This is a genomic window from Streptococcus sanguinis (assembly GCF_019929225.1).
Classification (GTDB): Bacteria; Bacillota; Bacilli; order Lactobacillales; family Streptococcaceae; genus Streptococcus; species Streptococcus sanguinis_J.
The window spans coordinates 1-57,671 of the sequence record NZ_JAHZPA010000004.1 but is presented as its reverse complement, the minus strand read 5'-3'; the positions used below and the strand labels follow the sequence as shown (position 1 = coordinate 57,671).

The following is a 57,671-nucleotide window of genomic DNA, read 5'->3' as shown; positions in this document are numbered from 1 at the left end:
AAAATAAAGATAGTATAAAATCTAGCTTTAGTAACCCTGTATTTTTTTATTTGTTCGATTATGAAGGAGAAGGACTAGATTTCTTTAGAGAGTATAAATTGACAAATATAGATATTCACAAAATACCAGAAATATTCAAGGGAGATTCATAATTATGATAAATGAACTTAATAGTAAAGACAACCAATTGAGAGTAAAAAGTTTCGAACCTAATTTAGTGCAAATCGAAATAATTAATTTTAGAAAGTGGAAAGAAGAAAACAGTACTGATTCAATTAAGATTGGTTCGATTTTAAAGATTGAAGATGGAGTTAATAATAACATCCTTTGTATTGTTAAAAGCTTTAAGATGGTTGAAAAGTTTAAAAACGAAGAGGAACAAGAAGTGGATGAATACGATGGTTCATTCATAATAAATACACAACCCATTGGTAGATTGCAAAAAGATAAGTTTAGAAAAGGGATTAATGATATCAGTATCCCACCTAACGGGGTGAGCGTAGCCAGTGATGAAGAATTAAAAAAGATTTTTTCAGTTAGAGACTGTAAATCTCCTTTTACATTTGCAAACCATAATTTAAAAAATGAAATTCCGATTATGGCTGATGGTGATAGATTATTTTCAAAACATTTAGCAATAGTAGGTTCTACTGGTTCCGGTAAATCTTGTTCAGTTGCTACTGTTATACAATCTTTGGAAGTTGAAAGGAACAAAAAGGATGATAAAAACCAAAATAACACTCATGTACTGATTTTTGATATTCATGGTGAATACAAGAGTGCATTTCCTAATTCTAATCATTTATCAATTGAAAATGGGAGCTTAAAATTACCATACTGGTTGTTAAATTCAGAGGAATTAGAAGATTTATTTATCGAATCGTCAGATTTAAATTCTTATAATCAAATTTCTCAATTTAAGTTCGCCATCACTGAAAATAAGAAGAAGTACAATGAAGATAAAGAAATTGATTATGATTCGCCTGTTTATTTTAACATTACGGAAGTCAGGAATTATCTGTATAATAAAAATAAAGAAACACATTATAATGATGGTACTTCGGAGTATTTAGCAGTACTACCAGAGGATGAGCGATATAGCCCAACGGATATTAATTGTTTTTGGAATGAACTGAAATTTGAATTTTCGTCAAACAAAAATCATGAAGTCTTTAAGACTAAGGTTTCTAAAGGTGGCGGTTTTACTGGAGAGTTTGAACGTTTTGTATCTAGAATGGATACAAAATTAAAAGATAGAAGACTTTCTTTTATATTGGAAGACGAAGATTCAGACACTAATGTAGACAGATATATCGAAACTATTAAGAAACTAATTGGCTATACAGATAAGAATAATGTTACAGTTGTAGATTTAAGTTCTATTCCGTTTGAAATAGTGTCTGTTGTTGTTTCAGTGATATCAAGAATTTTATTTGATTTTTCGTTTATGAAAACTAAAGTTAATGGCAAAAATAATGTTCCATATATGGTTGTTTTTGAAGAAGCTCATAAGTACATTCCAAAAAATAATTCTGCTAAATTTAATAATACAAGGATAGCGGTTGAGAGAATTGCTAAAGAGGGCAGGAAATATGGATTATCTGCAATGATTGTTAGTCAAAGGCCCTCAGAATTGTCAAGTACAGTTTTTTCACAATGTAATAATTTCATCATAATGAGATTAACTAACCCTGATGATCAATCGTTCGTTAAAAGCTTGCTACCAGATGCTTCTATTAGCTTTGGAGATGAAATAGCTAATTTAGATCAAAGAGAGGCTCTATTGGTTGGAGATGCTTTTACGACACCAATGATTGCAAAAATAAATAATGCTAACCCAACACCCAAATCAGATGATGTAGCTTTTTATACTCGTTGGAAGGAAGAATGGAAAGAAATTGATTTTAGCTTATTACAAAAAAATAGTGGAGAGAAAAAATGACAAGTTTTCCAAATAAAGAACTTGCTTGTAGTATTATCACTGCTCATATTGCAGAATCGTTAGGATTTTCAAACAGAAAAGATATCTATGAATACTATAATGGGAGAGGGAGCTTTTTTCTTCCAAAATATATTAACTTTGATAACCATTTTTTTGAATTAAATAATAATCACTTAATTAGTTTTCCTCAAAATTATTTAGAAAGCAATTTACCTATTTCTGGAGAAGCTATACTCTCAAAATCTACTATTGCAAAAGGAACTAGTAAAGGGAAAAACCAATATAAAGGATCAAATTTTGAAACAGGGCATATTTTAGGATTTGGTCTGATTGGTAGCGTTGAGGGTTATGATTCTAGTAGGTCTAATTCTAAAAATATTTTTCCACAGAGCGACTGGGCGAATGAGGGGACTTTTTCTCGGAGCTCAGATGTAGGAGTTAATCAAACTGCCATCGAACAGCTAATAAGAACTAAAATACAATCAAGAAAAACTCCAGAAGATATTATGGTATACTATAAAGTTAATCTAATCTATGGAAGTAATGAGTGTGTACCTAGGTTTATTCATATACAAGCTGTGTCTAACTATCCATCAATTATTAGGAATCAAAATGTTTTGATTCCTAATGTTACTAACTCATTTGAGATAGATTATCATTTTTGGAACTCTTCAAAAAATATGAAAAAAAATGCAGTTTCTCATGAATAATATAAAAGTACGGTTTGGATATACACCAAGCAAATCAAAAAAATTAGTTTAATTATGACTAGTTATTCTGGTGGTACTCCTAACTCTAGTAATAAAGGCTATTATGATGGTGAAATTCTATTTATTCGCTCTGGGGAGATAAGTTCAGATAAAACGGAACTATTTATCAATGAGAAGGCTTTAAAAAACTCTTCAGCAAAGTTAGCTAAAAGGGGCAATTAATCAGGATATTTTAGCTACTAAGCCACATGAAGATTTCCCGTCAGAGTTTATTGTTAATTTTCTTAAGAAAGAAAAAGACAATATTTTAAACAAATACCTTTAAGAAGGCTAAGGAAATTTGTCGGCAGCACTTATAAAAGTTTTAGAAATATCCTTTCTAAGCCATGAAGAACAATGTGTCGTAGATTTTTTCTTCTCTATTCTTAACTTACTTACCAGCTCTTACCAAGAAAAAACTTTTACAGGATATTTTTTATAGAAAGGAACAAAAATATGTCAGCCACAGAATTTAAACGAGAAAAGAAAATGGGCCAACCAGTTATTGCACTTTGTTATGATTTTGATAAGACGCTTTCACCTGATGATATGCAAGCGCAAGGGTATATTCAATCTGTAGGATTTAATATTGCTGAGTTTTGGGAAAAATCAAATGGTTTAGCTTCTGCAAATAATATGGATCAGAATCTTGCTTATATGTATACTATGAAGGAAGAAGCTGCTGGGAAAGTTTTATTTACGAAGAAAGAGCTTGCTAAATATGGTTCAAAGGTTGCATTATTTCCTGGAGTGGAAGAATGGTTTGAACGTATAAGAAAATACGGAGAGGAAAAAGGTGTTATCATTGAACATTACATTATATCTTCAGGTTTAAAAGAAATGATTGAAGGAACATCCATTTCAAAAAAAGGTGCCTTTAAAAGAATATATGCAACTTCATTTTATTGTAATGAAAATGGTGTTGCAGTTTGGCCTTCTCAAGTAGTAAATTACACAAATAAGACACAATTTTTATTTAGAATTTCTAAGGGAGTACTTGATGTAAATGACCCTGCAGTTAATGATTCTTTCCCAGTTGATCAGTTGCGAGTTCCTTTTAGAAATATGATTTATATTGGTGATAGTGATACAGATATTCCATGTATGAAGTTGGTGAATTCGCACGGTGGTTATTCTGTAGGTGTATTTGACCCAGAAAAAAATGATAGAAGAAAAGTTCATAAGATGATTCGAGAGAATCGGATTGGTTATTTTGCACCTGCTGATTATTCCGAGGGAAAAGAATTAGATAACTTAATTAAGTTAATGATTGATAAAGCGGTCTTTAATGAACAGCTTGAAGAGAAGAAAAATGCTTATAAAAAAGAAGCATCGTTACCTAGAGAAAAATCAGAAGAGGAGCAAGAAAAATCAGATTTACTGGCTGCATTGGAAAGTAGTGCAAATTTCCAAAACACTCATAACGTTATTAGAAAATTATCACAATATAAAAATTGGCAATCTGATGATATTTTGAATCTTTTATCAATTGCGTGCAATAATAGTCAAGTATACTATATTCTTAATGACTTTGATATTAAAAAGTTCTATCTCAACATTTTAGAAGAGGCTCCTTCAGACAGTGAAGAGGCAGAGTTGATTAGAGAAATTATCAAGCAGCAAGAAGATTAATGTGGTGGTAGAAAAGGAGATTATCATGACATCAGTAACGCAACGAATTTCGCAAATTAAACAGCCTCGTGGCGGTTTTTTGCCAGTTAAGCTCTTTTCTGAGGAAGAGCTTTCAGATGGGAAAGACTTGTCTACTCAAGAAAATGTCTCACCTAATTTAATTGGGCTTTGCGTGGACTATCTTAGTCGGTTTATGAGTGGCTCAGCCAAGGAGCATGCTTTTGAGATTTCTCTGATAGGTGCTTCCATGGCAGGGATGGAAGCTCAGGCACAGGAGTTTCTCAGCAAGATTACCAATCTGGATGATAGCTCTATTTCAAACGCTTGTAAGTTGGTAGGCTTTGATGTGGTTTATCGGGCTGGAATGTCTTTTTATAAGCCAGTTGAAGAGATAGAACCGGACGAGCAGACGCTTGCTAATATTCGTACCATGGTAGAGAGAAGTCTAGCTTTCTTTGTTGGCTATGGTCCAGTAGTTAAAGATGGTTTTGACTTGAAAGGTGCCTATACGGACCAAATCACGATTGGAGATGGTGACTTTTTAACCGCAGATACCCTCTGGGACTTTAAGGTATCAAAGACAAAACCTAACAAAGACCATACCTTGCAGTTGCTGATTTATTACCTGATGGGGACTCGCTCTATTCATCCTGAGTTTAGCAGAATTGAATATTTGGGGCTTTACAATCCCAGACAGAATATCGTTTATCGTTTGGCTATCTCAGACATTCCCCAAGAAATCATAGCAGCAGTAGAAAAAGAAGTTATCGGCTATTGATAACCGCTCTGCTGTTTCTCAAACCCAATAACTAGAAAGAAACTTATGACACAAGAAACAACTCAAACGTCCCAGGGGGATTAGCCTCTCTGGAACTCGGCGGATGTGCTCCACTAACAGAGAGTGTCGCCAATATTAATCGCACCAACAGAGAGATTGATAACAAAACAGCTGAACTTGTAGACATGGTGGAGCAGCTCAGAGGCACAACGCCTGAAGCTAAGGAAGAACTAGAGAAGTTTTTGGCTAAGTTTGAGAAATAATATTTTATAAACATCCTATCACAAACCAATCAAACTGGTGCATTCTGCGCTAGTTCTGATTGGTTTTTTCTTATTTCCGGATGTTAAACTGTATTTGTTCTGTATTTCAAATAAATAGAGACTTGAAACTTCATTATATAGTTTTTCTTGACTATAACGTTCGTCATTATTACGTTTTTGTTACATTTGTTAGGAGCGTATGAATTGTCAGAAAATTTTTATTATAATATGGTTTATAAATAAAGTAAGGAGACTTCTATGCAAAGACAACGTTTTTCACTCCGTAAATACAAGTTCGGTTTGGCTTCTGTTCTGCTGGGAACTGCTCTGGTTTTTGGTGCTGGACAGGCTCAGGCAGATGAGCAGGCGGCAGCTAGTTCATCAGGGCAAGGCCAGCCGACTGCCACTGTGGTATCAGCGACTGAGCCTGCTTCTCAAGTAGCTAGACCTGAGAGTCAGCCGGCAACTCCAGCTACTGTGGAGAAAGCAGCACCAGCTTCTTCTGAATCGGCTGCTTCAAGTACAGAGCAGGCAAGCCAGCCTTCTACGGCAGAGGCTAAGGAAGCAGCTGCAGCTCCTGTAGAGAAAGGAGCGACTTCTTCATCCGAAGAGGCTTCTTCAAGTGCTGAGAAGGTAACTCAGCCATCTACCACAGAGACCAAGCCAACATCTCCAGCTAGTCCGACAGCAGAGTCTCCGTCAGCCGCAGATTCAGAAAAGCCTGCTGCTAATCCTGATGCAGTAGCAGAGTCACCAACTTCTCGCGATGCTAAGCCAAGCAGCATCAGTACCAATGAGATTATTAAGGTTCCTCAAACCTGGTCTCAAGGCTACAAAGGTCAAGGCCGTGTGGTAGCCATTATCGACTCAGGTCTGGATGTCCATCATGAGGTTTTGAAGATTTCTGACCCATCAAAGGCCAAGTATCAGACAGAGGCAGCTTTGGAAGAGGCTAAGAAAAAGGCTGGTATTGACTACGGGAAGTGGTACAACAGTAAGGTTGTCTATGCCTATAACTATATCGACGGTGATAACAATATCAAGGAAAAGAACAGTTACTCGCATGGTATGCACGTAACAGGGATTACAGCGGGAAATCCCAACAAGAAAGCTCCTAATGATGAGTATGTCTATGGTGTTGCGCCAGAAGCACAAGTTATGTTTATGCGGGTCTTCTCAGACCGTCAACGCACAACAAGCGACGCTATCTATATCAAAGCCATTGATGATGCAGTAGCTCTGGGAGCTGATACCATCAATATGAGTCTAGGCTCAGCAACAGGTTCGACGGTTGATGTCAGCCCTAGTTTGCAGGCCGCTATTGAGCGTGCTCGAGCCAAGGGAGTGAGTGTGATCATTGCGGCGGGTAATGATAACACCTTCGGAAGTGAATACTCTAAACCGCTGGTTGAAAATCCAGACTATGGTCTAGTTGGCAATCCTTCAACAGCAGAAAGCTCTATCTCAGTCGCCTCTGTCAATAACACTGTTCTGACAGAGGAAGTCATGGAAGTTCGTGGTCTGGAAAAGAACGACAAGCTCCTGAACGGTCATTTCAGCTACTCTATGGGTGAGACAAATGCAACCTTTGAAAAGGGCAAAGAATATGAGTATGTCCATGTTGGTCTTGGCCGTGAAGAGGACTTTGCTGGTAAGGATCTGACAGGGAAGCTGGCCCTTATCCAGCGTGGTTCCTTTACCTTTGCTGAAAAAGTCAGAAATGCTATCAGCCATGGTGCTGTTGGTGCTCTGATCTACAATAATGTTGACGGAGCTAACCTGACTATGAGCCTGGACAGTGAATCTAAAAAGGTTCCGTCAGCCTTTATCAGTAAGGAATATGGAGAGGCTTTAGCAGCTGGTAATTACAAGGTGGTCTTTAATGGTCTTAAGGTCAATCGGCCGCATCCAGGGGCAGGTAGTCTGTCTGACTTCTCTAGTTGGGGCGTAACGACAGATGGTTTGCTCAAGCCAGATGTGACAGCACCAGGTGGCGATATTTACTCTTCGCTTAATGACAATACCTATGGCTCTATGAAGGGAACCAGTATGGCTACGCCTCATGTGGCTGGTGTGGCGGCTCTGGTCAAGGAATATCTCCTTCAGCACTATCCAGACTTAACACCTGCCCAGAATGCCGATTTGGTCAAAGCCCTCATCATGTCTACAGCCAAGCTGCACGTCAACAAGGAAACTGGTGTCTATACTTCTCCGCGTCAGCAGGGTGCTGGTATCGTGGATACGGCAGCGGCTATTTCTACTGGTCTCTATGTGACAGGTGATAACCAATATCCTAGCGTTTCCTTGGGTAATGTTCAAGACAGTTTCACTTTTGATGTTACGGTTCATAATATCACGGATAAGGACCGGACGCTGAAGATGATTGTCAATACCAACACGGATGCGGTCAAGGATGGCTACTTTACCCTGACACCTCGCAAACTAACCGAAACAGTCTGGCCTGAAGTTACTGTCAAGGCTCACAGCAGCCAGAAAGTGACGGTCAAGGTAAATACTGCTAAGTTTGCGGAAGAGCTGCTCAAGCAGATGCCGAATGGCTATTTCCTAGAAGGCTTTGTCCGCTTTGTCGATCCAGCGGATGACGGCGATGTGGTTAGTTTGCCATTTATGGGCTTCCGTGGGCAATTCCAAGATTTGCCAGCTGTAGAAAGACCAATCTATGATTTGGTCCAAGAAGGTAAGTCAGGCTTCTATTACCCAGTACCAGAGGACAAGAGTATCCTGTCTGATGACAATGTATCTTCCCTTGTGACGGAGTCAAATGATACACTCTACTCTACCGATCGAACAGCTGCTCGCAGTTCAATTGTACTGGGAACTGCAGAAAATGCGGATGGTAAGCATGTGCTGCAGCTGGGAGCGGATGGCAAGATTCGTCTAGCCTTCTCACCTAATGGTGATGGCAATCAAGATAGCATCCAGTATCGGACAGTTCTCTATCGCAATATCAATAATCTGACGGCTAGTGTTTATACGGCAGATGATACAGACTATCGCTTCCCAATCTGGCAGAGCAGCACGATTAGAGAAGGCCGCAAGAACTATTATAGTGGTCAGTCAGACAATCCTAAGTCCTACCTACTAGAAGATACATACTGGGATGGTCGTGATAGCAAGGGTGAGAAGCTGGAAGATGGCCTCTATACCTATGTGGTTCGCTATACACCAGATGTACCAGGTGCTAAAGAGCAGCAGATTACCTTTAAGCTGCAGATCGATACCCAGAAGCCTTTGATTAGCTCAGGCTATATCAGTATCAAGGATGGTGCGGAAACCTTTACGGCTCGCAAGCCAAAAGATGTTGGCAACGGCGGTATTTTGAGAGAGCAGGTCTTCTATCTTCAAGCAGATGAAAAAGGGAAAGAGACCTATAAAGCCGTGGATGATTTTGGCATTGAGCGTGATTACGAACGTCGAGTTTACATCTCAGCCAATGCGGATGGCAGCTACACCTTGCCAAAAGGAGTGGACAAATCTAAGATTTTCTATGTGGTAGAGGACTATGCGGGCAACCGTGATGCCATAGCTCTGTCAGAACTAGTCAGTGCTGAAAATGATGGTCGTATCCGTGTCGCTCTGGTAGATGCTAACACGCATCAAGGTGTATCGTCGACCTTTGTCTATCGAATCAAGGATAGCAAGGGCAAGTATGTCGAACTGGACAAGGGCAAGCAAATCAACGCTCTGCCATTTGGCCGCTATACAGCAGAGATCTTTACTTATGATAAGGAAGGGCTTCGTTTCTACAGCGATCTGACTCAGGAGTTTGAGCTGACAGCCCAAGATAGCTTTAAGACGATTGAGTTTCTAGTCAAGAAGCTGGTCTTTGCACCGGTCAGCGTTGCCTTTGATCAAGCTGTTCCGAAGAATACCCAAGTGGTTCTCAAGAATAACAATGGCGATGCCTATACACTTCCAGCAGAACTGTTTGGCAAGCATGCCTTTGGAAGATCCGTAGCAGCTGGATTCTACTCTGTCTTTGTCAACCTGCCGACTGGCTACGAGCTCTGGGAAAATGAGCCGACTGTCGAGGTCAAAGAAGGCAAGAATAATCTGTTGAAGCTGGGAGTTATCGTCAAGTCAGGCTTGTTGGCAGCTGTCAATCAGCAGTCTAGTCTAATCGGCACTGCTCAGTATTACAATGCTTCTGCAGCGAAGCGCACAGCCTACGACCAAGCATATCAAGCAGCCAAGGAAGCTTTGACAAGCAAACTGACCCAGGCACAAGTTGATGACGTCAGAGGTAAGCTAGAAACAGCATCTGCTGATCTAGACGGCAAGGACTCTGATATTGCTGCGGTTAAGGCGGCTGTGGAAGCTTATGCAGCTACTACTAAGACAGGAGCTTATGCCAATGCTAAGGATAGGACTCGCCGTGCTTATGACAAGGCCTTCCAAGCAGTGTCTCTGCTCTTGGTGCAGGACAAGGTGACCCAGGAGCAAATCGATACTGCCCTAGCTCAGCTGACTACAGCAGAGAAGAAGTTGGATGGCAAGGCGACTAACTTTACTAATCTCAAGAAGCTAGTCGATGATGAGGTACATTACCAAGCCATCAGCAATAAGTTTATCTATGCTACTGACGCGGTTAAGGCGGCTTATCTAGAGGCTTATACACAGGCTAAGGAAGTTTTGGCTAATCCAGGTGCCAGCCAGGAAGATGTCAAAGAAGCCATTGCCAATCTCAGAGCAGCCAAGAGAAAACTTGATGGCAGAAAGCCAAGAGTTGCGAGACCGAAAAAACCTAAACAAGTCTAATTGGTTTTCAAGTGAGTTAAAATCCCTTAAGTTGAAACTTGAGGGATTTTTCGATAAGTATTTTACATTAGGTCTATTTTCTGCTATAATCTTTTTTAGAAAGAATTCTCATTGTCTACTTTTTAGCGAGTTCGGGATAGTGTGAGCCGGATAGGGAAGCAGTGCAGATGGCGCTTTCGGTTATAATTTTTAAAGTAATGAAGTAATAAATTAGGGTGGAACCGCGTCTTGACGCCCCTAGGTTGAAGAGCCTAGGACTGTCGGATGTGGTTCTTTTGCTTACTGAGTCTATTGTTCGAAAGAAAGGAGATTCGTGGAGAACCTTTATCTTGTAAAAGACGAGAGCCAATTAGCAGCTTTTCGAGATTTCGTCGCAAAGAATTCCGCAAAGTTGCAGGCTTATCTAACATTTTTAAAAGACGAGTTTGCGGTTTATGACTTGCCGCAAGCCATCATTTGGTCCGATTTTGATTCTGCTACGCAAATCATTCGGGAAATTCCTGTACCAGCCTATACAAATGATAGGCGGATGGTTATGACTCCCGAATTGACGGTTTGGAAAGATTTGTATCTTCTTCAGTTGGAGAATTACGAGTCCTCTCACCAAACTCAAGCAATAGCCAACCACTATCAGTCTTTGTCTGAAAATTCTCTCTTGCAGATTGTGGGCCATGAGTTAGCTCATTGGTCGGAGCATTTTTCAGATGACTTTGATGGATACGGTGCCTATATCTGGTTTGAAGAAGGGATGGCTGAGTATATTAGTCGCAAGTATTTCTTTACAGATGAGGAATTTCGAGTGGAAAAAGCTTGTAATCAGTCTCTCGTAAAGCTCTTTCAGAAAAAGCACGGTTGGCACTCATTGAATGATTTCGGCACTTCGACTTATCAAGGGAATTATGCTAGTATTTTTTATGAATACTGGCGCAGTTTTTTGACAGTCGACAAGCTAGTAGAAAATCTAGGCAGTGTGCAAGCGGTCTTTGATTCTTATCATCGGTGGGCAAATACAGATAAAACACTTCCCTTGTTGGATTGGTTCATACAGCAGAAAATAATAGACAAAGAGATATAAACAAACTAAAGGAGTAAAAAATGTCCAAGAAACTTACCTTTCACCTCGCCAAAGTCAATTGCGAACCTAAAGGTTCGATTGACTAACGACAACCGCTATGGGCGGTTTGTCTAGGCGATGTACTAGCTTTTCAAAAAGGAAATAATCGTTCCCTTTTGAAAAGCTTCGCAAGAATCTTAACAAACTAAAGGAGTAAAAAATGTCTAAAAAGTTAACATTTCAAGAAATTATCTTGACTTTACAGCAGTTCTGGAATGACCAGGGGTGTATGCTCATGCAGGCTTATGATAATGAGAAGGGGGCGGGAACGATGAGTCCCTATACTTTCCTGCGGGCTATTGGGCCAGAGCCTTGGAATGCGGCTTACGTAGAGCCTTCTCGTCGGCCAGCAGATGGCCGCTATGGAGAAAATCCGAACCGTCTTTATCAGCACCATCAATTTCAGGTGGTCATGAAGCCATCTCCAAGCAATATTCAAGAGCTTTATTTGCAGTCTTTGGAGCTCTTGGGCATCAATCCATTGGAGCACGATATCCGCTTTGTCGAGGATAACTGGGAAAACCCGTCAACTGGCTCTGCTGGTCTGGGCTGGGAAGTTTGGCTGGATGGTATGGAAATTACTCAGTTCACCTACTTCCAGCAGGTCGGAGGTCTGCCAACTCAACCGGTGACAGCTGAGGTGACTTATGGTCTGGAGCGTCTGGCTTCTTATATCCAAGAAGTGGACTCTGTATATGACATTGAGTGGGCTGATGGAGTTAAGTACGGCGAAATTTTCACTCATCCTGAGTATGAACATTCCAAGTACAGCTTTGAGGTCAGCGATCAAGACTTGCTCTTGGGGAATTTTGAGAGGTTTGAAGCAGAAGCTAAGCGCTGTCTGGACGAGCATCTGGTGCATCCAGCCTATGACTATGTTCTCAAATGCTCGCATACCTTTAACCTCTTGGATGCACGTGGAGCTGTATCTGTGACAGAGCGGGCTGGTTATATCGCCCGTATTCGTAATCTGGCCCGTGTCGTGGCCAAGACCTTTGTGGCTGAGCGCAAGCGTCTGGGTTATCCGCTTTTGGATGCAGAGACTCGCGAGAAACTCTTGGCAGAGGAGGGAGAATAATCATGGTAAAAAATTTATTAGTTGAATTAGGCTTGGAGGAAATGCCAGCCTATGTCGTGACACCGAGCATGAAGCAGTTGCGCGACAAGATGGGAGCCTTCCTGACAGACCATCGTTTGACCTTTGAGAAAATTGAAATGTTCTCAACGCCTCGTCGTCTGGCGGTGCGCGTGGTTGGCTTGGCGGACAAGCAGTCTGATTTGACCGAAGATTTCAAAGGCCCTTCTAAGAAAATTGCTCTGGATGCAGATGGCAACTTTACCAAGGCTGCAGAAGGCTTTGTCCGTGGCAAGGGCTTGACGGTTGAGGACATTACTTTCCGTGAAATCAAAGGGGAAGAATACGTCTATGTGACCAAGGAAGAAATCGGCCGCCCGGTAGAGGAGATCATCCCAGAGGTGACAGAAGTTCTGCAAGCCCTGACCTTCCCTGTCAGCATGCACTGGGCCAACAACACTTTTGAATATATCCGTCCGGTCCATACTTTGACTGTGCTCTTAGATGAGCAGGCCTTTGATTTGAATTTCTTGGACATCAAGAGCGGCCGTACTAGCCGTGGACATCGCTTCTTGGGCAAAGAGACGGAGATTTCTTCAGCGGATTCTTATGCAGATGACCTACGGGCTCAGTTTGTCATTGCCAGTCCTCTTGAGCGGGGAGATATGATTGTCGAGCAGATTCGAGCACTGGAAGAGGAGCACGGGGTTTCTATAGAGATTGACGAAGACTTGCTCAATGAAGTGTTGAATCTGGTAGAATATCCAACTGCTTTCTTGGGTAATTTTGATGCTAAATACTTAGAGGTGCCAGAAGAAGTCTTGGTAACTTCCATGAAAGAGCATCAGCGTTACTTTGTTGTGCGCGATGTTGAAGGCAAGCTTTTGCCTCACTTTATCTCTGTCCGCAACGGAAATGCAGAGCACTTAGAAAATGTCATCAAGGGAAATGAGAAGGTCTTGGTGGCTCGTCTGGAAGATGGGGAATTCTTCTGGCGGGAAGATCAAAAACTAGCTATTGCCGACTTGGTTGAAAAGCTGAGCAATGTGACCTTCCACGAAAAGATTGGCTCTCTAGCAGAGCACATGGAGCGGACTGGTAAGATTGCTGCTCTCTTGGCGCAAGAAGCAGGATTGGATGCTGATGAGACAGCCGATTTGGCTCGTGCAGCGGCAATTTATAAGTTTGACTTGCTAACTGGTATGGTTGGGGAATTTGATGAGCTGCAAGGTATCATGGGTGAGAAGTATGCTCTTCTGGCTGGTGAGAATGCTGCGGTGGCAGCTGCCATTCGGGAGCACTATATGCCAACTTCGGCCGATGGCGAATTGCCTGACACCAAGGTCGGTGCTGTCTTGGCTCTGGCTGATAAGCTGGATACCATTCTGTCCTTCTTCTCAGTTGGCTTGATTCCGAGCGGTTCCAATGACCCTTATGCTCTGCGCCGTGCGACTCAGGGTGTTGTGCGTATCTTGGACAAGTTTGGCTGGAACATTGACTTGGCTCAGCTTCTTGGTCGACTTTACGAACTCAAGTTTGATAGTCTAAGTTATGACAATCAAGAGGCAGTACTAGACTTCTTCCATGCCCGCGTTGAGAAAATGATGGATCGCAGCATTCCGAAAGACATCGTGACAGCTGTTCTTCAAAGCACTAACTTTGTCGTACGCGATTTGGTAGAAACAGCTGCGCTCCTAGCAGAAAAAGCTCAGGAAGACAACTTTAAGTCGGCAGTGGAAAGCCTGTCGCGGGTATTCAATCTTGCTGAGAAAGCCCAAGGGCAGACAGCTGTCAATTCAGCACTCTTTGAAAATCAAGAGGAAAAAGACTTGGCTGCAGCTATTGAAAAAGTGGAGCTGACATCTGACTTAGCTACCAATTTGGACCAACTCTTTGCCCTCAGTCCAGTTATCGATGCTTTCTTTGACCATACCATGGTCATGGCTGAAGATGAGGCTGTGCGTAACAACCGTCTAGCTCTCCTGTCTTCTTTGACAGCCAAAGCGGGACAAATGGCTCAGTTTAATCAGATTAATACCAAATAAAAGGTAAGAGAGAGGTAGAATCATGGATCCTAAAAAAATTGAACGTATCAATGAACTGGCTAAAAAGAAAAAAGCTGAAGGTCTAACTGCTGAGGAAAAAGTGGAACAAGCCAAGCTTCGTGAAGAGTACATCGAAGGCTACCGTCGTTCTGTTCGCCATCACATCGAAGGCATCAAGGTTGTTGATGAGGATGGCAATGATGTGACGCCTGAAAAATTGCGTCAAGTTCAGCGCGAGAAAGGCCTTCATGGCCGCAGTCTGGATGACCCAGAGTCTTAAGTAAATATAAAAAATCCCTCGCTAGGAAGCTAGAAAGTTCCTGTCGAGGGGTTCTTTTATTCTTGTTTACGTTTTTTCAAAATGCGGAGGACTACATAGATGCAGCTAACGATAATTGCTACATCCAGCCAGAAAATCCACGGCTCTGTAATACGGAAAAAGAAATAAGCAGCGATGGCAATAATGAGGGACAGAATGCCTAGATCCATTTTTTCTTTGAGATTGAGTCTCATAGATCTTCTTCCTCCTTTTTTTGTGCTTGACGAATCTTTCCTTTGGCAATGAAATGCATAATCAGTCCAAATCCAAGGCCTGCAGCTAATCCAGTTATAATGAGTTTAGGTTGAAGTAAAATTTGTAGGATATCTTTCTTTTCCATGACAGCTATCATGATGCCAAAGAGAGGGTAAAAGAGCAGCCAATAGGAGAAACCTGCTTTGAGGCCAGCATGTTTCATGGCTCTTTCTTCTTTTTCATCCTGAAGTCCTAGCTCTAGATTATCAATTCCTTTGCGGCGTGCTTGGATGGCTATATAGACACCGAAGCCGAGGATAAGGATTTCCAGCAAGATAGGATAGGCAACAGCGATAATTTGGGGCCAGCGAAAGGCTAGGGGAAAGGCGATGGCATTGCCAAAAATCAGAATAAAGAAAAGCCAAATGAAGCCTATATTTCCTAGATGCTCAGCCTGTTGGCGCTTTTGCTCGTCCAAAGGTCCGGTAATGCCGTAAAATCGTTTAATCATCTTGTCTGAGAATGTTTCTTTTTTCATTTTTTTGTCCTTTCTTTAGGTATGAATGTTGCTGCAGGGAAAAACTCTTAGTCATCTGATTCTTCATCTGTCAGCTGGGGTTCCCAAAAGAGGGCGTTGAGGTCAGTATCCAGCGCTCTAGCCAGATTGATACAGAGCTCGAGGGTGGGGTTGTATTTGTTGTTTTCAATCATATTGATAGTTTGCCGCGATACTCCGATAGACTTGGCCAACTCTAGCTGAGACATCTTTTTTTCTTTTCGAAATTCCTTGACACGATTCATTACACCCTTCCTTTCTAATTCTATAACTGATAACTTCCAGTCAGTTTGTCAGTTATATTTGACTTTTATTTTATGCTAGTATAATACTTTTTGGAAAAAGTGTCAAGTATATATGACAAAAAATTTAAAAAAGGATTTCATCCGCTTACTTTTTCTTTTAAATTTTTTTTTGCTTTTGAATGTGATATAATAAGTAAGATATGACAAACGAATTTCATCACATTACGGTTCTTCTTCATGAAACGGTTGACCAGCTGGCGGTTAAGCCTGACGGCATCTATGTCGATGCGACCCTTGGCGGTGCTGGTCACAGCGAATATCTTTTGAGCCAGCTCGGAGATGAGGGGCATCTCTATGCCTTTGATCAGGACCAGACGGCTATTGACAATGCTAAAAAGCGTTTGGCTCCTTATGTAGAGCGGGGGATGGTGACCTTTATCAAGGACAATTTCCGCCACCTCAAGAGCCGTTTGCAAGAAGCCGGTGTGGAAGAAATTGATGGGATTTGTTATGATTTAGGCGTTTCCAGCCCTCAGCTGGATCAGCGTGAGCGTGGTTTTTCCTATAAACAGGATGCGCCTTTGGATATGCGCATGAACCGCGAGGCAGCCTTGACAGCTTTTGAGGTTGTCAATCATTATAGCTATCAGGATTTGGTACGAATCTTTTTTAAATACGGCGAAGATAAGTTTTCTAAGCAGATTGCTCGCAAGATTGAGCAGGCTAGAAGTATCAAGCCTATTGAAACAACGACAGAATTGGCTGAAATTATCAAGTCAGCTAAGCCAGCTAAGGAGCTGAAGAAGAAAGGCCACCCGGCCAAGCAGATTTTTCAAGCTATTCGGATTGAAGTCAATGATGAATTGGGCGCAGCGGATGAGTCTATTCAGCAGGCCATTGATCTGCTAGCGGTGGACGGCCGGATTGCGGTCATTACTTTTCATTCGTTGGAAGATCGTCTGACCAAGCAGCTTTTCAAGGAGGCGTCAACAGTAGATGTTCCTAAGGGCCTGCCCTTCATCCCTGATGAACTGCAGCCTAAGCTGGAGCTGGTCAGCTGCAAACCAATTTTACCAAGCAAAGAAGAATTAGAAAGCAATAATCGGGCTCATTCCGCCAAGCTGCGCGTGGCCCGTAAGATACACAAGTGAGGAAGAAATGTCAGAAAAAAGACCAAACCCGCTTCAAGATCAGATGAGAAAATTTTCCCGAGTTGAAAAGGCCTTTTACGGCTCAATCGTTTTAACTGCCATTATTTTAGCAGTCAGCATCGTCTTTATGCAGACCAAGCTATTGCAGGTGGATCGGGATTTGACGGAAGTCAATACACAGATCGAAGCAGAGCAGACAGAGCTGGCCGACATCAAGCAGGAAGTCAATGAACTGACCCGCTATGAAAGGTTGTCCCAGTTAGCCAGCTCTCAGGATATGAAACTCCAGAAGGGAAATCGTAAAACAGTGAGTTCAACGGATGAAGAATAGAATTTTTGAAAAAATTAAAAAATACGCCCTGAAAAATAGGCAAATCCCTGAATACAATCGGCGGCAAGTGGGAAAGAGCATGAGTATCTTAGCTATCTTTCTCTTTTTCGTTTTCTTGATTAATTTTGCCATTATTATTGGGACAGACCAGAAGTTCGGTGTTAATCTATCAAAGGGTGCAGAGGTAGTCCATCAAAAGACGGTTACAGTCGCTGCCCGGCGGGGAACAATCTATGACCGAAATGGAGTTCCCATTGCAGAGGATGCAACGACTTATAATGTCTATGCCATTATTGACAAGAGTTACAAGTCAGCTACCGGCAAGATTCTCTATGTAGAAGAATCCCAGTACGATAAGGTGGCAGAGATTTTCAATCAGTACCTAGAGTTGGATAAGGACTACGTCAAAACCCAGCTGTCGCAGAAAAATCTCAAGCAGGTTTCCTTCGGGGCGCAGGGCAATGGCATTACCTACAGTAATATGAATGCCATGCGGGAAGCCTTTGAAGCTGCTGGTATTGAAGGGATTGACTTTACTACTAGTCCCAACCGCAGTTATAGTAACGGTGTCTTTGCCTCCCAGTTTATCGGTCTTGCCCAGCTGCAGGAGGATAAGGAAGGCAATAAGACGCTGAAAGGGACTTCTGGCATGGAGCAGGCTCTGGATAGGATTCTTGCTGGTCAGAATGGGATTGTGACCTACGAAAAAGACCGAAACGGTAATGTTGTGCCTGGGTCAGAAAAGGTCTCTGTACAGGCAGAGGATGGCAAGGACGTCTATACAACACTGTCAGCTGATTTGCAAACCTACCTAGAAACGCGGATGAACGCCTTTCAGGAAAAAGTCAAAGGTAAGTTTGTCAATGCAACCTTGGTCAGTGCCAAGACCGGCGAAATCCTAGCCACTTCTCAACGGCCGACCTATAATGCAGATACCAAGGAAGGCTTGAATGAGAAAAATCTGGGCAACTGGAACACCATGCTTTACCAAGGCCAGTATGAGCCTGGATCTACTATGAAGGTTATGACCCTGGCTTCAGCTATTGATAATGGCAGCTTTAATCCTCATGATACTTTTGACAGTAGAGAGTACAAGGTTATGGATGCGACCATTCGAGACTGGAACGTCAACATGGGGATTTCAGAAGGGGAAACCCTGACCTTTGCCCAAGGATTTACCTATTCCAGTAATGTCGGAATGACCATTCTGGAGCAGAAGATGGGCAATGACAAGTGGCTGGACTACTTGAGTAAGTTTAAGTTTGGTCTGCCGACCCGCTTTGGGATGGGCAATGAAACCTATGGTTCGCTCCCTGGTGATAACTATGTTACGATTGCCATGAGCTCCTTCGGTCAAGGGATTGGTGTGACACAGGTGCAGATGCTTCGTGCCTTCTCATCTGTAGCCAATGATGGTGTCATGGTGGAGCCTAAGTTTATCAATGCTATCCATGATCCTAAAACCAATACAGCTCGTAAGACTGCGACGGAAATTATCGGAAATCCTGTCTCAGAAAAAGCAGCTCAAACCACTCGGGATTATATGGTTCAAGTCGGAACAGACCCCTACAAAGGAACCCTGAATGTCGGTGGCGAGCCTGTTATTCAAGTGGCTGGTCAGAATGTAGCTGTTAAGTCAGGGACCGCTCAGATCGCTTCTGAAAATGGTTATCTAGAGGGTGAGAATGACTATATCTATTCAGTTGTTGCCATGACGCCGGCAGAAAATCCTGAATTTATCATGTATGTGACAGTTCAGCAGCCTGAGGAAAAATTCCAGCCTATATTCTGGCAGGAAGTGGTCAATCCGGTCTTGGAAGAAGCAGTCGCTCTCAAAGACAGCCTTAATCTGACAACGGAAGCGACTCCGGCTCTTGAAACAGTCACTGAAGAAACCAGTTATAAAATGCCGTCCGTAGAAAAACTGACCAAGCAACTAGGTCTGAAAAATCAAATCAGCCCTGGCGGTCTGGCAGATGAATTGCGCCGTAACCTCGTCCAACCAATTGTACTGGGAACAGGTGGCAAGATTAAAAAAGTATCTGTCAAAGAGGGCAAAAATCTCAAGGCCAATCAGCAGATTTTGATCTTGTCAGATGATTTAGAAAGTCTGCCCGATATGTACGGCTGGACCAAGGCCAATGTCGAACGTTTTGCCAAGTGGCAGGACATCGAAGTCACTTTCAAAGGAGAGGGCTCCAAGGTCGTCAAGCAGAGCGAAAAGACCAATACTTCGCTGAAAAATCTCAAGAAAATAACAATTACAATGGGAGACTAATATGCTTATTGCTCTTATTGCAGGAATCGTAACTTTTATCCTAACTATCATCGGCATTCCTGCCTTTATTCGTTTTTACCATAAGGCTCGTATCACAGGCCAACAGATGCACGAAGATGTTAAGCAGCATCAGGCCAAGGCTGGAACGCCAACCATGGGTGGTACAGTATTTCTCTTGACATCCGTTCTGGCCAGCTTTGTTATAGGTTTGATTTCGCATCAGCTGTCCAACGGCCTCATCATGATTCTTTTTATCTTGGTCCTGTATGGTGTTGTCGGCTTTTTGGACGACTTTCTCAAGGTGTTTCGTAAGATCAACGAGGGTCTAAATCCCAAGCAGAAATTGTTTCTGCAGCTGGTTGGTGGAGTTGTCTTTTACTTCTTTTACAATCAGCACGGAGCTGGCGACCAGCTGAATGTCTTCACCGTTCCTGTCCATCTGGGCTTCCTTTATATCTTTTTCGTACTTTTTTGGCTGATTGGCTTCTCCAATGCTGTCAATCTGACGGATGGAATTGATGGTTTGGCCAGCATTTCTGTAGTCATTAGCTTGGTGGCTTATGCTGTGATTGCTGTTGAGCAGAAGCGTTTTGATATTTTGATTGTCATCATCAGTATGATTGGTGGCTTGCTAGGCTTCTTTGTTTTCAACCATAAGCCTGCTAAAATCTTCATGGGCGATGTAGGAAGTCTGGCTTTGGGCGGTATGCTGGCTGCTATCTCTATTTCCCTTCACCAAGAGTGGACCCTGCTCTTGATTGGTATCGTCTATGTGTTTGAAACGACCTCTGTTATGATGCAGGTGACTTACTTTAAATTGACCGGTGGCAAGCGGATCTTCCGGATGACTCCGGTTCATCACCACTTTGAGTTGGGAGGCCTAACTGGCCACGGCAAGGAGTGGAGCGAGTGGAAAGTCGATTTCTTCTTCTGGGGAATCGGTATCGCGGGCAGTCTTTTGACCCTGGCTATCCTATATCTATAGCAAGAAGCGAGTCTCTGGCTCGCTTTTCTGCTTCTTAGATTTGAGGGTAAGCAGGATGGTCAATTTTTTGGTATAATAGTTAGGATAATAGAATAGAGGACAAGATGAAATTTACAGAATTTAAGTTTAAAGATTATATTCAGGAAGCGCTCAGGGATTTGAACTTCGTTGAAGCGACTCCAGTCCAAGAGAAGCTGATTCCAGTCGTATTGTCAGGTCGGGATTTGGTTGGGGAGTCCAAGACAGGCTCTGGTAAGACACACACGTTTTTGCTGCCGATTTTTCAAATGCTGGATGAGGAGGCAGACAGTGTGCAGGCTGTCATTACAGCCCCAAGTCGGGAGCTGGCAGCGCAGATTTATCAGGCTGCTCGTCAGTTGGCTAGCTTTTCTGAAAAAGAGATTCGGGTGGCCAACTATGTCGGTGGGACTGACAAGGCTCGTCAGATTGGGAAGTTAGAGTCTAGTCAGCCTCATATCGTCATCGGAACACCTGGGCGGATTTATGACTTGGTAGAGTCAGGTGATTTGGCTATTCATAAGGCTAAGACCTTTGTCGTTGACGAGGCAGATATGACACTGGACATGGGATTTTTGGCGACAGTTGATAAGATTGCAGGCCGGTTGCCTAAAGACCTGCAGTTTCTCGTTTTCTCAGCGACTATTCCACAGAAGCTTCAGCCTTTTTTGAAAAAATACCTGTCTAATCCAGTCATTGAGCAGATTAAGACCAAGACGGTCATTGCCGACACCATTGAAAACTGGCTCCTATCAACCAAGGGACGAGACAAGAATGCTCAGATTTATCAAATCAGTCAGCTTCTGCAGCCTTATCTGGCCATGATTTTCGTCAATACCAAGACGAGGGCAGATGAGCTACACAGCTATCTGACAGCTCAGGGACTCAAAGTTGCTAAAATTCATGGAGATATTGCTCCGCGGGAGCGCAAGCGCATCATGAATCAGGTCAAGAATCTGGATTTTGAGTATATTGTCGCTACTGATTTGGCAGCGCGGGGGATTGATATCGAAGGTGCCAGCCATGTTATTAACGATGCCATTCCTCAGGACTTGTCTTTCTTTGTCCACCGGGTAGGCCGGACCGGCCGTAATGGTCTTCCCGGTACAGCCATTACTCTCTACCAGCCGAGTGATGACTCAGATATTCGGGAGTTAGAAAAGATGGGGATTAAGTTTATTCCCAAGATTATAAAGGATGATGAGTTTCAGGATACCTATGACCGAGACCGTCGGGCCAATCGGGAAAAGAGCCGGGAGAAGCTGGACACGGAAATGCTGGGGCTGGTCAAGAAGAAAAAGAAAAAAATCAAACCAGGCTACAAGAAAAAAATCCAGTGGGCAGTGAACGAAAAGCGCCGCAAAACTAAGCGAGCAGAGAATCGTGCACGTGGTCGGGCAGAGCGTAAGGCTAAGCGCCAAACCTTTTAGTGATATACTTTTCTTATCGCTGTGATAAGAAAAATATATTAGTCTTTATGAGATAGATATGATAGACTAGTGAAACTAGTCTATTTTTATATTGGGCTTAGTGTGGCTTATTTGATATTTAGGAACACGAGATTTGCACTAGCTGCTCATGTTTTGACTGCTAAAAGACAGTAAAAGGAAAGCAAATTCTTTGTTTTGTTCCAGAATTGTGTTAAAATATTTCATTATCAAGAAAAGGAAGTAATGATGGTGGTTACAACTTATCTTCTGACAACTGGTTGGTATGAGGAGTTCCTCAAGTTCATTCCAGATGGTAAATTATTTAGTTTAAGGGCCGTTTTTGAGGCCGTTCCGGGCATTTTGCAAAATCTTCCAATCACCCTTCTTTTGACAGTGGGGGGTGCAGTCTTTGGTATTCTGCTTGCCATGGTTTTTGCTGTTGTCAAGATTAATCGGGTTAAAATCCTGTATCCGATTCAGGCTTTCTTTGTCAGCTTTCTGAGAGGAACACCGCTTCTGGTCCAGCTCATGCTGACCTATTTTGGGATTCCTTTATTGCTGAAGGCTATCAATCAGAAGTATGGCACAAGCTTTAATATCAACGAGATTCCAGCGTCTGTCTTTGCGATTGTTGCCTTTGCTTTCAACGAAGCGGCTTATGCCAGTGAGACCATCCGGGCAGCAATCTTGTCCGTGGATTCGGGAGAAATCGAGGCTGCTCGCAGCTTAGGGATGACCAACAAGCAGGTTTATATGCGTGTCATTATCCCCAATGCAGCTGTGGTGGCGACGCCTAGTCTGATTAATTCCCTGATTGGCTTGACCAAGGGCACTTCTCTGGCCTTTAGTGCTGGTGTAGTGGAAATTTTTGCCAAAGCGCAGGCCATCGCAGGGGCAGACTACCGTTACTTTGAGCGTTTTATCTCGGTGTCGCTGATTTATTGGGCAGTCAATATTCTCATTGAGCAACTTGGCCGCTGGATCGAAAAGAAGATGGACATTAAGCAGCCAGATGATGTTGAATCGCTTCAGCAAGCAGAAGGAGAAGGAATCTGATGATTAATATTTCACATTTAAGTAAGACCTTTTCAGGTCAAAAGGTTCTGGACGATCTCAGTTTGGAAATTCAAAAAGGCGAAGTTGTGGCTCTGATTGGCTCCTCTGGTGCGGGGAAATCAACCTTTCTCCGCAGCCTCAACTATCTGGAACAGCCTGATAGCGGAAAGATTACTATTGACGGCTTCAAAGTGGATTTTTCAAGAATTTCCAAAGATGAGATTTTGCTACTGCGCCGCAAGCTAGCCATGGTCTTTCAGCAGTTTAATCTCTTTTCCCGCCGGACAGCTCTGGAAAATGTCAAGGAAGGTCTGCTGGTAGTTAAGAAACTGTCAGACCAAGAAGCGACTAAGATAGCCAAGGAAGAATTAGCAAAAGTTGGCTTGTCAGACCGAGAAAATCACTATCCTAGACATTTGTCAGGCGGTCAGAAGCAGCGGGTTGCCTTAGCAAGGGCTTTGGCTATGAATCCAGATGTTCTTTTGCTAGACGAGCCGACCTCAGCCTTGGATCCCGAGTTGGTCGGAGAAGTAGAGAAATCAATCGCTGATGCAGCTAAGTCTGGCCAGACCATGATTCTGGTCAGTCATGATATGTCCTTTGTCGCTCAGGTAGCTGATAGAGTACTCTTTTTGGACAAGGGGAAAATCATAGAGTCTGGGACACCAGATGAAATTATCCATCATCCAAAGGAAGAAAGAACCAAGGAATTTTTTGCTAGTTACAAACGGACCTATATTTGATATAATAGAGACAGTGAAGGCTCAGTTGGCTAGACCAGCTGAGTTTGTTTTCAGTCTCAGCATACTGCGGAGCAGGCTTTCTTGTCTAGTGGGTGTTTTATGCTGACGGCTAAATTTGGAGTTGTTCCCTTTCTTTGCACTATGAGGCTGATTGACCTTTGAGGAGTTGACATGTTAGATCAAATATTTGCACTTTATATCGAGAGCCTGCTTTATACAGCAGTCGGTGTAGGGATCATTGCGGGTTTATGGATTGGACTGCGGATGATTCGCCGCAAGGACAAGACAGCCAAGGAGCGCCAGAGCCATCTGTACGATGTCCTTTTGATTGTCATTATGACGATTCCAGTCCTGTCTTTTGCGACGTTGGGCCTGCTCATTGTCCTAAAAGCTTAAATGCTTGTAAAACTGTAGAAAAGTTGTTAGAATAATTCTAGTTACAACAAGGAGAAAGAAGAGTTATGTACGATACAATTATTATTGGAGCTGGGCCTGCCGGCATGACAGCTGCCCTCTATGCAGCCCGCAGCAACCTAAAAGTTGCCCTGCTGGAGCGTGGTATTCCTGGTGGTCAGATGAACAATACTGCTGATATTGAAAACTATCCAGGCTATGCCAATATCAGCGGTCCTGAACTAGCAGAGAAAATGTTTGAGCCTCTTGAGAATCTAGGGGTTGAACATTTATTTGGCCTAGTAGAAAAAATTGAAGACCGAGGTGTTTTCAAGGAAATCATTACAGAAGATGAGCGTTTTGAAACTAAAACAGTCATCATTGCTTCTGGTGCTAATCATCGTCATTTAGGGGTTCCTGGTGAGGAAGACTACAACAGCCGCGGGGTTTCTTACTGCGCGGTCTGTGATGGCGCATTTTTCCGTGATGAAGACCTGCTGGTTGTCGGTGGTGGCGACTCAGCGGTAGAGGAAGCTATTTTCCTGACGCGCTTTGCAAAAAGTGTGACCATTGTTCACCGTCGTGATGAGCTACGAGCACAAAAGGTGCTGCAGGATCGCGCCTTTGCCAACGAAAAGATTCGCTTTGTCTGGGATTCTGTGGTGGAAAGCATCCATGGTGATGAGCGTAAAGTGACAGGCGTAACCTTCAAGAATGTCAAGACAGGTGAGCTTAGTCAGGCAGAGTTTGGTGGTATCTTTATCTATGTTGGCTTAGATCCAGTTAGTGAATTTGCTGCGGACTTAGGCATCACTGATGAGGCTGGCTGGATTCTGACGGATCATCAGATGAAGACTTCAGTAGCCGGTATTTACGCTGTTGGTGATGTTCGCCAGAAAGACCTGCGCCAGATTACGACAGCTGTTGGCGATGGTGCCATTGCCAGTCAGGAAGCCTACAAATACCTTACAGAGCAAGCATAAAAATATAAGCTAAGCAAGTGTGTCTCTTCAAGTGAATTGACAGGATTTGCTTAGCTTTTTTGGAATTATGATATAATAAAAGGTATCTAGCATAAAGGAGCAAGAAGATGTACCCAGATGATAGTTTAACTCTGCACACTGATTTGTACCAAATCAACATGATGCAGGTTTATTTCAAGCAAAATATTCACAACAAGCGTGCAGTTTTTGAAGTTTTTTTCCGTAAAAATCCTTTTAATAACGGCTACGCAGTTTTTGCGGGCTTGGAAAGAATTATTTCCTATCTCAATAATCTGACATTCAGCCAGAGCGATTTAGATTATTTGCAATCCTTGGGCTATCACGGAGAGTTTCTGGATTATTTGCGAAATCTCAAGATGAGCCTGACAGTAAGATCTGTTCAGGAAGGTGATTTGGTTTTTGCCAATGAGCCAATCGTGCAGGTGGAAGGTCCACTGGCTCAGTGTCAGCTGGTTGAGACTGCTCTGCTCAATATCGTTAATTTTCAAACCCTGATTGCCACTAAGGCAGCTCGTATCCGCTCTGTCATCGAAGATGAACCTCTGATGGAGTTCGGTACGCGCCGGGCCCAGGAAATGGATGCTGCTATTTGGGGGACCAGGGCTGCGGTGATTGGCGGAGCGAACGGTACCAGCAATGTCCGGGCTGGCAAGCTCTTTGATATTCCTGTTTTAGGAACCCATGCTCATGCCCTTGTTCAGGTTTACGGCAATGATTATGAAGCCTTTAAAGCTTACGCCGAGACTCATCATAACTGTGTTTTCCTAGTAGATACCTACGATACATTGCGCCTAGGTGTTCCGGCAGCCATTCGGGTGGCACGTGAGCTAGGGGACAAGATTAAGTTTCTGGGCGTCCGCATTGATTCGGGAGATCTTGCCTATATTTCTAAGAAAGTTCGTCAGCAATTAGATGAAGCTGGCTTCCCTGATGCTAAGATTTATGCGTCCAATGATCTGGATGAAAATACCATTCTCAATTTAAAAATGCAAAAGGCTAAGATTGATGTCTGGGGTGTGGGAACCAAGCTCATTACGGCCTACGACCAGCCGGCTTTAGGAGCAGTTTATAAGATTGTTGCGATTGAAGATGAGACTGGAGAATTGCGCAATACCATCAAATTGTCCAATAATGCTGAAAAGGTTTCGACCCCAGGTAAGAAGCAGGTTTGGCGTATTACCAGCCGCGAAAAAGGGAAGTCTGAGGGAGACTACATTACCTATGACGGCCTTGATGTCAATGGCTTGGAAGAGCTGGAAATGTTCCATCCAACCTATACCTACATCAATAAAACGGTCAAAAATTTTGATGCCGTACCGCTTTTAGTGAACATTTTCCAAGAAGGGAATTTGGTCTATGAACAGCCGAGTCTGACTGAGATTCAAGCCTATGCCCGTAAGGAATTTGATAAACTTTGGGACGAGTACAAACGAGTTCTCAATCCACAGGATTATCCAGTTGACCTGGCTCGAGATATCTGGCAGGATAAGATGGATTTGATTGACCAGATGCGCAAGAAAGCTTATCAGACAGGAGCAGAAAAATGAGTCTACAAGAGGAAATCATCGCTCAACTGGGCGTCAAACCAATCATTGACCCGGAGGAAGAAATCCGCAAATCGGTGGACTTTCTCAAGGCCTATCTGAGGAAGCACCCTTTTTTGAAAAGTTATGTTTTGGGAATTTCTGGTGGTCAGGATTCGACCTTGGCTGGCCGTTTGGCCCAGCTAGCTGTAGAGGAAATGCGGGCTGAGACTGGGGATGATAGCTACCGCTTTATTGCCGTTCGCCTGCCTTATGGTGTTCAGGCAGATGAAGATGATGCGCAAAAAGCTCTGGCTTTTATCCAGCCTGATGTCAGTCTGACAGTCAATATCAAGGAATCTGCTGATGCCATGACAAAGGCTGTAGAGGCAACGGGTGCCAAAGTCTCTGATTTTAACAAGGGCAATATCAAGGCCCGTAGCCGTATGATTGCCCAGTATGCTTTGGCTGGTTCGTACAGCGGGGCTGTCATTGGGACCGATCACGCAGCAGAAAATGTCACCGCCTTTTTCACCAAGTTTGGGGATGGCGGAGCAGATATCTTACCACTTTACCGTCTTAATAAACGTCAAGGCAAGCAGCTTTTGGCCGCTTTAGGAGCTGATCCGGCCCTCTATGAAAAGGTGCCGACGGCTGACTTGGAAGAAGAAAAGCCTGGGATTGCGGATGAAGTCGCTCTGGGCGTGACTTACAATGAAATTGACGACTACCTCGAAGGTAAGTCCGTTTCAGCCCAAGCCCAAGAAACTATCGAATCTTGGTGGCATAAAGGCCAGCACAAACGGCATTTGCCGATTACAGTTTTTGATGAATTTTGGAAGTGAAAATCTCTATCGAATCTTTTTAGTCCGAGCCAAGAAATGAGGAAGCTATGAAAAAGATAGGTACACAGTCCATTGAAACCAAATGTCTTTTACTAAGACCTTTTCTGGAATCGGATGCTCAAGCTATGTATGACAACTGGGCTTCTCGTCCAGATAATTTGCTGCATGTGACCTGGGATGCTCACGAGAGTCCTGAAGTCACCCAACAGTCTATTGCTCGCTGGGTTGAGAATTATCAAAACATGGATTTTTACAAGTGGGCCATCTGCCTGAAAGAAAATCCTGAACAAGTGCTTGGTGATATCAGTGTGGTGGATAGAGATGATACGGTCAATGCTTGCGAGGTCGGTTATATTTTAAGTAAAGACTATTGGGGGCAGGGGCTGATGACAGAAGCTTTGAAAGCTGTTTTAAACTACCTCTTGCAAGACGCAGGATTCAATCGTGTCACAGCAAGATTTGTAACAGCCAATCCAGCTTCGGGACGTGTTATGGCTAAAGCTGGAATGAGCTACGAAGGCACTTTCCGTCAGGCTGTATTTCATAAAGGACTAGTCAAAGATTTTTCTGTCTATGGAATCCTAAAATCCGATTTAGAAAAAGGCTAGGACTCTTTTGTCCAGCCTTTTTACTTGCACTCCTTTTTTAAAGTTCTATAATAGATGTATAATGACAAGGAGGATTCTATGCAATCGTTAGAACAAAATTTTACAGATAAGCTGTATGCTGCTTATGAGGCCAATTCCAAGTATGCAGCGATGGAAAATGCCATCAGTCACAATGGTCTCTTGACATCCTTGGAGAAGCGAAGCAGTGCTGTGGAAAACACACCTGTCTTTTCACTGGATCTCACTAAGGACAAGGTTAGTGACCAGAAAGCTTCAGGGCGCTGTTGGATGTTTGCAGCTCTTAATACTTTCCGCCACAAGATGATTGCTGGTTTCCAACTGGAGGATTTTGAGCTATCTCAAGCCCATACCTTCTTTTGGGATAAATATGAAAAATCCAACTGGTTCTTGGAGCAGGTGCTGGCGACAGCTGACCAAGAATTGACCAGCCGCAAGGTTAAGTTTCTCTTAGACACGCCTCAACAGGATGGCGGTCAATGGGATATGGTCGTGGCGCTTTTTGAGAAATACGGCGTCGTGCCTAAGTCGGTCTATCCAGAGTCTATCTCATCCAGCAATAGCCGTGAGCTCAATCAGATTCTTAATAAACTCCTGCGTCAGGATGCGCAGATTTTGCGAGAATTAGTGGCAGAGGGTGCAAACTCGTCAGAACTTCAGGCCAAGAAAGAAGAACTCCTACAAGAAGTCTTTAACTTCCTAGCTATGAATTTAGGCTTGCCGCCTCGCCAGTTTGACTTTTCTTATCGCGATAAAGACAATCATTTCCACAGTGAGAGCGGATTGACACCTCTGACTTTCTATCAAAAATATGTCGATCTCAAGCTAGCTGACTATGTCTCTATTATCAATGCACCGACTGCTGACAAGCCTTATGGTCGGTCCTATACAGTTGAGATGTTGGGCAATGTCGTTGGCAGTAAGCCAGTCCGTTATTTAAATGTTGAAATGGATCGACTAAAAGGGCTGGCTATCGCTCAAATGCAATCTGGCGAGACCGTTTGGTTTGGCTCGGATGTAGGTCAGTCTAGCAATCGCAAGGCGGGTATTATGGCTGAGGGGATGCACGATTTCACTGCCAGCATGGATATTCGACTGACTCAGGACAAGGCTGGCCGCTTGGACTATAGCGAAAGCCTTATGACCCACGCCATGGTCTTGACAGGGGTGGACTTGGATGAAAATGGTAAAGCTAAGAAATGGAAGGTCGAAAACTCCTGGGGCGAAAAGGTTGGTAATAAGGGTTACTTTGTAGCCAGTGACGCTTGGATGGACGAATATACCTATCAAATCGTCGTTCGAAAGGAGTTTCTGACATCTGCAGAATTAGCTGCTTATGAAGCAGAGCCTCTTGTCCTAGCTCCGTGGGATCCCATGGGAGCTTTGGCAAAGTAAGCTTTGATGAGAGAATAAGAAAAGAGTAAGAATTTTTCATTCTTACTCTTTTAATTTGTGTTCTAATCTTCGTCACTCTAGTCATCTCCACCGTTACCGGAAGATGAGTCGCTGTGGTTAGAAGAGCTATTGTTTGAATCACCAGAATGCTCACTGGAAGCTGATGTGTCAGAGCTAGCTTCTGTACTGTAACTGCTATAGCTAGAATAGTTATAGTACTGCTGGTTATTGTAGTAACGGTTATAGCCAGTACCACTGTTGAGGTAGACATAAGAGCCACTGCGGTAGAGACCATCTGGCATTTCCCAATCTTCTGAGGCAGAGCCATCTTGAGCTAGGTAAAGCATCATTTCGCGGTAGACATCTGTTGCAACCTTAACCCCATCATCAAGAATTGGTGTCAGGCGGTTAGAGTAGCCGGTCCAAACAGCCATGGAATACTTAGGCGTGTAACCAACGAAGAGTTCGTCTGGTGTGACAATGCTAGAGTAGTAGTAAGGCTTGGTCAGCTTAGCTAATTCATCATCAGCATAGTTGGAGGTACCGGTCTTACCGGCCTGATAAACACCAGAAATAGCAGCATTTGTACCTGTACCAGACTGCAAGACTGTTTTCATCATATCGGTCATCATGTAGGCTGTTGTTTCCTTCATAGCCTTAGTACCATTGTTGGAGAAGGCCTTCTCCGTTCCGTCACTGAAGACGACACGATTGACATACTGAGGCTTGTAGTAAGTACCACCATTGGCAAAAGCAGCATAGGCAGCAGCCATTTTTTCACTGCTGGCTCCGTACTCATTGCCGGATTTGCTGGTGTTACTTGAAAAGGCATTAACATAGAACATTTCAGGATAGTTAATCCCAATACGATTTAGGAACTTGAGGGACTCATCCAAGCCAACGGCTTCCAGCGTTTTAACGGCAGGAACGTTACGGGATTCCTGAATAGCGTATTGAATCGTCATTCCGCCATAGTATTTCTTATCCCAGTTGTAGACTGGTGTGCTGGAATACGGGAAGTTATATGGAGCATCCGTGATAGGAGCAGCTGTTGAAGTATAGACTTCATTTTCCAGAGCTGGAGCATAATCGGTGATTGGCTTCATTGTTGAACCGAAATCACGGTTGGTTTCAACAGCTTGGTTGGTACCAAAGGATACGTTGGTAGATTGGTTACGAGAACCGAGCTGGGCAATGACTTTACCAGTTTGCACATCCATAACAGTGGACGCAACCTGCATTTCGTCATCTGGATAAGCTACATAGTCTCCTGTGTTGTAAATATCCCAGAGTTTCTTTTGGGCATCAGTGTTGACATTTGTATAGACTTCCATACCAGTTGTCAGGACATTGTAGCCAGTCTCTTCTTCTACTTGTTCAATTACTTCCTTAAGATAATTATCCATGTAAGCAGGATAGCTAGTGGAAGCTTTCAAGCTTTGAAGTCCATCGGTTACAGGAGTATTCTTAGCTTGCTCATACTGCTCATCTGTGATGTACTTGAGATCATGCATCTCACGAAGTACCAGATTACGACGGTTGGTCGCAGCCTCTGGGTGAGTGTAAGGGTCATATTGGTTAGGAGCCTGAGGCATACCTGCCAGTAGAGCTGTTTGGTGTAAGCTCAAGTCTTTTAGGTCCTTGCCATAGTAGCTTCGGGCTGCTGTCTGCATACCGTAGTTACTGTTAGACATGTAGACCTTGTTGACATAATAGGTTAAGATTTGCTGCTTGGTTGCTTTACGCTCAAGCTGAGCGGCCAGCCAAGCTTCTTGGATTTTACGTGAAAGAGTCGCATCTGAAGAAGAGGTTGAGAAATAGGACAGCTTAATCAATTGCTGGGTCAGAGTTGATCCCCCTTGGCGACCTCCGCGGATGTTGCTAACAAGGGCACCTGCAATCCGAATAAAGTCTACCCCGCGGTGATTGAAGAAGCGATGGTCTTCAATGGCGACAATGGCGTTGACCAAATCCGTAGGAATTTCACTTGTTTCAGCATTGACCCGCTTTTCAGCGCCTAGGTCTGCAATCAAATTGTTATTGCTGTCAAAAATCTTACTGGATGTGGTCGCGATTAGGTCTTTTTCAGAAAGCTTAGGAGCCTTGACAGCATAGTAGGTAAATACCAAACAGCCAATCACGAATCCAATCATAAGCAGGGTTATAAGTGCACTTGCAAGATATTTCAAAGCCTGCATAAGAGTTTGTTTATTCATTTATAATACCACCTAGTAGTTTTTGTTCGATAATTTCAAGATAAGGAATGCTGGGAAGTTGCTGCATTTCAATCGGATAACCATGCTCTCGGATGTAAGTTAGAGGCATGGACTTCCCTCCCTTGTCGATCTTGTAAAACTCAATTAAATAAGAAGCGGGAAGTAGGTAAGTCTCCCTTAAGCTGGAAAAATGCAGTAAGACAAAACAGATGCCCTTTTGCTCAAGGACTGCCTCCATATGCTCAATCTGATGCGAATGAAAATTTTTCATGGGCATCGATTTTTTCTGTCGGGTTTCCTTGGCTTCAAAGTCAATATAATGGCCCTTGTAGACACCAGAATAGTCTGTTGTGGAAGCTTGCCGAAAATAAGCCTCTACAATCTTGGCTCGACTACGTTGCGGATAATCAACCTTGACAATCTGAATGGGGGTGGGCTTTTTATGGATGACAGCGAGTCCTCTGCTTAGATAGTAGCTGTTGGATTCGTTGATCATCTTTTCAAAAGACATCCCACGATTGGCAAAGTTAACAATGCCGGGAACAGGCCTGTTGATACTGCTTTTAGCCTTTAGCTTATGCGGATAGTTGACCATAAAACTCCTTATTGGTACAATAGCATCACTCTATTATACCACAAAAAACTTTTTTAAGGGAGAATAAATGACCAGTCTATTAATAACAGGCTACAAAGCCTCTGAAATCGGCATTTCAACGGAAAAAGATATGAGAATAAAAATTATAAAAGAAGCTGCTAAGAGGGACTTAATCCGTTTTTTGGAAGATGGAGTAGATTGGCTGGTTTTTATGGGCAATCTGGGCTTCGAGTCTTGGGTTTTGGATTTAGCTAATGAATTGAAAAAAGACTATGAATTTCAGACGGCAACCATCTTTCTCTTTGAGAATCAAGGTGAAAATTGGAACGAAGCCAATCAGGCAAAATTAGCTGCTTTTAAGCAAACCGATTTCGTCAAGTATGCTTATCCGACCTACCAAAATCCTAGTCAGTTTCGTGATTACAATCAATTCGTCATTCAAAATACAGACGGAGCCTACCTCTTTTATGATGAAGAACAGGAGACAAAACTGAAATATCTTTACCAAGAAATGAAAAAACAAGAACAATATTTTATCAAAAAATTAACATTTGATGACCTGAATGAAGTGGCCGAAAATTTTTCGGGAAATTAGATGATAAATCTTGATTTTTATTAGGCATTTTGTTTATAATTGAATATGATAAACTAGATTGGAGAGAGAAGATGGCAAGTATTATTTTTACAGCAAAAGATATTTTTGATCAGGATTTTAAACGCGAAGTACGCGGCTATAGTAAGTCCGAAGTGGATGAGTTTTTAGATGATATTATCAAGGATTATGAGACTTACGCAGCCTTGGTAAAGGAGTTGCGTGAGGAAAATCGCCGTCTCAAGGAAGAGTTAGCTGCGAAGCCAGTTGAAAAAGCACCAGTTCAGCCGACTCAGCCTGTCCAATCAACACAAGCGACTCAGTCGACTGTGGAAAGCTTCCCTCAGATGACTTCTGCGACTAATTTTGATATCTTGAAGCGCTTGAATCGTCTTGAAAAGGAAGTATTCGGGAAACAAATTCTGGATCGTGAATAATGGTTCTTTTTAGAACAGTGCAATTTTTGGATAATCGCGTGGAAATTTTAGATTTTCATGAGGAAAGTCCATGCTAGCACTGGCTGTGATGCCGGTAGTGTTTGTGCTAGGCGAAGAAATAAGCCTAGGGACGGATTTTTCCGTTACGGCGACTGAAAAGGCTAAGTCTTTGGATATGTCTGATTAGGTCTGAAAGTGCCACAGTGACGTAGTTCTTCTGGAAACAGAAGAAGTGGAACGCGGTAAACCCCTCAAGCTAGCAACCCAAACTTTGGTCGGGGCATGGAGTGCGTGGAAGCGAACATAGCACTCTGACTGGAAACAGTAGACAGATGATTATCGAAGGAAATGGTACCTAGTCATTTCCGGAACAAAACATGGCTTACAGAAAATTGCATATAGGCTGAGGCTGGGACGGCAAGTCCTGTCCTCTTTAAATTTTATAATAGAATAGCAAGAGAGTGGCTGAGCGCTCTATTCTCTGCCAAGTTCAACTAGCTGTTGCTTCATTTGTCTGATGGATATTTCAAGGAATGAGCTAGCTGATAAATGGCAGCGAAACCTTCTCAGCCCAAAATTTAAAAAGGGAGTGAGACAAAAATCGTGATTTCGTCACATCGATTTTCCTCACTCTCCCTTTGTTTGTATAGATTGGAATCCATTTAAAAGCCGAGATGAAAGAAAAATTTAATTTAATTGCGACCGCAGCGGCAGGGCTAGAAGCTGTCGTCGGCCGTGAAATCAGAGAGCTGGGACTTGATTGTCAGGTCGAAAATGGCCGGGTTCGCTTCGAGGGTGATGTCAGTACCATTATTCAAACCAATCTCTGGCTGCGCGCGGCCGATCGGATTAAGATTGTAGTTGGCAGTTTTCCAGCCAAGACTTTTGAAGAGCTCTTTCAGGGAGTTTTTGCTCTGGATTGGGAGAATTATATACCGCTAGGAGCTAAATTTCCTATTTCCAAGGCCAAATGTGTCAAGTCAAAACTTCACAATGAGCCTAGTGTTCAGGCTATTTCTAAAAAGGCAGTTGTCAAGAAGCTGCAGAAGCATTATGCACGTCCGGAAGGGGTGCCCCTGCAGGAAAATGGAGCTGAGTTTAGGATAGAGGTTTCTATTCTAAAAGATGTAGCGACGGTCATGATTGATACAACAGGGTCTAGCCTCTTCAAACGTGGTTATCGTGTCGATAAAGGCGGTGCACCGATTAAGGAAAATATGGCAGCGGCCATTTTACTTCTGTCCAATTGGTATCCAGATAAGCCTTTGATTGATCCGACTTGCGGTTCTGGTACTTTTTGTATCGAGGCTGCTATGATCGGGATGAAGATGGCGCCGGGACTCCATTGTTCCTTTGCCTTTGAAGACTGGAATTGGGTGGATAAAGATCTGGTAGCCCAGGCTCGCTCAACTGCACTCAGTCAGATTGATCAGACCATCCAGCTGGATATTTCCGGCTCAGATATCGATGGCCGTATGGTAGAGCTAGCTCGAAAAAATGCTGAGCAAGCAGGAGTAGCAGAGCAGATTCACTTCAAGCAGATGCGTCTGCAGGATTTGCATACAGATAAGATTAATGGTGTGATTATCTCTAATCCGCCATACGGGGAGCGCCTCCTAGATGATGAGGCTGTGACTCGTCTTTATCAGGAGATGGGAGAAACCTTTGCTCCGCTCAAAACCTGGAGCAAGTTTATCCTGACTAGCTATGAAGCTTTTGAAAGAAAATATGGCAGTCAGGCCGATAAAAAACGCAAACTTTATAATGGAACTTTAAAAGTTGATTTATATCAGTATTTTGGCCAGCGGGTCAAACGTCAGTTAGATTAGAAAGGATTTGCCGTGACGAAAGAAGAAAACTACTCACCGGAAGAAGAAAAGAAAGAGTCTGTCCTTGATTTTGAAGAGGCCAAGGAAATGACAGTCGGACAAGCTACTCGTAAGAAAGAGGAGCTGGAAGCCGGTGTGAATGAAAGCGACAATGTGCTGGATAAGTATATCAAGCAGCACCGTCAGGAAATCGAAGCAGGAAAATTTGAAACCCAGAAAATCAGAAAGCTGCAGGAGCAGGAAGCGGCTCAGGCTGAGCAAGCCTCTTCTGATTTGACCGACTTCATCAAAGAAAGACGGCAAGAGGTTGAAAGTGAACAGGAGATTCCAACAGCTCAGTTGACAAGCACTGAGACAGCGAGTGAGCCAGAAGCAGCTCCAAATCCCTTAGGTTCTCGCAGTCAACGCTCAGAGCAGGAAGATGCGGTTCCTACCACTCCCGTTCAAAAGACATCTTACGGTCCTATTCCAGAACCGCTTGATGAAAAGGAATTACAGGTTCCTAAGACACCTTTCTACAAGAAAAAAGCTTTCCTTTATCCAGTTTTAGGACTTTTAGGGATTGCTGTAGCGGGCACGGGGCTTTACTTTGCTCTGGGGCATAATTGGGGTAACAAGACCGTTACAAGCTCAAACTCTTCAACATCGCAGTCCAGCAAAAAGAGCTCGTCTTCCTCTAGCTCTGATAATACTGCCAAGGATCTGAAGTCCTTTAATGATGAGTATGCTGCATTTTTCACAGATAGCAATCAGACAGCTGTCAAAAACAGTAAATTCGGCGACTTGGAAAAATTAAAAACCTTACTTGAAAAGCTAAAAGGCAGCAAAGACTATGATGCCGCTAAGAGCAAGTATGATTCCTTGGTCAAGCAGATTTCGGCTATCCAAAGTGTCAATTCACAGTTTGATGGCGGAGCAATCACTGACGGCGTCTTGAACAAGGAAGCCAAGGCCAATACCAATGCGACCTTCTCAGATGTATCAAGTGGCAATGCTAAATTAGATGAAGTTCTAAAAGCAGCGATTGCCCAAGGACGCGGCCAACAGATTCCAACACCGGCTCCTGCTACTGATCAAGGAGGTACAGGTGCAGGTACAAGTGGCGGTTCAAGTGCATCTGGTTCAGGGGCTTCCAGCTCTTACTCTGGCTATGGTCTTCCTAGCAACGGAGTAAATCTGCAGAGAGACCTCAGTCGTGTCCCTTATAACCAAGCAGCTATTGATGACGTCAACAATCCAGCTTGGACATTCAACCCTGGCGTTCTGGAGAAGATTTTGCAAACTTCTCGTGAGCGCGGCTACATTTCTGGAGACAACTATATTCTGGAACGCGTCAATATTATTAAAGGAAACGGCTACTATAACCTCTTCAAGCCAGACGGCACCTACCTCTTCAGTATCAACTGTAAGACTGGCTACTTCGTCGGAAATGGACCAGGTCATGCTGACTCACTTGATTTCTAGTCATCTTTGAACATTTCTTCAGCAGCTGGCTTTATAGCTTGTTGATGGATTTCATTATACATGCACAAAAAAAGTTCTCGATGTCGAGAACTTTTTATTGTTTTAAATCACATGGCGTTCAAAGGCATCATCTGAGATTCCTTGGCTGAGAATAAGTTTAGCCCATTCTTTGGCTGAGAAGAGGCTGTGATCCTTGTAGTTTCCGCAGGATTCAATGGTTGTTCCAGGGACATCTTCCCAGCTAGTTGACTCAGCGATTTCTTCCAGACAGGATTTGATGACCTGAGCAATCTGGCTGGAGCTGTGTTGGCCCCACATAATCATGTGAAAACCAGTGCGACAGCCAAAAGGTGAGCAATCAATCATACCATCAATGCGCTTGCGAATCAGCATGGCCAGCAAATGCTCGATGGTATGCAGGCCAGCAGTCGGAATGGAATCTTCATTAGGCTGAACCAGACGGATATCAAAATTGGAAATGATGTCGCCTTTAGGGCCGGTTTCCTCTCCGATGAGGCGGACATAAGGCGCTTTGACGATGGTGTGATCCAGCTCAAAGCTTTCAACGATAACTTCTTTAGACATGGTTTCTCCTTTACAATGTAGCGAGTGCGAGAAGGTTTTTCTAGTCATATCAAGCCATAGGTTTGTCTTATTAGTGAAGAAAAAGCCTGTCTCATATGCATCTTTTCTTCTCTGATTATAGCATAAAAATTTTTTATTTGGGAATAAAGTTTAGGTCTTAGGGGAATGAAAAGTTTGAATAATCTTGTTTATGGTTTGAAAAAGTTTTGGTGCTCAGGTTTCTACAAACTTTGAAGATTTAGTCGGTAAAAATTGGACAAAAGCTTTCTTGATTTTCAAAAAATAGGTTTGTGAATTTTTTAGATTTGTGATAGAATAGTATGGAATTTTGAATTCAACAATTAAATAGATTTGGAGTAAAAACATGGACCTATTTCCTATAATTATGTCTGTTTTTGCTGCCATCATTGGTTTAGTGATTGGATATGTAAGTGTCTCGGCTAAGATGAAATCATCTAAAGAAGCCGCAGAGCTTACTCTTTTAAATGCTGAACAAGAAGCAACCAATTTACGCGGACAGGCTGAACGCGAAGCTGATTTGATTGTCAAAGAAGCCAAGCGGGAAACAAGTTCGCTTAAAAAAGAAGCACTTTTGGAGGCAAAAGAAGAAGCCAGAAAATATCGTGAACAAGTTGATGCAGAATTTAAGTCTGAACGTCAAGAGTTAAAACAAATCGAAAGCCGCTTGACAGAGCGCGCTTCTACACTTGACCGCAAAGACGATAATTTAAGCAACAAAGAAAAGGCTTTGGAGCAAAAAGAACAAAGTCTCTCAGATAAATCTAAACACATTGATGCGCGTGAAGAACAAGTAGCGGAACTTGAAAAGCAGAAGGCAGCAGAGCTGGAGCGAGTTGCTTCGCTATCGCAGACAGAAGCGCGTGATATTATTTTGACGCAGACCGAAGACAAGCTTTCTAAAGAGATTGCGACTAGGATTCGGGATGCGGAGCAAGATATCAAAGAGCGGTCTGATAAGGTCGCCAAGAATATCTTGGTCCAAGCCATGCAGCGTATTGCTGGTGATTATGTCGCTGAGCAAACCAACTCAACGGTGCATCTGCCAGATGACAGTATGAAGGGGCGGATTATTGGCCGGGAAGGTCGCAACATTCGGACTTTTGAAAGTCTGACTGGTATTGATGTCATCATTGATGACACGCCTGAAGTGGTTACTCTCTCAGGTTTTGATCCGATTCGCCGCGAAATTGCTCGTATGACCATGGAAGCACTTTTGAAAGACGGTCGCATTCACCCAGCCCGCATTGAGGAGTTGGTTGAGAAGAACCGCCTGGAAATTGACAATCGCATTCGTGAGTACGGGGAAGCCGCAGCTTATGAAATCGGAGCTCCTAACCTGCATCCTGATTTGATGAAGATCATGGGGCGCTTGCAGTTCCGTACTTCTTATGGTCAGAACGTCCTTCGGCACTCTATTGAGGTTGCCAAACTTTCCGGTATCATTGCTGCTGAGCTGGGTGAAAATGCCAATTTAGCCCGCCGTGCTGGTTTCCTCCATGATATTGGCAAGTCTATCGACCGTGAGGTTGAAGGCAGCCACGTGGAAATTGGAACAGAACTGGCTCGTAAGTACAAGGAGCATCCAGTCGTTGTTAATACCATTGCCAGCCACCACGGGGATGTGGAAGCAGAAAGTGTCATTGCCGTTATCGTAGCTGCAGCAGACGCTCTCAGTGCCGCTCGGCCAGGTGCCCGCAGTGAATCTCTGGAAAGCTATATCAAGCGTCTCCAAGATTTGGAAGAAATCGCTAATAGCTTCAAGGGTGTCAAGAACAGCTTTGCTTTACAAGCCGGCCGGGAAATCCGGATTATGGTTCAGCCGGATAAGATTAAGGATGACAAGATTACGATTTTGGCTCACGATGTTCGTGAAAAAATCGAAAACAACTTGGAATATCCAGGCAATATCAAGGTAACGGTTATTCGTGAGATGCGTGCCGTCGACTACGCAAAATAAAGAAAAAAAGCAGTCTGGTAACAGATTGCTTTTTTCTTGAATTATCTGCTGGTCTATTTTGTTTTCCGTATGATTGCTTGCTTATTTTTTCTATTTTCTCAAAACTCTAGACACATACATTTCTTCCTATCCTCTTGAAATATCAGCCTAATTTTGTTACACTAGATAGAAAGACTGTGAAGGAGACATGATGACGGAACGAGGCTTATTAATCGTCTTTTCTGGTCCCTCTGGTGTAGGAAAAGGGACTGTTAGACGAGAAATTTTTGAAAGCACTGATAACCAATTTCAGTACTCGGTATCCATGACGACTCGTCCGCAGCGTCCAGGCGAAGTGGATGGAGTTGACTATTTCTTCCGCACTCGCGAGGAGTTTGAAGAGCTGATTCGTCAGGGACAGATGCTGGAGTATGCAGAGTATGTAGGGAACTACTACGGGACGCCTCTGACTTATGTCAATGAAACGCTGGATAAAGGTATTGATGTCTTCCTAGAGATTGAGGTTCAGGGAGCTTTGCAAGTCAAGAAAAAAGTTCCAGATGCCGTCTTTATTTTTTTGACTCCTCCAGACTTAGAAGAACTTAAAGACCGCTTGGTTGGTCGTGGGACAGACAGTGCGGAGATTATCGCTCAGCGCATTGAAAAGGCCAAAGAAGAAATTGCCCTCATGCGCGAGTATGATTATGCCATTGTCAATGATCAGGTGCCGCTAGCTGCCGACCGTGTAAAGCGCGTGATTGAAGCAGAGCATTTCCGAGTAGACCGTGTTATCGGCCGTTATCAGGACATGCTTCCAAAAAATGAAACGATTATTCGATAGAAAGTTAGAAATTAGGTAGAAAATTATGATGTTAAAACCGTCTATTGACACTTTGCTGGACAAGGTTCCGTCAAAGTATTCCTTGGTTATTTTAGAAGCTAAGCGCGCGCATGAGCTTGAAGCTGGAGCTCCCGCTACGCAGGAATTCAAGTCTGTCAAATCCACTCTTCGTGCTTTGGAAGAAATTGAATCCGGTAATGTCGTTATCCATCCAGATCCAGAAGGCAAGCGCGAGGCAGTTCGTCGTCGAGCAGAAGAAGAGCGCCTGCGTAAAGAAGAAGAAGAACGCAAGATTAAAGAGCAAATCGCTAAAGAAAAAGAAGAAGGTGAGAAGATTTAAGGTTGGGGATGCTCAATCTTATTTTTTCTGTAATGATGTTTAGGAAAGTGGGGTGAGAATGTGAAGCTAGCAAAGATTATTGTGGATGTTCCTCTGATGCAGACGGACAAGCCCTATAGCTATGCTATTCCAGAAGAGTTTGCAGGGATGCTGGAGGCTGGCATGCGGGTCCATGTCCCTTTTGGGCAGGGAAATCGTCTGATTCAGGGGATTGTGGTTGGTTTTGATGAAACGGGAGGCCAAGAAGAACTAAAGGAGATTGCGGAAGTCCTTGATTTCAGTCCCGTGCTGAATCAGGAACAGCTCTGGCTGGCGGACGAGCTGCGCAAGTCAGTCTTTTCCTATAAGATTAGCCTTTTAAAGGCCATGCTGCCTAGTCTTCTCAACTCCAGCTATGATAAACTACTCTATCCGACGGAGCTGCTGAATGATGAGGAACGTTCAGCTATCTTTGGTCAGGAGGACAGCCTTCGCTTTTCTGATTTGGACAAGAAAAGCCAGGCCAAGCTGATGCGACTGACCCAAACTGGCCGCATTCGTCTGGAGTATCAGGCGACGGACAAGAAGCATATTAAGACTGAGAAATGGTATCAGGTCAATTATACCGCTTTGCAAAATCATGATCTTCCCCGACAAGCTAAGAAAAAACAAGCATTAAAAGAAGTCTTGCTAGAGCAGCAGGATAGCCAGCTCTTGGCTGATTTGCGAGAAAACTTTTCGCGCGATATTATTAATTACTTTATCAAAGAAAACCTAATTAGCATTGAGGATAGAGAAATCAGCCGTTCTGCTGCTTATTTCCAAAAGGAGCGGCAGCAGCAAAACCTGACCTTAAATGATGAACAAGCCGCAGCGGTTGCGGCAATCACTCAGAAAATTGGTCAGAGTCATTCTCAGCCAGTTCTTTTAGAAGGGGTCACAGGCAGTGGGAAGACCGAAGTTTACCTGCAGGTCATCGCAGAGGCACTGGCCCAAGGCAAGACCGCTATCATGCTGGTTCCAGAGATCTCTCTGACTCCGCAGGTTACAGATCGCTTTATTTCTAGATTTGGCGACAAAGTTGCAATTTTGCATTCAGGTCTGTCCGACGGTGAGAAATATGATGAGTGGCGCAAGGTGGAGCGTGGAGCTGCCCAGGTCGTTGTCGGTGCGCGGTCAGCTATTTTTGCTCCGCTGACAAATATTGGAGCCATTATCATTGATGAAGAGCATGAATCCTCTTATAAGCAGGATTCCAATCCTCGCTATCATGCCAGAGAGGTGGCTCTCCTACGAGCTCAGTACAATCAAGCTGTCTTAGTGCTGGGTTCGGCAACTCCGAGCTTGGAGAGCCGTGCCCGAGCAAGCCGTGGAGTCTATGATTTTCAGCTGCTCAGCAAGCGTGCAAATCCGCTGGCGCAGATTCCTCAGGTGGAAGTGGTGGATTTTCGGGATTATATCGGGCAGCATGAAGCCAGTAATTTCACCCCGGTCCTGCTAGAGGCTATTCAAGATCATCTGGATAAGGGAGAGCAGACGGTTCTCATGCTTAATAGGCGGGGGTATTCCAGCTTTGTTATGTGTCGGGAATGCGGGACCGTTGATAGCTGTCCTAACTGTGATATTTCTCTGACCCTGCATATGGACACCAAGACCATGAACTGCCACTACTGTGGTTTTACTAAGAACATTCCTCAGAGTTGTCCTAACTGTGCCAGCCGCAGCATCCGCTATTATGGGACTGGGACGCAGAAAGCTTATGATGAGCTGGTTCAGCTCTTTCCTCAGGCTCGCATTTTGCGGATGGATGTAGATACGACCCGTAAGAAAGGCAGTCATGAAGCCATTTTAGAAAGCTTTGGTCAGGGGCAGGCAGATATTCTCTTAGGCACTCAGATGATTGCCAAGGGATTGGATTTTCCAAACGTGACGCTAGTTGGTGTACTCAATGCAGACACAGCTCTTAATCTGCCGGACTTTCGCTCTTCAGAGCGAACCTTCCAGCTGCTGACTCAGGTGGCAGGCCGTGCTGGTCGGGCTGAAAAGGCTGGTCAGGTCTTTATCCAGTCCTATAATCCTCATCATTATGCCATTGAGTTTGCCAAGCAGCAGGATTACGAGGGCTTTTATGCTTATGAAATGGGAATCCGCCGGCAGCTAGGTTATCCGCCTTATTACTTTACGGTCGGTCTAACCCTGTCGCACAAGGACGAAGAGACAGCAGTGCGAAAAGCTTATGAGATTATGGATATTCTGCGGAGCGGTCTGTCAGAAAAAGTGCAAATCTTGGGTCCAACGCCGAAGCCCATAGCTCGTACCCACAATCTCTATCATTATCAGATTTTGCTCAAATATCGCTTTGAGGACAAGCTGCAGGCGACACTAAATCAAGTCTTGGACTGGACACAGAATCGGGACAATAAAGATTTACGCCTGACAATTGATAATGAGCCACAAAATTTTATGTGAAGCATTTTAGCCGAGATTAAGGTTGTTGTAGACGACTTCTGATATAATAAGGGAAGGAACAAAGAAGGAATCAATAGTTGAAAATGATGAAAATAATATTTATGGGAACGCCGGACTTCTCAGCGACTGTCTTAAAAGGACTGCTGGACAGCGGTCAATACGAAGTGTTAGCAGTGGTAACGCAGCCGGACCGTGCCGTCGGCCGTAAAAGAGAGATTCGCATGACTCCAGTAAAAGAGTTGGCCTTGGAATACAAGCTACCGGTTTATCAACCGGAAAAGCTGGCACAAAGCTCGGATTTAGAGGAGTTGATGAACTTAGAAGCAGATGGTATTGTCACAGCTGCATTTGGACAGTTTTTGCCTAGCCGCTTGCTAGACAGTGTTGACTTTGCGGTGAATGTTCATGCCTCCTTGTTGCCTAAATACCGAGGTGGTGCGCCCATTCACTATGCTCTGATCAATGGCGATGAGCAGGCAGGTGTTACGATTATGGAAATGGTCAAGGAAATGGATGCTGGAGATATGATAGCCAACAGAGCAATTCCGATTGAAGAGACTGACAATGTCGGAACTCTCTTTGAAAAATTGGCGCTTATTGGTCGAGATTTGTTGTTGGATGTTTTGCCAGCTTATAGGGCAGGGCAGACTATCCCTCAGCCGCAGGATCCTAGCCAGGTCACTTTCTCTCCGAATATCAGTCCAGAAGAAGAGCGGATAGACTGGAGCAAAACAAACCGCCAAATTTTCAATCAAATTCGCGGCATGTATCCTTGGCCAGTAGCTCATACCTTGCTGCAGGGGCAACGCTTTAAGATTTACGAAGCAGATATGGCGTCTGGCGACGGTCAGCCTGGACAGATATTGTCTATTAGTAAAAAAGAGCTGGTGGTCGCAGCTGGTCAGGGAGCTCTCTCGCTGAAGACGGTTCAGCCTGCTGGTAAGCCCAAGATGGCTATCGTTGATTTTTTGAATGGACTGGGTCGCAGCCTGTCCATAGGAGATACTTTTGGAAAGTAAGCAAAAAACGGCCCGTTGGCAGGCCTTGGAAATTTTGGAAGAAGTTTTTGAAGAAAGAGCCTATTCCAATATCGCTTTAAACCGAGCACTGAGTCAAAGTCCGCTGAGTCAAGCAGATAAAGGTCTGGTAACAGAGCTGGTTTACGGCACAGTTGCTCGAAAAATCACTCTGGAGTGGTATTTATCCCATCTGATTGAGGATAGGGACAAATTGGATAACTGGCTCTACATTCTGCTTATGCTCAGTCTGTACCAGATGCTCTATCTGGATAAAATCCCTCAGCATGCAGTTGTTCATGAGGCTGTTGAAATTGCGAAAATACGTAAACGAGGCAGCGAAAAATTTGTCAATGCCTTGTTACGTAGGATTGAGCGTGAGGATGTGGCTGATTTTGAAACAATCAAGCGCAAAAACAAGCGCTATTCGATCCAGTATTCTTTGCCGGTCTGGCTGGTCAAAGACCTGATAGAAGAGTTTGGCGAAGAAAGAGCTCTAGCTATCTTTGCCAGTCTCTTTGTTCGTAGTAAGGCCAGCATTCGCGTGACGGATATGTCGCAAAAGGCAAAGCTTCGCCAGCTTTTAGGAGCTGAGGACTCGCTCTTATCTCCGTCAGCCTTGGTTAAGAAACAGGGGCATTTTGCTAGGCACCAGCTCTTTGAAAGCGGAGCGATTACGATTCAGGATGAGTCTAGTCAATTGGTGGCGCCAACTCTAGCCATAGAAGGCGAGGAGGAGATTTTGGATGCCTGCAGTGCACCGGGGGGCAAGACTGTTCACATGGCTTCCTATCTGACGAGCGGCCACATTATAGCTTTGGACCTCTACGATCATAAGTTAGAGCTCGTAGAAGAAAATGCAGAGCGGCTGGGCTTGGCTGATAAAATCACTACTAAAAAGCTAGACGCGACCAAGGTGTTTGAGACGTTTGGCCCAGATGCTTTCGATAAAATCCTGGTGGACGCTCCTTGCTCTGGTATTGGCTTAATTCGCCGCAAACCAGATATAAAATATAATAAAGAAAATGCAGATTTTGAGAATTTACAAAAAATTCAGCTAGATATACTAGACAGCGTTTGTCAAAGTCTACGTAAAGGTGGTATAATAGCTTATAGTACTTGCACGATTATGGCCAAAGAGAATTTTGAGGTTGTCGAAAAATTTCTGGCCAGTCATCCGAACTTTGAGCAAGTCTTATTAGACCATGAAAGAAAAGATATCGTCAAAGACGGCTGTATCTTGATTACGCCGGAATTATATGAAAGCGACGGATTTTTTATCAGTCAATTTAGGAAGATATCGGAATAAGAGGAGGAAACTGACAGTATGGAAATTTCATTATTAACAGATGTTGGTCAAAAGCGTACAAATAACCAAGATTATGCCAATCTTTTTGTGAATCGGGCGGGCAAGACCCTTATCATATTGGCAGATGGTATGGGCGGTCACAGAGCTGGAAACATTGCCAGTGAAATGGCTGTGACAGACTTAGGAGCTGCCTGGGTTGATACACAGATTGATTCGGTGAATCAGGTGCGTGAATGGTTTGCGGAGCACTTGGAAGAGGAAAATCAGCGCATTCATCAATTTGGTCAAGATGAAGAATACAAGGGCATGGGAACGACTTTGGAAGCCTTGGCTATTATTGATAATCAAGCCATCTATGCCCATATCGGTGATTCTCGCATCGGCCTGATTCGTGGTGATGAATACCGCCAGCTGACTAATGATCACTCGCTTGTTAATGCTTTATTGAAAGCTGGGCAGATTACTCCAGAAGAAGCAGAGCGTCATCCGCAGAAGAATATCATTACTCAGTCTATTGGTCAAAAAGACGAAGTACAGCCTGACTATGGTATGATTACCTTGGAAGATGGTGACTATCTTCTGCTCAACAGTGATGGTCTGACCAATATGATTTCAGACAGTGAAATTTGTGACATTGTCACCAGCGACATCAGCCTGTCTGAAAAAACTGAAACCTTAATTCGCTTTGCCAACAATGCTGGAGGGCTGGATAACATCACAGTTGCTCTGGTTCGCTTTGACAAGGAGGATAAGGCATGATTCAAATCGGCAAAATCTTTGCCGGGCGATATAAAATCATCAAGCAGATTGGCCGCGGAGGCATGGCAGATGTCTATCTGGCCAAGGACTTGATTTTGGATGGTGAGGAAGTTGCGGTAAAGGTTCTTAGGACCAATTACCAGACAGATCCTATCGCTGTCGCGCGTTTCCAGCGGGAAGCTAAGGCGATGGCTGACTTGGACCATCCGCACATCGTTCGGATTACTGATATTGGGGAAGAAGATGGCCAGCAGTATCTGGCTATGGAATACGTGGCAGGTCTTGACCTCAAGCGCTATATCAAAGAGAATTCTCCGATTTCAAATGAAGAAGCAGTCAGAATCATGGGACAAATCTTGCTGGCGATGCGCTTGGCGCATACACGCGGCATTGTCCATCGTGACCTGAAACCACAAAATGTCCTCTTGACCCCAGATGGCAATGCCAAGGTAACAGACTTTGGGATTGCGGTGGCCTTTGCAGAGACAAGTCTGACTCAGACTAACTCAATGCTAGGCTCGGTTCATTATCTATCACCTGAGCAGGCGCGTGGCTCTAAAGCAACTGTTCAGAGTGATATTTATGCGATGGGGATTATTTTTTATGAAATGCTGACTGGTCATATCCCTTATGATGGGGATAGTGCCGTTACGATTGCCCTGCAGCATTTCCAAAAGCCGCTGCCATCCATCATTTCTGAAAATCCTAATGTGCCTCAAGCCCTGGAAAATGTGGTCATTAAGGCGACAGCCAAAAAACTGACGGATCGTTATCAGTCAGTTGCAGAGATGTATGTTGACTTGTCCAGCAGCTTATCCTACGAGCGCCGCAATGAAAAGAAATTAGTCTTTGATGATGTAGCGAAAGCAGACACCAAGACCTTACCAAAAATCTCACCTGTATCGCAGCCAGCAGTTCCACCTGTTAAGCCAACTCCAGCTAAAGCGGAAGCGACTGAAGTTAAGGAAGAGACAGCTGATGCGGTTAAGAAAGTTCCAAAGAAACGTCGCTTGAGAACGCGTTATAAAGTACTTTTCTTTGCAGTCCTATTGGTTTTGGCGGCTTTTGTTGTCCTTCTCTATAACAGCCCGTCCAATACCAGCGTGCCAGATGTTTCTGGTCAGACTGTAGCAGAGGCTCGCTCCGCTATCGAAGCTAAGAAGCTGGTTGTCGGAGACGAAAAGGAAGAATACAGCGACAATGTCGAATCTGGTAAAGTCATTAAAACTGATCCACAGGCCAATAGTCAGCGCCGCGAAGGCAGCAAGATTGACCTGATTATTTCCAAGGGACCCAAGACCTTTGTAATGGAAGATTATGTCGGTCAAGCAAAATCGGCCGTAGTTGAAAATCTGAAAACAAACTATAATGTTTCTGAGAAATTGATTGAGATTGTTGAGGAGGAATCGGATGAGTACGAGCCAGGTCAGGTCATTCGCCAGTCACCGGCAGCTGGTTCGACCTATGATTTGACTTCTAATCATAAGATCAAGCTGACAGTGGCCAAAGAAGTAACTAGTGTGTCCATGCCTGACTTTGGCAGCATGCAGTACACCTACGCCAATGCTCGTTCTTACCTGATTCAAATGGGAATTTCTTCTTCTCGAATTGAACGAGTTGTTGACCGTTCGGTCACTTCGACTCAGGCAGATTTGGTAACTTCCCAGTCACCAGCCGCAGGTCAGACAATTGACCTCAAGTCTAATGAAAAAATCACTCTTTACGTGACAGAGGCAACGACACCATCATCATCTAGTTCGTCATCATCATCGTCTAGCAGTAGCTCAAAGAGCAGCTCATCGTCTGAAGATAGCGGACATGGAACTAGTTCCAGCTCATCTGATGGTTGATTAATAAACCATCCATTTTAAGTTTTTCAGCTTAAAACGGATGGTTTTTTCTTTTTTGCTGGACAAATTTCCCTATTTCATGCCTTGGACGGAGGATTTTTGGCCTAATTTTGTTAAAATAGGAAGGTAGAGAAAGGAAAAGGCTATGTGGAAGGTTCAATTATTTGTCTTTGTTGAAACAGTCTTACTATCCATGGCATTGGTGACCATGTTGGCAGCTGATTTTTCACGTGTTGTCATTATCTTGGTCCTTTTTTTGCTGCTGCTCTATTATTACTTCGGCAAGCAAAAAGGGAATTTTCTGCTGGTCGCTTCCATGATTATGCTGTTTTTCATTATTATGCTCAATCCCTATGTCATTGCTGCCCTTTTATTCGCGCTGGTTTATGGAATGATTGTGGCCTACCCTTATATCTATAAGGAAAATCAAGAAACCCATCTCGTTTACGAAGAAGATGTGGAAATTCAGAGTGAGAAGAATCGCTGGTTGGGGGATCTTCAGCATTTTTCTAAGGACAGCTGTCAATTTCACGACATCAATCTCTTGCGCATTGTTGGGAAAGACACCATTCATTTGGAAGACGTGATTTTGGTCAACCATGATAACGTCATTGTCATTCGAAAGGGTTTTGGTGATACTAAGATTATTGTGCCGCTGGATGTGGAAATTCAGCTGCAAATCAATACTCTTTACGGGGAACTGAACTTTCTGCATCATCCATCCCGCAAGCTGCGCAATGAAACCATTTCGCTGACGACACCAGACTATAAACGGGCCAATAAGACAGTGAAGATTGTCCTCGTCAGCTTCTTAGGAAATGTGGAGGTTGTCAGAAAGTGAAGAAATCAAATTATTTTCTCATTCTCCTCTATACTTTCTTTGTCTTATTTATCATCTTTCATTATATTTTCAATATTTTTGATTTTACTTGGCAGGAGCTCTTTAATGATTTGGAGCTATTGCAGTCTTTTGTGTTCTTTGTTGTGATTATCGGTTTATCACTGACTATTCTGATTGTGATAGCAGCTCGCTTGATACAATATCTGTCGGTAGCCCATGTGCAAAAAAATCTTCGGCGTTTGCTGGATGGCCGGAGACTGGAGCCGACAGACCAACCCGAGTTGGATAGCTCTCTGCATCAGCTCGAGAGAAGGCTCCACCGTCTGACAGAGAATCTCCAGAAGTCTGAAAATCAAACCCTGCAGACAGAAGAAAAAATTATCGAAAAAGAACGGCGGCGGATTGCGCGTGACTTGCACGACACTGTCAGTCAGGAATTATTTGCAGCCAATATGATTCTTTCAGGAGTGGCTGGAAATGTAGAACGGCTTGATGGAGAAAAACTGCAAAAACAGCTCAAGGGGATTGCCGATATTCTGGACACAGCCCAGAAGGATTTACGGATTCTTCTGCTCCACCTGCGGCCTACAGAGTTGGAAAATAAGACTCTGGTCGAAGGGATGGATGTGATTATCAAGGAGCTAACTGATAAAAGCGACATTGATGTTCGCTTCAATCATCAGGTTGGGAATCTACCCAAACAGATGGAGGAGCATGTCTTCAGAATCATGCAGGAAATTATCAACAACACACTGCGGCATGCCCAGGCCAGTCGGTTGGATATTTACCTCTATCAGGCACCTAATGAGCTTAAAATCAAGGTATCTGATAATGGCATTGGTTTTGATCCGCTAGCTCAGGATGAACTCAGCTACGGCTTGAAAAATATGGAAGACCGTGTACGGGATATGGCGGGCACTTTTAAGCTTTTGACAGCCCCCAGAAAAGGTCTTTCTATTGAAATCACGATACCTTTACTAGAAGGAGAAGATCATGAAGATATTGTTAGTGGATGACCACCAGATGGTCAGATTGGGATTGAAAAGTTATCTGGAACTGCAAGAGGATATAGCTGAAGTATCTGAAGCAGTCAATGGCAAAGAAGGAGTTGAGCAGGCTTTGGCAGAACATCCGGATGTGATTATTATGGATATTGTCATGCCTGAGATGAATGGGATTGAAGCGACACTGGCCATTTTAAAAGAATGGCCGGAAGCAAAAATTCTGATTTTGACTTCTTATTTGGATAATGAAAAAATTTATCCTGTTCTGGATGCAGGCGCTCATGGATACATGCTTAAGACTTCCAGCGCTGAAGAAATTCTCCGTGCCGTCAAAAAAGTGGCCAAGGGAGAATTTGCCATTGAAACAGAGGTCAGCAAGAAAGTGGAGTACCATCGTAACCATATCGAGCTTCATGAGGATTTGACAGCTCGTGAGCGTGATATTTTAGGGCTTTTGGCCAAGGGTTATGAAAATCAACGGATTGCAGATGAGCTCTTCATTTCCCTCAAAACGGTCAAGACTCATGTCTCCAATATCCTGTCCAAATTGGAGGTGAGCGACCGCACTCAGGCAGTTGTTTATGCTTTTCAGCACCATCTTGTCCCCCAAGAAGACTTTTAATGGTATAATAGAAAAGATTAAGATTGGACAAGGGGAGATATGGACGCAAAATTAAAGTATAAGGCCAAAAAGATAAAAATTGTCTTTTTCGATATAGATGATACCCTGCGGGTCAAGGATACAGGTTTTATTCCGGATTCTATCCAGACAGTTTTCAAGCAATTGAAAGACAAAGGGATTTTGACGGGTATTGCGTCTGGACGAGGAATGTTTGGTGTCGTGCCGGAGCTGAGAGCTTTGCAGCCAAACTTTTTCGTTACCCTGAACGGAGCCTATGTCGAAGACAGCAAAGGGAAGGTGATTTCTCAGACAGTTATCCCGTCTGATAGAGTGACGTCCTATATTGCTTGGGCTCAGGAGGAAGGAATTGACTATGGTCTGGTCGGCAGCCATGGAGCAGCCTTGTCCAATCGAAATTCTCTGATTTCAGAGGCCATTGATGTGGTTTATCCAGATTTGCCTGTTGATCCAGATTTTCATTTAGACAAGGATATTTATCAGCTTTGGACCTTTGAAGATAGAGGAGATGGCCTGCAGTTGCCAGAGGCGTTAGCGGAGCATCTGCGTTTGGTTCGCTGGCATCCTCATTCGTCAGATGTCGTGCCGACAGAAGGTTCCAAGGCAGCCGGAGTTTCCAAGGTTGTCGAGCATCTGGGCTTCAAACCTGAAAATGTCATGGTTTTTGGCGACGGACTCAATGATTTGGAATTGTTTGACTATGCAGGAATTGGCATTGCCATGGGCGTTTCCCATGAAGAACTGCGAAAAAGAGCAGATTATATTACAAAAACAGTAGAAGAAGACGGTATTTTTGCCGCTTTAGAGGAGTTAGGTATGGTAGAAAAAGAATTACATTTTCCACAAGTAGAACTTGCAGCAGCAGAAGGTCCAAAAGCGACTATCAGGACTAATCATGGTGACATGAAAGTTCAGCTTTTTCCGGAACAGGCACCAAAAACAGTAGCCAACTTTATTGCTCTTGCTAAAGACGGATACTATGACGGTGTGATTTTCCATCGTATTATTCAGGACTTTATGATTCAGGGTGGTGATCCTACTGGTACCGGTATGGGCGGTCAGTCTATCTATGGTGAGAAATTTGAAGATGAGTTTTCACCTGAGCTTTACAATATTCGTGGGGCTCTTTCCATGGCAAATGCTGGGCCAAATACTAATGGCAGTCAATTTTTCATTGTTCAAAATAAAAATCTACCTTATTCGGCTAAGGAGTTGAGCCGCGGCGGCTGGCCTGAAGCTATCGCTGAAGTCTATGCCAGTCAGGGAGGAACACCGCATTTGGATCGGCGCCACACTGTCTTTGGTCAGCTGGCTGATGAAGCGTCCTACCAAGTTTTGGACAAGATTGCAGCTGTTGAGACGGGGGCTATGGACAAGCCTGTGGAAGATGTTGTGATTGAGACGATTGAGGTTGAAGACTGATGAAAATCGGTGATAAATTAAAAGGCAAAATCACAGGGATTCAGCCTTATGGAGCTTTTGTTGAACTGGAAAACGGAACGATTGGCTTGATTCATATCTCAGAAATTCGTCCAGGCTATATTGAAAATATCCATGATAGTGTAAAGATCGGCCAGCAAGTCTTGGTACAGGTTGTGGACTATGATGAATTTTCTGGGAAGTCCAGTCTGTCCATGCGGACCCTGGAAGAAGAAAAGCACCGCCTCCCTAGACGCCACCGCTTTTCAAATGACCGCTGTAAAATTGGTTTTGAGCCTTTAGGCAGACAGCTGCCTATCTGGATCAAAGAGGCAAAAAAATTCTTAAAAGAAGAAAAAGTTTAAAAAATATCCTGTTCCATAAGAGAACAGGATATTTTTGTTAGATAGAATTGCCATTCAATTCCTAGCCGAGTGCTGAATTGAAATGGACATGTTTTCAAAAAATACTAAGCATCAAATTCATAGAGAGCGGTAGACAGGTAGCGTTCGCCGTTATCAGGTGCCAGAGCAAGGACTTTCTTGCCAGCTCCTAGTTTTTTCGCTACTTCAATAGCTGCGAAAATAGCAGCAGCAGATGAAATTCCCACTAAGAAGCCTTCCTGACCGCCAATATAGCGTCCAAATTCCAGTGCTTGATCAGAAGTTACGCGGACAATACCGTTGTAGGCTGCTGTATCCAAGGTCTCTGGAATGAATCCAGCTGAAAGTCCTTGGATTTTGTGAGGGCCTGGCTTCTCACCAGAAAGGATAGCAGATTCGTCTGCTTCAACTGCATAGATTTGGATGTCTGGATTAACTTTTTTGAGAGCATGAGACACACCAGAAATGGTTCCGCCAGTTCCGACACCGCCTACAAAAGCATCCAGTCCAGTTTCACCGAAAGCAGCGATAATTTCTGCTCCTGTTGTTCGTTCGTGTACCTCTGGATTAGCCGGATTGTTAAATTGCAGTGGCAGCCAGCCATTACGTTCTTGTGCGATTTCTTGTGCTTTTGCAATAGCGCCTTTCATTCCTTCGCTACCCGGAGTCAAGACCAACTCAGCACCATAAGCTTGGATAATCTTGCGGCGCTCCACACTCATGGTTTCTGGCATAACAATGACAACCTTGTAGCCTTTGGCTGCTCCAACCCATGAAAGGCCAATACCAGTATTTCCGCTGGTTGCTTCAACGATGGTATCGCCAGGCTTAATAAGGTCATCGCGTTCAGCCGCCTCAATCATGCTGAGAGCAATCCGGTCTTTAACAGACGAACCAGGATTGAAAGCCTCTAACTTCACATAAACCTCAGCAGCTCCTTCTGGAACCAAGTTGTTCAATTTGACGATGGGAGTTTGCCCAATTAGTTCTGTAATGTTTTGATAAATACGTGACATAGGATACATACCTCAATATAATTTAATAGAATTAGTATAAAATGAAACAAGCGCTTTGTAAAATATAAAAATCCTATCAAAGTGATAGGATTTTTTTATATTAGATTAAACCATTAATTTTCAAACGATTATTATAGGCTAATTCAAATAGATATTTATATAAGGGTGCAATATCTGCCTTTTTAGGAAATTCGAACTTATGTTTCTTAGGGAACTCGTTGTGGGCTTTTAAAAAGGCATTGTCTAAATAAGTGATTGTAATTTCACTATCATCAATACCAGCTCCAGCAGTTTCCATATCAACGTCCACAATATTCATCAGAAAAATTGATTTCACAGACATCTTCCGGCCAGTTGCTCCTTGCTTGTCAGTAAAAATAATACGAATATTTGTAAATAAGATAGAGTCACGAATCAGAGTGTAGCCACTCTGGATAACTTCACCTTCAAGTAAATATTGTCCGTATTCTTTTGAAAGTTGATCAACATTTTGTTCGCTGAAATTTCCAGCTAATCCTTGCATTAATTTTCCAAATGCCATAATTTTCTCCTTTAATTTTCTTTATCTAGTATAGCATGCACTTCAACTTCTCGCAAGCCTAAGTCAGTTAGTTCTATTTTTCCGTTGAAAAATTCTGTTAAATTTCTCTTAGTGATTTCTTTGATATTTTTGTCAATATAAATGGTTGTATCAACTAATTCTGTAAAGATAGTATCGGTTTCTTCTAAGTTTTGGACCTTAAGAAAATTCGTAAAATCCTGATATTGACTGTAAGACAGTTGTAGGCGCAGGCCAGCCTGTTCTTTTATCTCAACCAGTCCAATCTCCTTAATAGCCAGAGCAACACTGCCGGCATAAGCTCGAATCAGACCGCCGGCTCCGAGTTTAATACCGCCAAAATAGCGAGTAACCACAACGCAAAGATTGGTCAAATTGTGCTTTTCTAGGACTCCCAGCATAGGAACTCCGGCTGTTCCGCTGGGCTCACCATCATCGCTAGTTCGCTTTATATCACTCTTTTCCCCAATGATAAAAGCAGAGCAGTTATGAGTGGCCTTGTAATGTTCTTTTTTTATAGCAGCTATAAAAGCGCGAGCCTCTTCCTCAGAGTAAACTCGTTTTACATGGCAGATAAAGCGGGATTTTTTAATTTCCTCTTGAACCATACCATCTTCTTTAATTGTCTTAAATTCCATAACTATATTTTACAAAAAAAGACGAATTTTGCCAAAAAATTACGAATAAATAAGTATGTTAGAGTTACAAGATTGTTTAGGACGGATATTTACAGAAAATCAGTTAGAGCCTAGCTTGCGAGCACAAGCAAAAGAAATTCCCAGTATCCGAGAAGAAAAAGGCAAGCTCCGCTGCGGACGCTGCAACAGCTTGATTGAACAAGAAAATCAGCTACCTGTTGGAGCTTATTATTGTAGAGAATGCTTAATATTGGGCCGGGTACGGAGTGACCAAAAACTTTACTATTTTCCTCAAGAGGATTTTCCTAAGAATCAGGTGCTTAAATGGCAGGGGCAACTGACAGAGTTTCAGGGGAAGGTCTCCAAAGGCTTACTGGGTGCGCTAGAGAAAAGACAGAATACGTTAGTGCATGCTGTTACTGGCGCTGGAAAAACAGAAATGATTTACCAAGTGATTGCAAGAGTTATTGATAGAGGAGGAGCTGTTTGCTTGGCCAGTCCGCGGATTGATGTTTGTTTAGAGCTTTATCGGCGCCTTAAAGAAGATTTTTCTTGTGAAATAGCCCTTCTGCATGGGGAGTCAGAAGCTTATTTTCGCAGCCCCTTGGTGATTGCCACCACCCATCAGCTGTTGAAATTTCATCAAGCATTTGATTTGCTGATTGTGGACGAGGTAGATGCTTTTCCTTATGTGGATAATCCCATGCTGTATCACGCTGTAGAGCGTTCAGTTAAAGAGGATGCTACAACTATTTTTCTGACAGCCACTTCCACAGATGAACTGGATAAAAGAGTTCAAAAAGGCCAGATGAAACGCCTGAGTCTTCCCAGAAGATTTCATGGTAATCCCTTGACCATCCCTCAGAAAGTTTGGTTATCCGATTTTCAAAAACATCTTCAGAAGAAGAAAATAGCACCTAAACTTTTGAACTGTATAGAAAAACAGAGAAAGACTCAATTTCCTCTCTTGATATTTGCTGCAGAAATTCAAAGAGGAGAGGATTTTGCTCAGGCTTTGCAGATTGCTCTGCCGGATGAAAAGCTGGCTTTTGTCGCCTCCACAACAGAAAATCGTCTAGAGATTGTCGAGCAGTTTCGTCGCAAGGAGATCACTATTTTGGTGACAACGACTATCTTAGAGCGTGGAGTAACCTTTCCTGGTGTAGATGTTTTTGTCTTGGAAGCCAATCATCGCCTGTTCAGTCGTAGTGCTCTGGTTCAGATTTCAGGCCGAGTTGGCCGTAGTATGGATAGACCGACTGGACAGTTGCTATTTTTTCATGATGGGACTACCCTTGCTATGGAAAAGGCAATTCGGGAAATGAGAGATATGAATAAGGAGGCGGGATTATGACAGAGTGTCTTTTATGTAAGGAGCAAATTAAGGAGAAAGGCAGTTTTTTACGGCTTTTTCTATTAAAAGAAGAAGGACCAAGCTGCTGCTCCACTTGTTATCAAAATTTTGAACGCATATCTGAAGAGCATTGCCCACGCTGTTTTCGAAACGGGCAATCAGATTTATGTGCAGATTGCCAAAAATGGGAGAAAGAGGGGAATCAAGTCCAGCATCAGTCACTATTTACCTATAATGAAGCAATGAAGGAATATTTCAGTCAATACAAGTTTCAGGGAGACTATGTATTGCGCTTTGTATTTGCAAAAGCAGCTAAAAAAGCAGTCAAAATGTTTAGAGAGCATACCATTGTTCCGATTCCAGTCAGTATCGAAAAATTTCAAGTGAGAGGTTTTAATCAAGTGCAGGGGATTTTAGATGCTGCAAACTTATCATATAGAAATATCTTAGAGAAAAAAGACACCCTAGCACAGTCGAGTAAGACACGTGAGGAGCGTCTGCGAACGCAGCAGGCTTTTAAAGTTAAGAAAGGAGTTGATTTGCCAGATAAAATTTTGCTGGTAGATGATATTTATACGACTGGAAAAACCTTGCAATTGGCTAAGCAAATCTTGCTGGAAGCAGGAGTGAAAGAAATTTTGACATTTTCAATCGCAAGATAAGAAAAAATTTGCAAAAAAGGAATGAAAGCGTTATAATGATATTATAAATAAAACATTTATGTTTAGAAAGAAGGTACTTATATGCTTAAATATAGTATCCGTGGTGAAAACCTAGAAGTAACAGATGCTCTCCGTGACTACGTAGTTTCTAAACTTGAGAAGATTGAGAAGTATTTCCAAGCAGAGCAAGAACTTGATGCGCGTGTGAACCTCAAGGTTTACCGTGAAAAGACTGCGAAAGTGGAAGTAACAATTCCGCTAGGCTCCATCACTCTTCGTGCAGAAGATATCTCTCAGGACATGTATGGATCAATTGATTTGGTCACAGATAAGATTGAGCGCCAAATCCGCAAAAATAAGACCAAGATTGAAAGAAAGAATCGCAATAAAGTTGCTACAAGTCAGCTTTTCACAGATTCCTTTGCTGAAGAAGCAGAAGAAATTCCGTCAAAAGTTGTTCGTTCAAAACACATAGATTTGAAGCCAATGGACTTGGAAGAAGCGATTCTGCAGATGGATTTATTGGGACATGATTTCTTTATCTATTCCGATGCTGAGGACAGCAGCACAAATGTTATATACCGTCGTGAGGATGGAGATATTGGCCTTTTAGAAGTCAAATAAATAATCTAAAAAGGTTGAGAGCAAGTTTCTCAACCTTTTTAGATTATAGAAAGTCATGCACTCAGGTGGCATAAACCAGCTTCCTGCTCACAAAGAAATTAACTTTATACTTAGAACTGAAAAATAAACTTTAAAAAAAAATCAAAAAATATTAGAAAAGGTATTGACAGTTGGGTGGTATAGGTGATATACTAATATAGTTGTCGCGAAAGACAAAGCCCTTTGAAAACTGAACAAGACGAACCAAGTGCAGGGTGACATAGAGATATGTAACCTGTCAAAAAAACGAAAATAAATCTGTCAGTGGACAGTAATGAGTGCGAACTCAAACTTTTTAATGAGAGTTTGATCCTGGCTCAGGACGAACGCTGGCGGCGTGCCTAATACATGCAAGTAGAACGCTGAAGAGAGGAGCTTGCTCTTCTTGGATGAGTTGCGAACGGGTGAGTAACGCGTAGGTAACCTGCCTGGTAGCGGGGGATAACTATTGGAAACGATAGCTAATACCGCATGATATTGATTATCGCATGATAATTAATTGAAAGATGCAATTGCATCACTACCAGATGGACCTGCGTTGTATTAGCTAGTTGGTGAGGTAACGGCTCACCAAGGCGACGATACATAGCCGACCTGAGAGGGTGATCGGCCACACTGGGACTGAGACACGGCCCAGACTCCTACGGGAGGCAGCAGTAGGGAATCTTCGGCAATGGGGGGAACCCTGACCGAGCAACGCCGCGTGAGTGAAGAAGGTTTTCGGATCGTAAAGCTCTGTTGTAAGAGAAGAACGGGTGTGAGAGTGGAAAGTTCACACTGTGAC

At 43.4% G+C, this 57,671-nt stretch carries 52 protein-coding genes, 1 rRNA gene and 1 other RNA gene (1 of these 54 running past the window's edge); 45 read left to right on the top strand and 9 right to left on the bottom strand.

The window, feature by feature from the left end:
• The 10 genes from K1I80_RS07660 to K1I80_RS07615 all read left to right on the top strand — a co-directional run.
• Window positions 1-152, top strand: partial view of a hypothetical protein gene (locus K1I80_RS07660; protein WP_223313465.1) — the 3' portion only. The gene continues 1,063 nt to the left of window position 1, outside the view; 152 of the gene's 1,215 nt are visible here — the last part of the coding sequence; the start codon falls outside the window, past its left edge; its stop codon occupies window positions 150-152.
• 2 nt (window positions 153-154) lie between these two features.
• Complete coding sequence (locus K1I80_RS07655) at window positions 155-1,942, top strand: ATP-binding protein (protein ID WP_223313464.1); 1,788 nt, start codon at window positions 155-157, stop codon at window positions 1,940-1,942.
• Entirely contained in the window at window positions 1,939-2,652 is a 714-nt protein-coding gene (locus tag K1I80_RS07650) for a DNA/RNA non-specific endonuclease (protein ID WP_223313463.1), read from the top strand. Before K1I80_RS07655 ends, K1I80_RS07650 begins: the two co-directional genes overlap by 4 nt.
• Window positions 2,653-3,147: 495 nt before the next feature.
• Complete coding sequence (locus K1I80_RS07645; protein WP_223313461.1) at window positions 3,148-4,323, top strand: HAD family hydrolase; 1,176 nt, start codon at window positions 3,148-3,150, stop codon at window positions 4,321-4,323.
• A gap of 25 nt (window positions 4,324-4,348) precedes the next feature.
• Window positions 4,349-5,101, top strand: coding sequence for a hypothetical protein (locus K1I80_RS07640; RefSeq protein WP_223313460.1), 753 nt, complete (start codon window positions 4,349-4,351; stop codon window positions 5,099-5,101).
• Between the two features lie 521 nt (window positions 5,102-5,622).
• Window positions 5,623-10,143 carry a S8 family serine peptidase gene (locus K1I80_RS07635; protein WP_223313459.1) on the top strand — a complete coding sequence of 1,507 codons (4,521 nt, stop codon included), beginning with the start codon at window positions 5,623-5,625 and terminating at the stop codon, window positions 10,141-10,143.
• Between the two features lie 313 nt (window positions 10,144-10,456).
• Entirely contained in the window at window positions 10,457-11,218 is a 762-nt protein-coding gene (locus K1I80_RS07630) for an elongation factor Tu (protein ID WP_223312659.1), read from the top strand.
• Between the two features lie 199 nt (window positions 11,219-11,417).
• Window positions 11,418-12,335: a glycine--tRNA ligase subunit alpha gene (gene glyQ / locus K1I80_RS07625; protein ID WP_002911276.1), complete on the top strand. Its 918-nt coding sequence runs from the start codon at window positions 11,418-11,420 to the stop codon at window positions 12,333-12,335.
• Window positions 12,336-12,337: 2 nt separating this feature from the next.
• Window positions 12,338-14,377: a glycine--tRNA ligase subunit beta gene (gene glyS / locus K1I80_RS07620; RefSeq protein WP_223313458.1), complete on the top strand. Its 2,040-nt coding sequence runs from the start codon at window positions 12,338-12,340 to the stop codon at window positions 14,375-14,377.
• Window positions 14,378-14,399: 22 nt separating this feature from the next.
• Complete coding sequence (locus K1I80_RS07615; RefSeq protein ID WP_223313457.1) at window positions 14,400-14,657, top strand: DUF896 family protein; 258 nt, start codon at window positions 14,400-14,402, stop codon at window positions 14,655-14,657.
• Window positions 14,658-14,713: 56 nt separating this feature from the next.
• Here K1I80_RS07615 and K1I80_RS07610 read toward each other — a convergent pair whose 3' ends face one another.
• From K1I80_RS07610 to K1I80_RS07600, 3 genes are read right to left on the bottom strand one after another with little or no spacing between them, the layout of a single operon-like run.
• The gene (locus K1I80_RS07610; RefSeq protein WP_002908960.1) at window positions 14,714-14,890 is read right to left on the bottom strand and encodes a hypothetical protein; all 177 of its coding nucleotides are present in this window, start codon (window positions 14,888-14,890) and stop codon (window positions 14,714-14,716) included.
• Window positions 14,887-15,429 carry a DUF3278 domain-containing protein gene (locus K1I80_RS07605; protein ID WP_223313456.1) on the bottom strand — a complete coding sequence of 181 codons (543 nt, stop codon included), beginning with the start codon at window positions 15,427-15,429 and terminating at the stop codon, window positions 14,887-14,889. Before K1I80_RS07605 ends, K1I80_RS07610 begins: the two co-directional genes overlap by 4 nt.
• Window positions 15,430-15,476: 47 nt before the next feature.
• Window positions 15,477-15,692 carry a helix-turn-helix transcriptional regulator gene (locus tag K1I80_RS07600; RefSeq protein ID WP_002903294.1) on the bottom strand — a complete coding sequence of 72 codons (216 nt, stop codon included), beginning with the start codon at window positions 15,690-15,692 and terminating at the stop codon, window positions 15,477-15,479.
• A 200-nt stretch (window positions 15,693-15,892) separates the two neighbouring features.
• On the opposite strand from K1I80_RS07600, the gene rsmH reads away from it, so the two are divergent.
• The 13 genes from rsmH (at window position 15,893) to pepC (ending at window position 29,470) form a co-directional block, all read left to right on the top strand.
• Window positions 15,893-16,843 (top strand): 16S rRNA (cytosine(1402)-N(4))-methyltransferase RsmH, encoded by a 951-nt coding sequence (gene rsmH, locus K1I80_RS07595; RefSeq protein WP_223311765.1) that lies wholly within the window; start codon window positions 15,893-15,895, stop codon window positions 16,841-16,843.
• A gap of 7 nt (window positions 16,844-16,850) precedes the next feature.
• Entirely contained in the window at window positions 16,851-17,174 is a 324-nt protein-coding gene (gene ftsL / locus K1I80_RS07590; protein WP_002893529.1) for a cell division protein FtsL, read from the top strand.
• Window positions 17,164-19,452 carry a penicillin-binding protein PBP2X gene (gene pbp2x, locus K1I80_RS07585; protein ID WP_223311764.1) on the top strand — a complete coding sequence of 763 codons (2,289 nt, stop codon included), beginning with the start codon at window positions 17,164-17,166 and terminating at the stop codon, window positions 19,450-19,452. The genes ftsL and pbp2x overlap by 11 nt, the downstream gene beginning before the upstream one ends.
• Window position 19,453: 1 nt before the next feature.
• Window positions 19,454-20,437: a phospho-N-acetylmuramoyl-pentapeptide-transferase gene (gene mraY / locus K1I80_RS07580; RefSeq protein WP_223311763.1), complete on the top strand. Its 984-nt coding sequence runs from the start codon at window positions 19,454-19,456 to the stop codon at window positions 20,435-20,437.
• A gap of 104 nt (window positions 20,438-20,541) precedes the next feature.
• Window positions 20,542-21,885: a DEAD/DEAH box helicase gene (locus tag K1I80_RS07575; RefSeq protein WP_223311762.1), complete on the top strand. Its 1,344-nt coding sequence runs from the start codon at window positions 20,542-20,544 to the stop codon at window positions 21,883-21,885.
• Window positions 21,886-22,131: 246 nt separating this feature from the next.
• A complete protein-coding gene (locus K1I80_RS07570; RefSeq protein WP_223311976.1) occupies window positions 22,132-22,941 on the top strand; it encodes an amino acid ABC transporter permease in 810 nt (269 codons plus the stop codon).
• Window positions 22,941-23,684 (top strand): amino acid ABC transporter ATP-binding protein, encoded by a 744-nt coding sequence (locus K1I80_RS07565; protein WP_223311761.1) that lies wholly within the window; start codon window positions 22,941-22,943, stop codon window positions 23,682-23,684. Before K1I80_RS07570 ends, K1I80_RS07565 begins: the two co-directional genes overlap by 1 nt.
• A gap of 171 nt (window positions 23,685-23,855) precedes the next feature.
• Window positions 23,856-24,080: a DUF4059 family protein gene (locus K1I80_RS07560; protein ID WP_002893522.1), complete on the top strand. Its 225-nt coding sequence runs from the start codon at window positions 23,856-23,858 to the stop codon at window positions 24,078-24,080.
• Window positions 24,081-24,145: 65 nt separating this feature from the next.
• Window positions 24,146-25,060, top strand: coding sequence for a thioredoxin-disulfide reductase (gene trxB / locus K1I80_RS07555; protein ID WP_223311760.1), 915 nt, complete (start codon window positions 24,146-24,148; stop codon window positions 25,058-25,060).
• 107 nt (window positions 25,061-25,167) lie between these two features.
• Window positions 25,168-26,628, top strand: a complete 1,461-nt coding sequence (locus tag K1I80_RS07550) for a nicotinate phosphoribosyltransferase (RefSeq protein ID WP_223311759.1) — start codon at window positions 25,168-25,170, stop codon at window positions 26,626-26,628.
• Window positions 26,625-27,449 carry an ammonia-dependent NAD(+) synthetase gene (nadE, locus tag K1I80_RS07545; RefSeq protein WP_223311758.1) on the top strand — a complete coding sequence of 275 codons (825 nt, stop codon included), beginning with the start codon at window positions 26,625-26,627 and terminating at the stop codon, window positions 27,447-27,449. Before K1I80_RS07550 ends, nadE begins: the two co-directional genes overlap by 4 nt.
• Before the next feature lie 47 nt (window positions 27,450-27,496).
• Window positions 27,497-28,057 carry a GNAT family N-acetyltransferase gene (locus K1I80_RS07540; RefSeq protein ID WP_223311757.1) on the top strand — a complete coding sequence of 187 codons (561 nt, stop codon included), beginning with the start codon at window positions 27,497-27,499 and terminating at the stop codon, window positions 28,055-28,057.
• 78 nt (window positions 28,058-28,135) lie between these two features.
• Window positions 28,136-29,470, top strand: coding sequence for an aminopeptidase C (gene pepC, locus K1I80_RS07535; protein WP_223311756.1), 1,335 nt, complete (start codon window positions 28,136-28,138; stop codon window positions 29,468-29,470).
• Window positions 29,471-29,547: 77 nt separating this feature from the next.
• Here pepC and pbp1a read toward each other — a convergent pair whose 3' ends face one another.
• Both pbp1a and recU read right to left on the bottom strand, forming a co-directional pair.
• Window positions 29,548-31,686, bottom strand: a complete 2,139-nt coding sequence (gene pbp1a, locus K1I80_RS07530; RefSeq protein ID WP_223311755.1) for a penicillin-binding protein PBP1A — start codon at window positions 31,684-31,686, stop codon at window positions 29,548-29,550.
• Window positions 31,679-32,281, bottom strand: coding sequence for a Holliday junction resolvase RecU (gene recU / locus K1I80_RS07525; RefSeq protein WP_223311754.1), 603 nt, complete (start codon window positions 32,279-32,281; stop codon window positions 31,679-31,681). Before recU ends, pbp1a begins: the two co-directional genes overlap by 8 nt.
• A 67-nt stretch (window positions 32,282-32,348) precedes the next feature.
• On the opposite strand from recU, the gene K1I80_RS07520 reads away from it, so the two are divergent.
• The 5 genes from K1I80_RS07520 (at window position 32,349) to K1I80_RS07500 (ending at window position 36,603) form a co-directional block, all read left to right on the top strand.
• Complete coding sequence (locus K1I80_RS07520) at window positions 32,349-32,876, top strand: DUF1273 domain-containing protein (RefSeq protein ID WP_223311753.1); 528 nt, start codon at window positions 32,349-32,351, stop codon at window positions 32,874-32,876.
• Between the two features lie 71 nt (window positions 32,877-32,947).
• Window positions 32,948-33,310: a cell division regulator GpsB gene (gene gpsB / locus K1I80_RS07515; protein ID WP_050540601.1), complete on the top strand. Its 363-nt coding sequence runs from the start codon at window positions 32,948-32,950 to the stop codon at window positions 33,308-33,310.
• Between the two features lie 22 nt (window positions 33,311-33,332).
• Window positions 33,333-33,700: RNase P RNA component class B (gene rnpB, locus K1I80_RS07510), an RNA gene on the top strand.
• Window positions 33,701-33,984: 284 nt separating this feature from the next.
• Complete coding sequence (locus K1I80_RS07505) at window positions 33,985-35,139, top strand: THUMP domain-containing class I SAM-dependent RNA methyltransferase (protein ID WP_223313455.1); 1,155 nt, start codon at window positions 33,985-33,987, stop codon at window positions 35,137-35,139.
• 12 nt (window positions 35,140-35,151) lie between these two features.
• Window positions 35,152-36,603, top strand: coding sequence for a cell division site-positioning protein MapZ family protein (locus K1I80_RS07500; protein ID WP_223313454.1), 1,452 nt, complete (start codon window positions 35,152-35,154; stop codon window positions 36,601-36,603).
• Window positions 36,604-36,705: 102 nt separating this feature from the next.
• On the opposite strand, the gene K1I80_RS07495 is transcribed toward K1I80_RS07500, so the two are convergent.
• Complete coding sequence (locus K1I80_RS07495) at window positions 36,706-37,188, bottom strand: S-ribosylhomocysteine lyase (RefSeq protein WP_002893508.1); 483 nt, start codon at window positions 37,186-37,188, stop codon at window positions 36,706-36,708.
• Between the two features lie 364 nt (window positions 37,189-37,552).
• On the opposite strand from K1I80_RS07495, the gene K1I80_RS07490 reads away from it, so the two are divergent.
• The 13 genes from K1I80_RS07490 (at window position 37,553) to K1I80_RS07430 (ending at window position 51,977) form a co-directional block, all read left to right on the top strand.
• Window positions 37,553-39,166: a ribonuclease Y gene (locus K1I80_RS07490; protein WP_002893506.1), complete on the top strand. Its 1,614-nt coding sequence runs from the start codon at window positions 37,553-37,555 to the stop codon at window positions 39,164-39,166.
• A gap of 187 nt (window positions 39,167-39,353) precedes the next feature.
• Complete coding sequence (gene gmk, locus K1I80_RS07485; RefSeq protein WP_002893505.1) at window positions 39,354-39,986, top strand: guanylate kinase; 633 nt, start codon at window positions 39,354-39,356, stop codon at window positions 39,984-39,986.
• Window positions 39,987-40,011: 25 nt separating this feature from the next.
• A complete protein-coding gene (gene rpoZ / locus K1I80_RS07480) occupies window positions 40,012-40,326 on the top strand; it encodes a DNA-directed RNA polymerase subunit omega (RefSeq protein ID WP_002893503.1) in 315 nt (104 codons plus the stop codon).
• A gap of 60 nt (window positions 40,327-40,386) precedes the next feature.
• Window positions 40,387-42,774, top strand: coding sequence for a primosomal protein N' (locus tag K1I80_RS07475; protein ID WP_223311749.1), 2,388 nt, complete (start codon window positions 40,387-40,389; stop codon window positions 42,772-42,774).
• An 83-nt stretch (window positions 42,775-42,857) separates the two neighbouring features.
• A complete protein-coding gene (gene fmt, locus K1I80_RS07470) occupies window positions 42,858-43,793 on the top strand; it encodes a methionyl-tRNA formyltransferase (RefSeq protein ID WP_223311748.1) in 936 nt (311 codons plus the stop codon).
• Window positions 43,783-45,099, top strand: coding sequence for a 16S rRNA (cytosine(967)-C(5))-methyltransferase RsmB (gene rsmB, locus K1I80_RS07465; protein WP_223311747.1), 1,317 nt, complete (start codon window positions 43,783-43,785; stop codon window positions 45,097-45,099). Before fmt ends, rsmB begins: the two co-directional genes overlap by 11 nt.
• Window positions 45,100-45,117: 18 nt before the next feature.
• Window positions 45,118-45,858: a Stp1/IreP family PP2C-type Ser/Thr phosphatase gene (locus tag K1I80_RS07460; protein ID WP_002893499.1), complete on the top strand. Its 741-nt coding sequence runs from the start codon at window positions 45,118-45,120 to the stop codon at window positions 45,856-45,858.
• A complete protein-coding gene (gene pknB, locus K1I80_RS07455; protein WP_223311746.1) occupies window positions 45,855-47,708 on the top strand; it encodes a Stk1 family PASTA domain-containing Ser/Thr kinase in 1,854 nt (617 codons plus the stop codon). The genes K1I80_RS07460 and pknB overlap by 4 nt, the downstream gene beginning before the upstream one ends.
• A gap of 145 nt (window positions 47,709-47,853) precedes the next feature.
• Complete coding sequence (gene liaF / locus K1I80_RS07450; RefSeq protein WP_002893496.1) at window positions 47,854-48,549, top strand: cell wall-active antibiotics response protein LiaF; 696 nt, start codon at window positions 47,854-47,856, stop codon at window positions 48,547-48,549.
• Window positions 48,546-49,565, top strand: a complete 1,020-nt coding sequence (locus K1I80_RS07445) for an envelope stress sensor histidine kinase LiaS (RefSeq protein ID WP_223311745.1) — start codon at window positions 48,546-48,548, stop codon at window positions 49,563-49,565. The genes liaF and K1I80_RS07445 overlap by 4 nt, the downstream gene beginning before the upstream one ends.
• On the top strand, window positions 49,543-50,175 hold the full coding sequence (locus K1I80_RS07440; RefSeq protein WP_223311744.1) for a response regulator transcription factor: 633 nt from the start codon (window positions 49,543-49,545) through the stop codon (window positions 50,173-50,175). Before K1I80_RS07445 ends, K1I80_RS07440 begins: the two co-directional genes overlap by 23 nt.
• A gap of 39 nt (window positions 50,176-50,214) precedes the next feature.
• A complete protein-coding gene (locus K1I80_RS07435) occupies window positions 50,215-51,615 on the top strand; it encodes a bifunctional Cof-type HAD-IIB family hydrolase/peptidylprolyl isomerase (RefSeq protein WP_223313453.1) in 1,401 nt (466 codons plus the stop codon).
• Complete coding sequence (locus K1I80_RS07430) at window positions 51,615-51,977, top strand: S1 RNA-binding domain-containing protein (RefSeq protein WP_002901252.1); 363 nt, start codon at window positions 51,615-51,617, stop codon at window positions 51,975-51,977. Before K1I80_RS07435 ends, K1I80_RS07430 begins: the two co-directional genes overlap by 1 nt.
• Window positions 51,978-52,081: 104 nt before the next feature.
• Here K1I80_RS07430 and cysK read toward each other — a convergent pair whose 3' ends face one another.
• The 3 genes from cysK to K1I80_RS07415 all read right to left on the bottom strand — a co-directional run bounded on the left by cysK (window position 52,082) and on the right by K1I80_RS07415 (window position 54,208).
• Complete coding sequence (gene cysK / locus K1I80_RS07425) at window positions 52,082-53,011, bottom strand: cysteine synthase A (RefSeq protein ID WP_223313452.1); 930 nt, start codon at window positions 53,009-53,011, stop codon at window positions 52,082-52,084.
• A gap of 100 nt (window positions 53,012-53,111) precedes the next feature.
• Window positions 53,112-53,552, bottom strand: a complete 441-nt coding sequence (locus K1I80_RS07420) for a PH domain-containing protein (protein WP_002911311.1) — start codon at window positions 53,550-53,552, stop codon at window positions 53,112-53,114.
• Between the two features lie 11 nt (window positions 53,553-53,563).
• Window positions 53,564-54,208: a YigZ family protein gene (locus K1I80_RS07415; protein WP_223313451.1), complete on the bottom strand. Its 645-nt coding sequence runs from the start codon at window positions 54,206-54,208 to the stop codon at window positions 53,564-53,566.
• Between the two features lie 55 nt (window positions 54,209-54,263).
• Here K1I80_RS07415 and K1I80_RS07410 point away from each other — a divergent pair, with 55 nt between their 5' ends.
• The 4 genes from K1I80_RS07410 to K1I80_RS07395 all read left to right on the top strand — a co-directional run.
• Window positions 54,264-55,562, top strand: a complete 1,299-nt coding sequence (locus tag K1I80_RS07410; protein ID WP_223313450.1) for a DEAD/DEAH box helicase — start codon at window positions 54,264-54,266, stop codon at window positions 55,560-55,562.
• Entirely contained in the window at window positions 55,559-56,224 is a 666-nt protein-coding gene (locus tag K1I80_RS07405) for a ComF family protein (RefSeq protein WP_223313449.1), read from the top strand. Before K1I80_RS07410 ends, K1I80_RS07405 begins: the two co-directional genes overlap by 4 nt.
• 81 nt (window positions 56,225-56,305) lie before the next feature.
• Complete coding sequence (hpf, locus tag K1I80_RS07400) at window positions 56,306-56,848, top strand: ribosome hibernation-promoting factor, HPF/YfiA family (RefSeq protein WP_002893481.1); 543 nt, start codon at window positions 56,306-56,308, stop codon at window positions 56,846-56,848.
• 333 nt (window positions 56,849-57,181) lie between these two features.
• Window positions 57,182-57,671: ribosomal RNA gene (locus K1I80_RS07395) — 16S ribosomal RNA — on the top strand; the annotation flags it as partial.

Excerpts from the sequence above, each read along its gene's own strand:
- K1I80_RS07655 (WP_223313464.1), top strand. The coding sequence starts at position 155 with ATGATAAATGAACTTAATAGTAAAGACAACCAATTGAGAGTAAAAAGT.
- K1I80_RS07650 (WP_223313463.1), top strand. The coding sequence starts at position 1,939 with ATGACAAGTTTTCCAAATAAAGAACTTGCTTGTAGTATTATCACTGCT.
- K1I80_RS07645 (WP_223313461.1), top strand. The coding sequence starts at position 3,148 with ATGTCAGCCACAGAATTTAAACGAGAAAAGAAAATGGGCCAACCAGTT.
- K1I80_RS07640 (WP_223313460.1), top strand. The coding sequence starts at position 4,349 with ATGACATCAGTAACGCAACGAATTTCGCAAATTAAACAGCCTCGTGGC.
- K1I80_RS07635 (WP_223313459.1), top strand. The coding sequence starts at position 5,623 with ATGCAAAGACAACGTTTTTCACTCCGTAAATACAAGTTCGGTTTGGCT.
- glyQ (WP_002911276.1), top strand. The coding sequence starts at position 11,418 with ATGTCTAAAAAGTTAACATTTCAAGAAATTATCTTGACTTTACAGCAG.
- glyS (WP_223313458.1), top strand. The coding sequence starts at position 12,338 with ATGGTAAAAAATTTATTAGTTGAATTAGGCTTGGAGGAAATGCCAGCC.
- K1I80_RS07615 (WP_223313457.1), top strand. The coding sequence starts at position 14,400 with ATGGATCCTAAAAAAATTGAACGTATCAATGAACTGGCTAAAAAGAAA.
- K1I80_RS07610 (WP_002908960.1), bottom strand. The coding sequence starts at position 14,890 with ATGAGACTCAATCTCAAAGAAAAAATGGATCTAGGCATTCTGTCCCTC.
- K1I80_RS07605 (WP_223313456.1), bottom strand. The coding sequence starts at position 15,429 with ATGAAAAAAGAAACATTCTCAGACAAGATGATTAAACGATTTTACGGC.
- K1I80_RS07600 (WP_002903294.1), bottom strand. The coding sequence starts at position 15,692 with ATGAATCGTGTCAAGGAATTTCGAAAAGAAAAAAAGATGTCTCAGCTA.
- rsmH (WP_223311765.1), top strand. The coding sequence starts at position 15,893 with ATGACAAACGAATTTCATCACATTACGGTTCTTCTTCATGAAACGGTT.
- ftsL (WP_002893529.1), top strand. The coding sequence starts at position 16,851 with ATGTCAGAAAAAAGACCAAACCCGCTTCAAGATCAGATGAGAAAATTT.
- pbp2x (WP_223311764.1), top strand. The coding sequence starts at position 17,164 with ATGAAGAATAGAATTTTTGAAAAAATTAAAAAATACGCCCTGAAAAAT.
- mraY (WP_223311763.1), top strand. The coding sequence starts at position 19,454 with ATGCTTATTGCTCTTATTGCAGGAATCGTAACTTTTATCCTAACTATC.
- K1I80_RS07575 (WP_223311762.1), top strand. The coding sequence starts at position 20,542 with ATGAAATTTACAGAATTTAAGTTTAAAGATTATATTCAGGAAGCGCTC.
- K1I80_RS07570 (WP_223311976.1), top strand. The coding sequence starts at position 22,132 with ATGGTGGTTACAACTTATCTTCTGACAACTGGTTGGTATGAGGAGTTC.
- K1I80_RS07565 (WP_223311761.1), top strand. The coding sequence starts at position 22,941 with ATGATTAATATTTCACATTTAAGTAAGACCTTTTCAGGTCAAAAGGTT.
- K1I80_RS07560 (WP_002893522.1), top strand. The coding sequence starts at position 23,856 with ATGTTAGATCAAATATTTGCACTTTATATCGAGAGCCTGCTTTATACA.
- trxB (WP_223311760.1), top strand. The coding sequence starts at position 24,146 with ATGTACGATACAATTATTATTGGAGCTGGGCCTGCCGGCATGACAGCT.
- K1I80_RS07550 (WP_223311759.1), top strand. The coding sequence starts at position 25,168 with ATGTACCCAGATGATAGTTTAACTCTGCACACTGATTTGTACCAAATC.
- nadE (WP_223311758.1), top strand. The coding sequence starts at position 26,625 with ATGAGTCTACAAGAGGAAATCATCGCTCAACTGGGCGTCAAACCAATC.
- K1I80_RS07540 (WP_223311757.1), top strand. The coding sequence starts at position 27,497 with ATGAAAAAGATAGGTACACAGTCCATTGAAACCAAATGTCTTTTACTA.
- pepC (WP_223311756.1), top strand. The coding sequence starts at position 28,136 with ATGCAATCGTTAGAACAAAATTTTACAGATAAGCTGTATGCTGCTTAT.
- pbp1a (WP_223311755.1), bottom strand. The coding sequence starts at position 31,686 with ATGAATAAACAAACTCTTATGCAGGCTTTGAAATATCTTGCAAGTGCA.
- recU (WP_223311754.1), bottom strand. The coding sequence starts at position 32,281 with ATGGTCAACTATCCGCATAAGCTAAAGGCTAAAAGCAGTATCAACAGG.
- K1I80_RS07520 (WP_223311753.1), top strand. The coding sequence starts at position 32,349 with ATGACCAGTCTATTAATAACAGGCTACAAAGCCTCTGAAATCGGCATT.
- gpsB (WP_050540601.1), top strand. The coding sequence starts at position 32,948 with ATGGCAAGTATTATTTTTACAGCAAAAGATATTTTTGATCAGGATTTT.
- K1I80_RS07505 (WP_223313455.1), top strand. The coding sequence starts at position 33,985 with ATGAAAGAAAAATTTAATTTAATTGCGACCGCAGCGGCAGGGCTAGAA.
- K1I80_RS07495 (WP_002893508.1), bottom strand. The coding sequence starts at position 37,188 with ATGTCTAAAGAAGTTATCGTTGAAAGCTTTGAGCTGGATCACACCATC.
- K1I80_RS07490 (WP_002893506.1), top strand. The coding sequence starts at position 37,553 with ATGGACCTATTTCCTATAATTATGTCTGTTTTTGCTGCCATCATTGGT.
- gmk (WP_002893505.1), top strand. The coding sequence starts at position 39,354 with ATGATGACGGAACGAGGCTTATTAATCGTCTTTTCTGGTCCCTCTGGT.
- rpoZ (WP_002893503.1), top strand. The coding sequence starts at position 40,012 with ATGATGTTAAAACCGTCTATTGACACTTTGCTGGACAAGGTTCCGTCA.
- fmt (WP_223311748.1), top strand. The coding sequence starts at position 42,858 with ATGATGAAAATAATATTTATGGGAACGCCGGACTTCTCAGCGACTGTC.
- K1I80_RS07460 (WP_002893499.1), top strand. The coding sequence starts at position 45,118 with ATGGAAATTTCATTATTAACAGATGTTGGTCAAAAGCGTACAAATAAC.
- pknB (WP_223311746.1), top strand. The coding sequence starts at position 45,855 with ATGATTCAAATCGGCAAAATCTTTGCCGGGCGATATAAAATCATCAAG.
- liaF (WP_002893496.1), top strand. The coding sequence starts at position 47,854 with ATGTGGAAGGTTCAATTATTTGTCTTTGTTGAAACAGTCTTACTATCC.
- K1I80_RS07440 (WP_223311744.1), top strand. The coding sequence starts at position 49,543 with ATGAAGATATTGTTAGTGGATGACCACCAGATGGTCAGATTGGGATTG.
- K1I80_RS07435 (WP_223313453.1), top strand. The coding sequence starts at position 50,215 with ATGGACGCAAAATTAAAGTATAAGGCCAAAAAGATAAAAATTGTCTTT.
- K1I80_RS07430 (WP_002901252.1), top strand. The coding sequence starts at position 51,615 with ATGAAAATCGGTGATAAATTAAAAGGCAAAATCACAGGGATTCAGCCT.
- cysK (WP_223313452.1), bottom strand. The coding sequence starts at position 53,011 with ATGTCACGTATTTATCAAAACATTACAGAACTAATTGGGCAAACTCCC.
- K1I80_RS07420 (WP_002911311.1), bottom strand. The coding sequence starts at position 53,552 with ATGGCATTTGGAAAATTAATGCAAGGATTAGCTGGAAATTTCAGCGAA.
- K1I80_RS07415 (WP_223313451.1), bottom strand. The coding sequence starts at position 54,208 with ATGGAATTTAAGACAATTAAAGAAGATGGTATGGTTCAAGAGGAAATT.
- K1I80_RS07410 (WP_223313450.1), top strand. The coding sequence starts at position 54,264 with ATGTTAGAGTTACAAGATTGTTTAGGACGGATATTTACAGAAAATCAG.
- K1I80_RS07405 (WP_223313449.1), top strand. The coding sequence starts at position 55,559 with ATGACAGAGTGTCTTTTATGTAAGGAGCAAATTAAGGAGAAAGGCAGT.
- hpf (WP_002893481.1), top strand. The coding sequence starts at position 56,306 with ATGCTTAAATATAGTATCCGTGGTGAAAACCTAGAAGTAACAGATGCT.